The organism is Lysinibacillus parviboronicapiens, from assembly GCF_003049575.1.
Lineage (GTDB): Bacteria > Bacillota > Bacilli > Bacillales_A > Planococcaceae > Lysinibacillus > Lysinibacillus parviboronicapiens.
This window is the reverse complement of the sequence record NZ_PYWI01000019.1, coordinates 57,672-98,618: the sequence shown is the minus strand read 5'-3', so window position 1 is coordinate 98,618 and position 40,947 is coordinate 57,672. Positions and strand designations below refer to the sequence as shown.

At 38.2% G+C, this 40,947-nt stretch carries 41 protein-coding genes and 1 pseudogene (1 of these 42 cut by a window edge); 35 read left to right on the top strand and 7 right to left on the bottom strand.

Translation table 11 applies throughout. The features are described 5' to 3' along the window. Both C9J35_RS25175 and C9J35_RS16090 read right to left on the bottom strand, forming a co-directional pair. Nucleotides 1-1,209 (bottom strand): annotated as a pseudogene (locus tag C9J35_RS25175) (collagen-like protein); the annotation flags it as partial. Nucleotides 1,210-1,662: 453 nt separating this feature from the next. Further along, nucleotides 1,663-2,739, bottom strand: coding sequence for a glycosyltransferase family 2 protein (locus C9J35_RS16090; protein WP_107925283.1), 1,077 nt, complete (start codon nucleotides 2,737-2,739; stop codon nucleotides 1,663-1,665). Nucleotides 2,740-2,931: 192 nt separating this feature from the next. Here C9J35_RS16090 and C9J35_RS16085 point away from each other — a divergent pair, with 192 nt between their 5' ends. The 6 genes from C9J35_RS16085 to C9J35_RS16060 all read left to right on the top strand — a co-directional run bounded on the left by C9J35_RS16085 (nucleotide 2,932) and on the right by C9J35_RS16060 (nucleotide 9,465). Further along, the gene (locus C9J35_RS16085; RefSeq protein ID WP_107925282.1) at nucleotides 2,932-3,894 is read left to right on the top strand and encodes a YncE family protein; all 963 of its coding nucleotides are present in this window, start codon (nucleotides 2,932-2,934) and stop codon (nucleotides 3,892-3,894) included. Continuing rightward, nucleotides 3,891-4,574 (top strand): response regulator transcription factor, encoded by a 684-nt coding sequence (locus C9J35_RS16080; RefSeq protein WP_054767950.1) that lies wholly within the window; start codon nucleotides 3,891-3,893, stop codon nucleotides 4,572-4,574. Before C9J35_RS16085 ends, C9J35_RS16080 begins: the two co-directional genes overlap by 4 nt. After that, nucleotides 4,571-5,959 carry a sensor histidine kinase gene (locus C9J35_RS16075; RefSeq protein WP_107925281.1) on the top strand — a complete coding sequence of 463 codons (1,389 nt, stop codon included), beginning with the start codon at nucleotides 4,571-4,573 and terminating at the stop codon, nucleotides 5,957-5,959. The genes C9J35_RS16080 and C9J35_RS16075 overlap by 4 nt, the downstream gene beginning before the upstream one ends. A gap of 3 nt (nucleotides 5,960-5,962) precedes the next feature. Next, complete coding sequence (locus C9J35_RS16070; protein ID WP_054767951.1) at nucleotides 5,963-6,481, top strand: FixH family protein; 519 nt, start codon at nucleotides 5,963-5,965, stop codon at nucleotides 6,479-6,481. 121 nt (nucleotides 6,482-6,602) lie between these two features. Further along, nucleotides 6,603-7,172: a TetR/AcrR family transcriptional regulator gene (locus C9J35_RS16065; RefSeq protein ID WP_054768004.1), complete on the top strand. Its 570-nt coding sequence runs from the start codon at nucleotides 6,603-6,605 to the stop codon at nucleotides 7,170-7,172. 103 nt (nucleotides 7,173-7,275) lie between these two features. Further along, nucleotides 7,276-9,465 carry a YhgE/Pip domain-containing protein gene (locus C9J35_RS16060; protein ID WP_107925280.1) on the top strand — a complete coding sequence of 730 codons (2,190 nt, stop codon included), beginning with the start codon at nucleotides 7,276-7,278 and terminating at the stop codon, nucleotides 9,463-9,465. Nucleotides 9,466-9,822: 357 nt separating this feature from the next. On the opposite strand, the gene yhfH is transcribed toward C9J35_RS16060, so the two are convergent. Then, nucleotides 9,823-9,948: a protein YhfH gene (gene yhfH, locus C9J35_RS16055; protein ID WP_069514604.1), complete on the bottom strand. Its 126-nt coding sequence runs from the start codon at nucleotides 9,946-9,948 to the stop codon at nucleotides 9,823-9,825. A gap of 142 nt (nucleotides 9,949-10,090) precedes the next feature. Here yhfH and lplA point away from each other — a divergent pair, with 142 nt between their 5' ends. The 8 genes from lplA to C9J35_RS16015 all read left to right on the top strand — a co-directional run bounded on the left by lplA (nucleotide 10,091) and on the right by C9J35_RS16015 (nucleotide 18,924). Then, nucleotides 10,091-11,083 (top strand): lipoate--protein ligase, encoded by a 993-nt coding sequence (gene lplA, locus C9J35_RS16050; protein WP_107925279.1) that lies wholly within the window; start codon nucleotides 10,091-10,093, stop codon nucleotides 11,081-11,083. A 256-nt stretch (nucleotides 11,084-11,339) separates the two neighbouring features. Further along, a complete protein-coding gene (locus tag C9J35_RS16045; RefSeq protein ID WP_054768005.1) occupies nucleotides 11,340-12,044 on the top strand; it encodes a response regulator transcription factor in 705 nt (234 codons plus the stop codon). After that, nucleotides 12,044-13,027, top strand: coding sequence for a sensor histidine kinase (locus tag C9J35_RS16040; RefSeq protein ID WP_107925278.1), 984 nt, complete (start codon nucleotides 12,044-12,046; stop codon nucleotides 13,025-13,027). Before C9J35_RS16045 ends, C9J35_RS16040 begins: the two co-directional genes overlap by 1 nt. A gap of 11 nt (nucleotides 13,028-13,038) precedes the next feature. Beyond that, a complete protein-coding gene (locus C9J35_RS16035) occupies nucleotides 13,039-13,470 on the top strand; it encodes a hypothetical protein (protein ID WP_054767952.1) in 432 nt (143 codons plus the stop codon). A gap of 12 nt (nucleotides 13,471-13,482) precedes the next feature. Then, a complete protein-coding gene (locus C9J35_RS16030) occupies nucleotides 13,483-14,259 on the top strand; it encodes an ABC transporter ATP-binding protein (protein ID WP_054767953.1) in 777 nt (258 codons plus the stop codon). Further along, complete coding sequence (locus C9J35_RS16025) at nucleotides 14,231-16,165, top strand: FtsX-like permease family protein (protein ID WP_107925277.1); 1,935 nt, start codon at nucleotides 14,231-14,233, stop codon at nucleotides 16,163-16,165. The genes C9J35_RS16030 and C9J35_RS16025 overlap by 29 nt, the downstream gene beginning before the upstream one ends. A 142-nt stretch (nucleotides 16,166-16,307) precedes the next feature. Next, nucleotides 16,308-17,855: a fatty acid--CoA ligase family protein gene (locus C9J35_RS16020; protein WP_054767954.1), complete on the top strand. Its 1,548-nt coding sequence runs from the start codon at nucleotides 16,308-16,310 to the stop codon at nucleotides 17,853-17,855. Nucleotides 17,856-18,276: 421 nt separating this feature from the next. Then, nucleotides 18,277-18,924 (top strand): VTT domain-containing protein, encoded by a 648-nt coding sequence (locus C9J35_RS16015; RefSeq protein WP_438941212.1) that lies wholly within the window; start codon nucleotides 18,277-18,279, stop codon nucleotides 18,922-18,924. Nucleotides 18,925-19,244: 320 nt separating this feature from the next. On the opposite strand, the gene C9J35_RS16010 is transcribed toward C9J35_RS16015, so the two are convergent. Genes C9J35_RS16010 through C9J35_RS15995 form a run of 4 tightly spaced genes read right to left on the bottom strand, consistent with a single transcriptional unit; the run spans nucleotide 19,245 to nucleotide 21,928 of the window. Continuing rightward, a complete protein-coding gene (locus tag C9J35_RS16010; protein ID WP_107925276.1) occupies nucleotides 19,245-19,955 on the bottom strand; it encodes a hypothetical protein in 711 nt (236 codons plus the stop codon). Next, the gene (locus tag C9J35_RS16005; protein WP_107925275.1) at nucleotides 19,952-20,680 is read right to left on the bottom strand and encodes a hypothetical protein; all 729 of its coding nucleotides are present in this window, start codon (nucleotides 20,678-20,680) and stop codon (nucleotides 19,952-19,954) included. Before C9J35_RS16005 ends, C9J35_RS16010 begins: the two co-directional genes overlap by 4 nt. Beyond that, entirely contained in the window at nucleotides 20,664-21,557 is an 894-nt protein-coding gene (locus C9J35_RS16000) for an ATP-binding cassette domain-containing protein (RefSeq protein ID WP_107925274.1), read from the bottom strand. Before C9J35_RS16000 ends, C9J35_RS16005 begins: the two co-directional genes overlap by 17 nt. Then, nucleotides 21,554-21,928: a GntR family transcriptional regulator gene (locus C9J35_RS15995; protein ID WP_054767959.1), complete on the bottom strand. Its 375-nt coding sequence runs from the start codon at nucleotides 21,926-21,928 to the stop codon at nucleotides 21,554-21,556. Before C9J35_RS15995 ends, C9J35_RS16000 begins: the two co-directional genes overlap by 4 nt. Before the next feature lie 390 nt (nucleotides 21,929-22,318). Here C9J35_RS15995 and C9J35_RS15990 point away from each other — a divergent pair, with 390 nt between their 5' ends. The 21 genes from C9J35_RS15990 to C9J35_RS15890 form a co-directional block, all read left to right on the top strand. Next, nucleotides 22,319-23,548, top strand: coding sequence for an EAL and HDOD domain-containing protein (locus tag C9J35_RS15990; RefSeq protein ID WP_107925273.1), 1,230 nt, complete (start codon nucleotides 22,319-22,321; stop codon nucleotides 23,546-23,548). 221 nt (nucleotides 23,549-23,769) lie between these two features. After that, on the top strand, nucleotides 23,770-24,618 hold the full coding sequence (locus C9J35_RS15985) for a YitT family protein (RefSeq protein ID WP_107925272.1): 849 nt from the start codon (nucleotides 23,770-23,772) through the stop codon (nucleotides 24,616-24,618). 52 nt (nucleotides 24,619-24,670) lie between these two features. Beyond that, nucleotides 24,671-24,994 carry a cytochrome c551 gene (gene cccB / locus C9J35_RS15980; protein WP_054767960.1) on the top strand — a complete coding sequence of 108 codons (324 nt, stop codon included), beginning with the start codon at nucleotides 24,671-24,673 and terminating at the stop codon, nucleotides 24,992-24,994. Between the two features lie 197 nt (nucleotides 24,995-25,191). Further along, the gene (gene hprK, locus C9J35_RS15975; RefSeq protein WP_107925271.1) at nucleotides 25,192-26,127 is read left to right on the top strand and encodes an HPr(Ser) kinase/phosphatase; all 936 of its coding nucleotides are present in this window, start codon (nucleotides 25,192-25,194) and stop codon (nucleotides 26,125-26,127) included. Between the two features lie 62 nt (nucleotides 26,128-26,189). Continuing rightward, on the top strand, nucleotides 26,190-27,011 hold the full coding sequence (lgt, locus tag C9J35_RS15970; protein ID WP_054767961.1) for a prolipoprotein diacylglyceryl transferase: 822 nt from the start codon (nucleotides 26,190-26,192) through the stop codon (nucleotides 27,009-27,011). Nucleotides 27,012-27,023: 12 nt separating this feature from the next. Further along, entirely contained in the window at nucleotides 27,024-27,665 is a 642-nt protein-coding gene (ppaX, locus tag C9J35_RS15965) for a pyrophosphatase PpaX (RefSeq protein WP_107925270.1), read from the top strand. A 4-nt stretch (nucleotides 27,666-27,669) separates the two neighbouring features. Continuing rightward, nucleotides 27,670-28,212 (top strand): acyltransferase, encoded by a 543-nt coding sequence (locus tag C9J35_RS15960; protein ID WP_107925269.1) that lies wholly within the window; start codon nucleotides 27,670-27,672, stop codon nucleotides 28,210-28,212. A 306-nt stretch (nucleotides 28,213-28,518) separates the two neighbouring features. Next, a complete protein-coding gene (locus tag C9J35_RS15955; RefSeq protein WP_054767962.1) occupies nucleotides 28,519-29,691 on the top strand; it encodes an ATP phosphoribosyltransferase regulatory subunit in 1,173 nt (390 codons plus the stop codon). Then, a complete protein-coding gene (gene hisG / locus C9J35_RS15950) occupies nucleotides 29,684-30,307 on the top strand; it encodes an ATP phosphoribosyltransferase (protein WP_054768006.1) in 624 nt (207 codons plus the stop codon). The genes C9J35_RS15955 and hisG overlap by 8 nt, the downstream gene beginning before the upstream one ends. A 14-nt stretch (nucleotides 30,308-30,321) precedes the next feature. Further along, nucleotides 30,322-31,596, top strand: a complete 1,275-nt coding sequence (gene hisD / locus C9J35_RS15945) for a histidinol dehydrogenase (protein WP_107925268.1) — start codon at nucleotides 30,322-30,324, stop codon at nucleotides 31,594-31,596. A 4-nt stretch (nucleotides 31,597-31,600) separates the two neighbouring features. Then, nucleotides 31,601-32,200 carry an imidazoleglycerol-phosphate dehydratase HisB gene (hisB, locus tag C9J35_RS15940; protein WP_107925267.1) on the top strand — a complete coding sequence of 200 codons (600 nt, stop codon included), beginning with the start codon at nucleotides 31,601-31,603 and terminating at the stop codon, nucleotides 32,198-32,200. Next, complete coding sequence (gene hisH / locus C9J35_RS15935) at nucleotides 32,197-32,829, top strand: imidazole glycerol phosphate synthase subunit HisH (RefSeq protein WP_054767963.1); 633 nt, start codon at nucleotides 32,197-32,199, stop codon at nucleotides 32,827-32,829. Before hisB ends, hisH begins: the two co-directional genes overlap by 4 nt. Then, a complete protein-coding gene (hisF, locus tag C9J35_RS15930) occupies nucleotides 32,823-33,584 on the top strand; it encodes an imidazole glycerol phosphate synthase subunit HisF (protein ID WP_054767964.1) in 762 nt (253 codons plus the stop codon). The genes hisH and hisF overlap by 7 nt, the downstream gene beginning before the upstream one ends. Further along, nucleotides 33,581-34,198: a bifunctional phosphoribosyl-AMP cyclohydrolase/phosphoribosyl-ATP diphosphatase HisIE gene (gene hisIE, locus C9J35_RS15925; RefSeq protein ID WP_107925266.1), complete on the top strand. Its 618-nt coding sequence runs from the start codon at nucleotides 33,581-33,583 to the stop codon at nucleotides 34,196-34,198. The genes hisF and hisIE overlap by 4 nt, the downstream gene beginning before the upstream one ends. Before the next feature lie 90 nt (nucleotides 34,199-34,288). Continuing rightward, nucleotides 34,289-35,812 (top strand): tetratricopeptide repeat protein, encoded by a 1,524-nt coding sequence (locus C9J35_RS15920; protein WP_107925265.1) that lies wholly within the window; start codon nucleotides 34,289-34,291, stop codon nucleotides 35,810-35,812. 234 nt (nucleotides 35,813-36,046) lie between these two features. Further along, nucleotides 36,047-36,991, top strand: a complete 945-nt coding sequence (gene trxB / locus C9J35_RS15915; protein ID WP_107925264.1) for a thioredoxin-disulfide reductase — start codon at nucleotides 36,047-36,049, stop codon at nucleotides 36,989-36,991. Nucleotides 36,992-37,439: 448 nt separating this feature from the next. Next, nucleotides 37,440-37,907 (top strand): 8-oxo-dGTP diphosphatase, encoded by a 468-nt coding sequence (locus tag C9J35_RS15910; protein ID WP_054767965.1) that lies wholly within the window; start codon nucleotides 37,440-37,442, stop codon nucleotides 37,905-37,907. Nucleotides 37,908-37,916: 9 nt separating this feature from the next. Continuing rightward, on the top strand, nucleotides 37,917-38,810 hold the full coding sequence (gene rapZ / locus C9J35_RS15905) for an RNase adapter RapZ (RefSeq protein WP_107925263.1): 894 nt from the start codon (nucleotides 37,917-37,919) through the stop codon (nucleotides 38,808-38,810). A 4-nt stretch (nucleotides 38,811-38,814) separates the two neighbouring features. Beyond that, nucleotides 38,815-39,798 (top strand): gluconeogenesis morphogenetic factor MgfK, encoded by a 984-nt coding sequence (mgfK, locus tag C9J35_RS15900; RefSeq protein WP_054767966.1) that lies wholly within the window; start codon nucleotides 38,815-38,817, stop codon nucleotides 39,796-39,798. A gap of 78 nt (nucleotides 39,799-39,876) precedes the next feature. Then, nucleotides 39,877-40,824 (top strand): DNA-binding protein WhiA, encoded by a 948-nt coding sequence (whiA, locus tag C9J35_RS15895; protein ID WP_107925262.1) that lies wholly within the window; start codon nucleotides 39,877-39,879, stop codon nucleotides 40,822-40,824. 113 nt (nucleotides 40,825-40,937) lie between these two features. Continuing rightward, nucleotides 40,938-40,947: the 5' end (the start) of an HPr family phosphocarrier protein gene (locus C9J35_RS15890; protein ID WP_107925261.1), read on the top strand. 248 nt of this gene lie beyond the right edge of the window; the window shows 10 of its 258 coding nt (coding positions 1-10); it begins with the start codon at nucleotides 40,938-40,940; its stop codon lies off the right edge, out of view.

Sequence of the window (40,947 nt, the reverse complement as noted above, 5' to 3'; positions counted from 1 at the left end):
AGATGTGTATAAGAGACAGCCAGTAGCCCCTGTTTCACCAGTAGGTCCAGTAGCACCAGTAACACCAGTGGCTCCAGTAGCGCCGGCAAGACCGGCAATACCAGTAGCACCTGTAGTACCAGTGGCCCCAGTAGCGCCAGCAAGACCGGCAATACCAGTAGCCCCTGTTTCACCAGTAGGTCCAGTAGCACCAGTAACACCAGTGGCTCCAGTAGCGCCGGCAAGACCGGCAATACCAGTAGCACCTGTAGTACCAGTAGCCCCAGTAACACCAGTGGCCCCAGTAACACCAGTGGCCCCAGTCGCTCCAGCAAGACCGGTAATACCAGTAGCGCCAGTAGTACCAGTAGCTCCAGTAGCGCCAGCAAGACCGGCAATACCAGTAATACCAGTAGCCCCAGTAACACCAGTAGGTCCAGTAGGTCCAGTAGCCCCAGTAACACCAGTAGGTCCAGTAGGTCCAGTAACCCCAGTAACCCCAGTAACCCCAGTAACCCCAGTAACCCCAGTAACCCCAGTGGCCCCAGCAAGACCGGTAATACCAGTAGTACCTGTAGTACCAGTAACACCAGTAGGTCCAGTAGCACCAGTAACACCAGTTGCTCCAGTCGCTCCAGCAAGACCGGTAATACCAGTAGCGCCAGTAGTACCAGTAGCACCTGTAGTACCAGTAGCACCTGTAGTACCAGTAACCCCAGTAGCGCCAGTAGTACCAGTAACACCAGTTGCTCCAGTAGCGCCAGTAGGTCCAGTAGTACCAGTAACCCCAGTAGCACCTGTAGTACCTGTAGTACCTGTAGTACCTGTAGTACCTGTAGTACCTGTAGTACCTGTAGTACCTGTAGTACCTGTAGTACCTGTAGTACCTGTAGTACCTGTAGTACCTGTAGTACCAGTTACACCGGTAGCGCCAGTAACCCCAGTAGCACCTGTAGCACCTGTAGCACCTGTAGCACCTGTAGCACCTGTAGTACCAGTAACCCCAGTAACCCCAGTAACCCCAGTAGCCCCAGTAGCCCCAGTAGGTCCAGTAGGTCCAGTAGGTCCAGTAGAGCCTGTACTGCCAGTAGGTCCCGTAACTCCTCCTGTTGGTCCAGTAGGTTTAACTGGCCAAATTGGGCATCTTTGAACTGGCCCATTATTACAACAACAGGGATGTGATAGACATTTGCCACAAATATTATTTAGATTAAAATCATGAAATTTCATTTTCTCACCTCCTCTCTCAAATATCGTATTCATATAGATGATAGAGGAAATGGATGATTAACTATTTGTTATCTCTAAATATGCAAATAAGGATATTAGTACCTCCATATATATCATGGAAGAGTTACTTTACTTTCTTACTTCTCAAGAAAAAGCTGGAAGAGCAGATTAACAGTACTAATTATTGAAAGATTACTCTTAAAATAAGGGGATTTATGGGATACAGAAGTGATAATAGTGAAGCACTTTATGCATTGATGACAATTTAGTAATCAAGAATGTTAGTGGAAAAGGTCATTTTAAAAGCTATACAAATGTTGGTCAGCAGTGAACTAGGCTATGCAAATATAACAAGATGCACATCAAAAAGATGACTCAGCGAAGCTAAAGCCATCTCATCAGTAATTTGTATTGTTTCTCATGTTTATTAATTTTTGAAGACAGTTTAGATTCCTAACTATCCTTTTCTAAAATACGCTCAAAATAGTTTTTGTTATATAAAATTTTCTCGTCATTAGGTAAGAAGGTTCTTGCTAATTCATTGTGGGCATTCGCTAGTTCGTATTGTTGTAATCGATCATAGAGGACACATAGTTGTAAATGCGGTAACCAAGTAGTGTAGGTTTTTTCTTGGAAGGGTGCATTAGGTTTTTGTATAATCACAAGCGCTTGCTCATACCAAAAAATTGCTTCGTAGTTTTTAGATTGCTCCATAAAGTGAAAGCCCAATCTACAGCACGCTTCTGGACGTGGTATGTCGTATTCAAAGCTTCTCAAAATGGAAGTTAGGTTATTCTCCTTGTCGTTTAAATTAGTGTAACAATCTGCTAATTTAAAGCAGGCGCGAATATTATCTTCAATCCAACCCAATTTAGACGTTAGAAATTGCTCATAGTAAAATATTGCATCTTCATAATGTTGATGATCCATTAATTCATTGGCGTAATAGAAAGTGTCCCGTGGTGAAAGGGCCTCTCCGGATTGAACTAGTTGTTTATAGATACTAATATTTCGAGTGTGATCATGACTGAGCGGTAAATGGCTTACTGCCACATCGCTATCATACAGTTTTCCGCTAACTTCTAAATATTCGTGTACTGCACCAATCCATTGAAATTGCTTATCTCTTCTAACTAAACGATATCTTCGTAATAATGAACTAACGTTTCCTTGATCATCAAAACTCAAATTATAGTTCATAGAAATGGCATCACTATCAGTGGGAAAAGAGTTTTTTAGTGCTTTGAATTTTTTTTGATCTTCTTCTGTGAAAACATCGTCTGCGTCTAACCAAAGAATGAATTCTTTAGTTGCTTGCTGAAATGAATAATTACGGGCAGCAGCGAAATGTTGAATCCATTCAAAATCAAAAATACGCTCCGTGTATTGTTCAACAATTTGCTTTGTGTTGTCGGTTGAGCCTGTGTCTACTATATTAATCTCATCTACTAAATCCTTTACCGATTCAAGGCATCTGCCAATGACCTCTTCCTCATTTTTTACAATCATACATAAACTAATTGTCACCATTTTGTGATTCCTCCTTGCAATAATCTTTGTAGTATATGTGAATTTAGATTTTTTGCTTAGATATGTGCTTGTTCTATAGTGTTCTACATAAAAATTTGTAGTTTCTGCTGGTTAAGTTTGTCATAAATTTACCTTTCAAGTTTCACGCAGATTTCACAATTGTGAAGTATAGTAAGGACAGAGGTGATGACGTTGAAAAAATGGGCGTTCTTCATTTTTTCTTTAGTGCAAATTATATGGCTAGCGGGATGTTCGGAAAAATCGTTTAATCCAATTGAACGCGAAAGGGACTTTATTGCGTCATTAAATATACAAGAACCGTCATTAGATTTTATAGATGAACAGGGCAATGTCTTTACGACGTGGTCATTTGAAAAAGCCTATTCTGGGGCATTATTGCTCGGGGATGATCGTGTGTTACTATATGGTCATCAGCTAGACAAAATAGATGTTTATACATTATCGACTGGGAAAAAGCTGTATTCAAAAAAGGTGAAGATTGGTACGACAAATGTCTATTATGCGAAAAATGTAAACCAGTTTTTTATCACGAATAGCAAAATGAATACTGTGACAAGCTTTGATAAAGAAGGAAATGAGCTTGCCTCAACACAGCTCGGTAATTATCCGATGTCGATGGCTTCCTATAAAGACCAGCTATATGTGATCAACTATAAAGACACGAAACTAACGGTGTTAGCGATTGAGGATTTATCGGTGAAGCAAGAATGGCCAATCGAAAAATCTTCACATGGAATTGCAATTGTTGAAGAAACAAATGAGCTATGGATTGGTGGACATGGAGAAGGAAGTAAGCCAAACAGTTCCGTGAAACGGTATGATTTAATGACCGGTGCAGTGCAAGGGGTAATTGAGATGCCCTTAATGCCTGTCGGATTAACAAAGACAGAGGACAATGTATTAGTTGTTAGTCATGGACACAATGAATTATATGTAACCGATTTTGATGGCAATGTGAAATGGCAGCAAGAGGTTGGCGCAAACCCCTTTGTCGTGAATCAGTTTAATGATTACATTGTTGTTGCTGGCTATGACGACCACACTTTATATTTTATTAAAGAGGGTCAGGTTCAAAAAACAGTTGATGTTGGGAAAGGTGCATTTCAGCTGTTAGTGAGGGAGGGAAAATTGTGACTAGCGTATTAATAGTGGATGATGAGCAAGATATGCAAAATTTGATTGAAATGATGCTAGGTAATTCTAAATTTGAGACATTTACAGCCGCGAGTGGTACAGAAGCTTATGATATTATAGTGCGCGAACAAATCGATTTGGTACTACTGGATGTAATGATGCCACATGAGGATGGCTTTGTTGTTTGTCAAAGTATTCGTGCCATGTCGGATGTTCCAGTTATTTTTCTTACGGCACGAGATGCGAATGAGGACAAAGTGAAGGGGCTTACGCTTGGTGGCGATGATTATATTGTAAAGCCGTTTACCAATGATGAACTTGTGGCCCGAATACATGCAGTGCTGAGAAGAAGTGGTACAAATATTGCAGACTTACAACAGAAATATATTATGTTTGGATACATTAAACTTGATGAAATTGCACGTAAAGTATCGGTAAATGGCAAGGCTATTCCTCTCACATTGAAGGAATTTGAATTATTGCATTTGTTTATGAAAAATCCAGGAAATGCGTATTCACGGGAGCAATTGCTTGAGCGAATTTGGGATATTGATTATGTAGGTGGAACACGAACTGTTGATACTCATATTAAAACCTTACGTTTGAAGCTTGGAAAGGAAGCAGCGGGGCATATTCAAACCGTCTGGGGAGTCGGCTACCGTTTTGATCCAGGCGAATGAAAAAGATTTCTACACGCATTTGGTTATTAATTTTTGCATTTTTAATCATTACAGTTGTTTTTATGTATGTTCTAACAGATTTTTTGTATGAGCAGCTATATGTGGAAGACACGGAAAGTACGATGATTGAAGTAGGGACCAAATTACAAACAATGTATACAAGTGGTAAGGTAACAGATGAATTTATTGCAGCTATCGAGCATTACAATGATTATTCTAATTTGAATATTTTTGCAGTGCGGAACCCCCGGGAGCTTAGTGCTTGTGTACCGTTTGATATTGATTATGAAACACTGATTGGTGCAGAGGAACGTCAACAATTATTAGCAGGCGAGTATGTGCAAAAGATTGGTTATGAGCCACGGTTTGATCGGCAACTTATTTCAGTTGTTTTACCCCTAGTGGATCAAAATAGATTAGAGGGCATTATTTATATTTATTTTCCATTAGCAAAAATTAGTGAACTGGCCAGTCAAGAGGTAATTCTACTATTTGTCAGCGCCTTTTTCTTTCTAATTGTTATCAGCTTTTTTGTTTATAAAGGCTTACGACATATTATGCGTCCATTAAATGAACTGCAAACAGCTGTCGAACAGATGTCGTACGGTAATTATGAAACTAGGGTACCGGTTAATTCAAGTGATGAAATTGGGAAACTATCAAGTACATTTAATGATATGGCCGAGGCAATACAGCGCGAGGATGAGGTGCAAAAGTCTTTTTTAGCAACCGTTTCACATGAATTACGTACACCAATTAGTTATGTAAAAGGATATAGTGAAGCGATGCAGGATGGAATTATTTCAGACACGCAAAAAGAAGAAACAATTCAACTTATCGTGCGTGAGGCAAATCGTATGGAACGTTTAACAAATGAACTTCTGCAGCTTGCACGAATGGAAAATGAACAAAAAGAAATTATATTATATCCAATCCCTCTAACAGAAACTTTACGTGAAGTACAGCAAATTTTGATGCATCAAGCACAGAAAAAGGATATAACACTACAACTTACTGCGGATGATTCGTTGATAGTCAAAGCAGATGAAGTGAAACTTAAGCAAATTTTTATAAATATTATTGAAAATGCTATCAATTATTCGCATGAGCAATCGAAAGTTGAAATCACAGCAATTGAAAATAATGAATTCGCTCACATTACAATCAAAGACTATGGTATTGGCATTCCACAGGCAGATTTATCACATGTCACTGAGCGTTTTTATCGTGTGAATAAAGCACGAAGTCGTGCGGATGGTGGCAGTGGATTAGGCTTATCAATTGTCGAACAATTGTTAAAGCAATTGCTTGGGAAAATAGAGATTGAAAGTGAAGTAGAGAAGGGTACAAATGTCAAAATTACGATACCATTAATGGAGGAATAGAAGATGAAGAAATGGTTATTTGCATGTATTGCTGTAACAGCATTACTAGTGGGGTGTGGGGACAAGAAAGAGCCAGCAGCTTTACCAGAACCCGAAATGCCTGAAATGTTGAAAGTTGATATTTTAACGCCCAAAGAAGTTGCTATAAATGAACCAATTGAGCTGGCAGCTCATGTTGAACAAGGCGGAGAAAATATTGATGATGCAATAGTAGAATTTGAAGTTTGGGAATCAGGTAAACGTGATGAAGGGCAAATGATTGATGGGACGTTAGACAAAGATGGCGTCTACAAGGCAACAATAACATTTGACCATGACAGTGTATATTATATGTTTGCACATACAACTGCTAATGGCATTCATAATATGCCTAAGCAACAAATTACTGCTGGCACACCTGATATGACACAAATACTACCGGAAGATGAAAAAGCAGATACAAATATGATGGAACATGGTAATGGTACATCGGGAGATGCACAGCAAGGTGAAGACGAAAAAGATGAAAAAAATCATCATTAAATGCTTGCATTATTTTTAAAATAGGAATATGATAATGACCAGATGACCGAAACGGTTTTCTGGTCACTTTAATTTCCGTGTACAAAAGATGTACAGAACCCAACAGGAAAGGATGTCGCAAATGGATCGTAGGCAGGAAATTCTTGAAGCCGCTGCAAAATCTTTTACGTTGTTTGGCTATAAAGCAACAACAATGGAGCAAGTAGCGAAAATTGCCAATGTCGGTAAAGGAACAATTTACACATTCTTTGCAAATAAAGAAATCTTATTTCAAGAGATCGCTATGTCACTTGTACAAGAGATGAAGGCAGAAGCGGATGCGGTGTTGGATTCATCAGTAAGCTTTATGGACAATGCGCATAATGCTTTAATGAAAATGCTTCAGTTCCGCGAAAAACATCTTTTATTTGCGAAGTTAATAGAGGAAGAGAAGGAATTACGCACCCCAGCAGTTAAACAAGTGTTAATTCGCATCGAAACTGAAATATTATCGTACGTAGCAGCTTTAATTCAAAAACGTATTGATAAAGGGGAGATACGAGATTGTGATGCTGAATTAGTAAGCTATTTGTTGTTCAAGGCGTATTTGGCGTTTATTGTCGACTGGCATGAGTTACATGACGACAAAATACCGGAGGAAAAGATACTGAATCTTTTTAAGGAAACAATCTTTCGAGGACTAATTCTTTAAGAAAGAATCTACAAATTTTGCAAACTGTGAGGTTTGAGATTTTTTTTGCAGGAAATTGACCAAATGACGTTTTCGGTCGAAATGTATAGGAGTGAGAAAAAGTATGATTAAAGCTGAATGGCTGAAAATCTTTAAAACAAGAAAAATGCTTGTTTCGATTATCGCTGTACTATTCATCCCTGTCATGTACGCAGGAATGTTTTTATGGGCGTTTTGGGACCCGTATGCGGGCTTACCAAATTTACCAGTAGCGATTGTCAATGAAGACACTGGTGCGGAAATGGATGGAGTTAAATTAGATTTGGGGGATACCTTGGTCGATAAGCTTGTCGATAGTGAGCAGTTTAACTTTATCGAAGTGTCAAAAGAAGAGGCTGAAAAGGGTTTAAATGGTCGTGACTATTACATGATCCTTGAAATCCCAACAAATTTTTCTGATCATGCAACAACATTATTAGACGACAAACCATCTAAATTAGTAATCAATTATATTCCGAATGAAGGTTTAAACTTCCTTGGTGCACAAATTGGTGAAACAGCAATGGATCGTGTACGTGCGGAAGTAAATTCACAAGTTTCTGCTACATATGCAGAAAAATTATTTGATTCTATTGCAACTTTAGGTGATGGCTTTACAGAAGCAGCTGATGGTTCCATTAAGTTAGATGAAGGTGCGAAAAAAGTAGCGAATGGTGCCAAAGATTTAAAAGGCTATCTGGAGCAACTAGCATCAAGTACAATCGAACTTTCCAATGGTACTGACAAAATAACTAAAGGTGCTGGTCAAGCGGCAACTGGGGCTACTGAATTATCAACTGGTCTTGTGAAATTACAAGATGGTACAGTCCAGCTGCAAAAAGGTGCACAACAAGCAGCAACAGGTGCAACAAATCTTGAACAAGGCCTATCTCAATATACACAAGGTGTAGCTAAGGTAGAAGCAGGTCTTACAACGTTAAATGAAAAACAACAACAAATTATAGCTGGTGCAGCTTCTGTTGCTGAAAGTGCAGGCACATTAAACGGTGCAGCTAATCAGTTAACAAATGGCTCAGCAAAAGTAGAAGCAGGAATTAGTGCTTTAACAGCGCAATTACAAAGTGCAATTGCTTCAATGCCAGAAGAGCAAGCGGCGGCATTAAAGCAAACACTTGCAGAGTTACAAGCAGGAAGTGCAAGTGTGCATAACGGCTTAAATTCTTTAGCAAGCGGTACAGAAAAATTACAGGCAGGTGCGAACCAAGTAAATTCTGGTGCAACACAAATTGCAGCAGGTCAAGCAGATGTCTTAGCAGGTGCCAATTCATTATCAGCAAAAAGTAATGCATTAGTTGATGGTGCCAAAAATTTACAGGCTGGTAACGCAACACTTGCCGCTAAACTAGGTGAATTAAATGCTGGTGTAAATACAGCTGTAGCTGGATCCAAAACATTAGCATCTGGTTTAAACGAATTAGCAACTGGAACAACAACATTAAACGAAGGTACAACAACGCTTGCGTCCAAATCTGGTGAATTAGCAGATGGTTCTTCGACACTAGCAGAAGGCTCTACTGAACTAGCAGATGGCACAGCAACATTAACAAGTAAGTTAGGCGAAGCAAGTGAAAAAGCAAATGAGGTACACGCTAATGACGACACATATGATATGGTTGGTAATCCAGTAGAAGTTGATAAAGAATCTGTTAACCATGTACCAAACTATGGTACAGGTTTCTCACCTTACTTTATCTCACTCGGCTTATTCGTTGGTGCATTACTAATTTCAATTGTTTTCCCACTTGTTGAACCAGCAATTCGTCCGAAAAACGGTGCATCTTGGTTTACAAGTAAAGTGACTGTATTAGCTGTTGTTGGATTGATTCAATCTTTATTAACGGTTGGTATTGTAAAATGGGGCTTAGGTCTGGAAGTACAAAATTTAGGATATTTCGTACTCTCAGCGCTATTAACAAGCTATGTTTACCTAGGGTTAATTCAAATGCTTGTTTCCATTTTCGGTGATCCAGGACGTTTCATGGCAATTGTTGTATTAATTTTACAACTAACAACAAGTGCAGGTACATTCCCACTTGAATTGATTCCAGAACCATTACAAGTATTCAATAAATTACTACCAATGACTTACTCTGTTCAAGCATTTAAAGCAAGTATATCCACAGGTGATATGTCTTACTTATGGCAAAACTATGGTATGTTGTTTGGATACATGGCTGTATTCTTAGCTATTACTTTCGGTTATTTCATGTTATTACACACAAAACGTTACTCAAAAGTAGCCGAAGAGAATTAATAATAAAGTTTTTGCACTCACCAAAACTATGGTGAGTGCTTTTTTTTATGGCTGACGGGCGATGCTGTGGAGTATCAGGGTGGTGTGAGATTATTACTCAGGTGGAGTGAGGTATCGTTCGGGTAATCGTTGAGTACCGCTCGGACATAGTGTCGTTCCACTTGGGTATTCGTAAACTGTCTCAGCTTAGAGAAGTTGAGGTAGGCAACAACAAAAAACAGCGACTGATATGAGCGTATCAGTCGCTGTTTCGTAAGTGTAAGAGATTTAATTAAGGGTTCATCAAAAATATGATGAGAGTTGTCATTATTATTACGTGTGGGGCACGTATATGACGATCACAGAATAGGCAAATGCTTATAGGCAGTTACATTTTTCACAAGTGTTGCTGTAGCATTCGCTTTGTTCTTCGATTTTTTCTCCGCATTCCGTGCATTGTTTTGCGGGTAAATTCTTGAAAAATTCAACTACGTTTTCTAACATTGTGGACTCCTCCTTTAAGTTCATCTGTACTATTACTGTTTTGATATTTCTTAGTGTATTATAACAGATGCGTTTCGTCAACACAAAATGCCTAATTTACGTTAAAATAAATAAGGATATTTTGTGAAGGAGGAAACGCGAGATGATTTTCGTTGATAATAAAGGGATTCATGATCCACGCATTAACCTTGCCATTGAGGAGTATTTATTAAAGACAATGGATGTTGAGAAGGAACCGGTGCTGTTATTTTACATAAATCAGCCGTCCATCATCATTGGTAAGAATCAAAATACAATTGAAGAAATTAATACAGATTACGTGGAGGATAATGGCATTATTGTTGTGCGTCGTCTTTCAGGTGGCGGTGCTGTGTATCATGATTTGGGAAATCTAAACTTCAGCTTTATTACAAAAGATGATGGCGATAGCTTTATGAATTATAAAAAATTTACACAGCCAGTTGTAGATGCACTTGCAAAACTAGGTGTCAATTCAGAATTATCGGGTCGTAATGATATATTAGCGGAAGGACGTAAAGTATCTGGAAACGCACAGTTTTCTACGAAGGGCCGTATGTTTAGTCATGGAACATTAATGTTTGATACAGAAATCGACGCTGTGGTGTCTGCACTAAAAGTTAAAAAAGATAAAATCGAATCAAAGGGCATTAAATCGATTCGTTCACGTGTAGCTAATATTTCAGAGTTTTTAAAAGAGAAGATGACGGTTGAAGAATTCCGCTTAGAAATTTTAAAATCCATCTTTGGTGGTGAAGAGAATATCCGTTATTACAGCTTGACAGAAGAAGATTGGGTCAATATCCACAAATTGTCAGGTGAGCGATATCAAACATGGGAATGGAATTATGGTAAATCTCCACGCTTTAATATTCAAAAAACACATCGTTTCCCAACAGGGGGCATCGATATTCGCTTAGAAGTGAATCACGGCACTATTGAAGAAGCGCATATTTTTGGTGATTTTTTTGGTGTAGGTGATATAAATGATGTTGAACAACGCTTAGTAGGTACAAACTATGATCGTACTGCAATTGCTGAAGCATTAGCTGATATTGATATTGCGAAATACTTTGGTGGTGTTACAACAGAAGAGTTTTTACAATTAATTTATTAAGAAAAGCTGGAGGGTAAGAGGATGAACGCCTTCATCTCAAAAATATAGCTGGCGCTGGAGCCATTCGTTTCTAAATGATTATTGCGGCTGATTGCTATCATTTTTCTGAGTAGAAACTTAAGGCTAGCGGTACATTATTTTCTGAGCTAAAAATAGGTAGCTGACATTTTACAGGCGCTATAGAAAAAAGGTTCGTTGGCAATTATGTCGCCGAACCTTTTTTTGGTACAATATATAGAGAGAAAGGAGTGTGGATATGGAGAAGCATCGGATATTTATTGTCGAGGATGATGTAAAGATTGCATCGTTGCTCGCAGAAACGCTTAGAAAATATCAATACGAAGTTGAAACAATCCAAGAATTTGATTATCTCATTGAAGAGTTTAAGGCATTTAATCCACATATGGTATTACTTGACATAAATTTACCAGCATATGACGGCTACTATTGGTGTCGCCAGTTGCGTCAATATACAACTTGTCCAATCATTTTCATTTCGGCGCGTTCTGGCGAAATGGACCAAATTTTTGCGCTTGAAAATGGGGGCGATGATTTTATTACGAAGCCATTCAATTATGAAATTGTATTGGCTAAAATCCGGAGTCATTTGCGCCGTACATATGGTGAATATGCTTCTAGACAAGAAGAACGAACAATAAAGCAAGGACAGCTTGTATTACATTTAGAACGTATGGAGCTGCATAAAAATGAGTTAGAAATTCCATTGCAAAAGAAAGAATGTATCATTCTAGAGCTTTTAATGGGACAGGCACCAAAAGTGGTAACACGTGAGCAACTGCTTGAAGAGCTTTGGGATGACCAGGCTTTTGTAGATGAGAATACATTGAATGTCAATATGACGCGAGTACGTAAAAAGTTAGCGGATTATCATATTTCGTCTACGATAGAAACAGTTCGTGGTGCTGGATACCGCTTCATTTTAAGTGCGGGTGAGCTGTAATGGGCTGGAAATTATTTTTGCGAGACTATGCGTCATTCTTTATCTTCCAGCTCCTATTAGTGGGTTTTATCATGGTGTTGTATTGGTTAGATGGTTTTCGGAATGTCGATACTGCTATTTACTCAGTCAGTATTAGTTTGGTGTTGTTGTGCTCATTTCTACTTGTTCGCTATTTAATGCGTCAAAGTTACTTAATGAAAATTTCGCAGCTCCCAAAAACGATGGAAGATGGGCTGCAGAAAAATGCAAAAACACCTGAGGCTATGCAGACAGAAAAATATATGCATGAACTTTATCGACTGTATCAACATGAACTTCATTCTTTGTATGCCAGTCAAAAGCGACATGATCAGTTTATGAACCAATGGGTGCATCAAATGAAAACGCCCATTTCTGTTATTGAATTGTTATTGCAGGATGAACGCCCACTTGACAAAAAGAATGTGCAGGAGGAAATTGATCGCTTGCGCAGAGGCTTAGACATGGTACTAGTCAATGCTCGATTGGAGAACTTTGAAGAAGACATGCAAGTAGAACAGATTGCGTTAAAATCAATTGTGACTGCAACTGTTAATGAAAATAAACGTTTATTTATTACGAAACGAGTTTTTCCTGAAATTCATATTGAGGATGACATCATCGTAGCAAGCGATTCTAAATGGCTACGTTTTATTATCGGACAATTCGTCACAAACGCGGTGAAATATACATTTGAAGCGAATAAAAAAATAGTGATTTCTGCCATTAAAAAAGATGAATACATTCAGCTAGCAATCTGTGATGAGGGCATTGGTATTCCTGCTTCCGATCTTTCTCGTGTGACAAAGGCCTTTTTTACTGGCGAAAACGGACGTAAGACTGGGGAATCGACAGGGATGGGCTTATATTTAGCCAATGAAATATGCGAAAAGCTCGGCCATGAACTAGACATTACGTCCGAAGTAGGAAAAGGTACGGTTATTACAGTGACATTTACGAATTAGGGGGAGCGAGAATGAAAGAAGTTCGTATTGAAGATTGGTTATTAAATATTGAAGTAGAAAAGACAGCGGCTATATATGAGGACTTCACAGAAGTTTGTGCTGGTCAGTATTATGAAAATTTTTGCAAGGCAAGTCTTTTACTTGATGATAAGGTGTTACATTTTGGTGATGTGCTTGGGCTAGATTTACATAAGCCAAGTGCTATGAATGCCTTCCCAGTAGAGGGAGAACAAGTGATGTACAGCGGTCATTATACAATCTGTGGTGAAATCATTGCTGGTGAACTTGAAGCATGGGATATAGTTATTGGAGCGCATTGTTTTAGTCTAATCGAAGAGGACGATCACAAGCCAAAATTAGTGACAGAGCCGCATTTTCTTATCGGCTTTGAGGTTGTATTGCCATGGCAATTACCGGAGTCTATGGAATTAATCAAGAAATAAGGTGAATAAGGTATGCCTATTTTACAAATAAAAGATGTTACAAAGGTGTATGAGGGGAAGGTAACTCATCGTGCGCTAAATCAATTAAGCTTTGAAGTGGAGAACGGCGAATTTTTGGCCGTCATGGGTCCATCTGGAAGTGGGAAAACCACATTATTAAATATTATCTCTACTATTGATGAACCGACAAGCGGAGAGATAATTTTAGACAGTATGAATCCCCATAAGTTAAATGCAACCGAACTTGCCTACTTTAGACGACGTCAACTTGGATTTATTTTTCAAGACTTTAATCTATTGCATATGCTGACTGTGGAAGAAAATATTGTGTTACCGTTAACACTTGATCAGCAACCACTAGAGGTAATGGAAGAGCGACTTGCAAGTATTGTGGACAAGTTGGATTTAACTTCTTTCCTGCATAAACGACCGAATGAAATATCAGGAGGGCAGGCACAGAGAACAGCTATTGGCCGTGCACTTATCCACAATCCGAGCCTCATATTAGCAGATGAGCCAACGGGGAATTTAGATTCTAACTCTTCTCGCGATGTACTAGAACTATTAACGAAGATTAATAAGGAAAAACAAACAACGATTGTAATGGTGACACATGACCCAATTGCAGCAAGTTATTGTGATCGCGTGTTATTCATAAAGGACGGAGAGTTTTTCAACGAAATTTATAAGGATGATCGCCGTCAAATGTTTTTCCAACGAATTTTAAATGTATTGAGCTTACTAGGAGGAGGGCAAGTAGGTGACCTTTCGACAATTCGCTTACCGTAATGTCGTGCGGAACAGCCGTATTTACGGTGCCTTTTTTATGGCAAGCTTTTTTTCAGTAGCCGTATTTTTTATCTATTCAATGCTTATGTTTCATCCAGATATTGAGCGAGGCATCTTAGGAGAAGTATCGCTAATAGGGATGGTTGGTGCGGAAATCGTCCTCGTCCTCTTTACGTTATTCTTTTTATATTATTCCATGAGTGCCTTTTTAGAGGCAAGATCACATGAGTTTGCTATTTTATTACACCTAGGTATGGAAAAACGCCAGATGAATAAGCTGATTTTTTTGGAGACAATGATAATTGGTTCAGGCTCAATTATCGTGGGCATTATTTTTGGCTTTTCATTTTCAAAGTTTTTTTTCATGATTGTGCGTGAAATTTTGCATTTGGAGCAATTACCACTCTATGTATCGTGGGAGCCATTTTTACTAACGATTGGCGTTTTTACAAGTGCCTTTGTCGTTATTTCTTTTATTAGTGTGTATTTTAAACGAGAGCGAAAATTGCTTGATTTAATCAAAGGAGATGCTTATATAAATAGCACTTCCACCTTTTCGCAAGTTCGTGCGATATACGGAGTAGCGTTAATTTTATCGACCTATGTACTGGCATTTATAGTCTCGCATACGTCAATGATTGGCTTAACATTATTAATACCGTTCTCTGCAACTTTTGGGACGTATTATTTTTTTAGTGATTCAGTACCATTCTTTTTAGATTTAGCACGTGGCAAACGTAAATTTCATTGGCAACGTTATCGCCTTTTGTCACTGGCAGAACAGACACACGTTATGATGGACAATGTAAAGATGTTCTTTGTTGTGACGATGGTGTCCACAATGGCGTTTTTATCTGTGGGGGTATTAGCTACAATGTCCTCATATACGACACAGTATGATCGTTTAAATCCACTCGGCCTTATTTATAAGGGCGATGTAGATAATCCGTATGAAGGTAAGCATATTAATTCTCTTCGACTACAATTAGAGGACAAGGGCCTATCTTATCATTTATCTCGTTTTGTAGTTGTCAAGCAAACCTCTTCTTATACACATAATGAGGTCGAAGTATTCCGCGAATCAGATATGAATGCTTTGCTTACTTCATTTAGTTATCCGATGCTTAATCTAGCTTCGGGTGAAGCAGTCTTCATACCTTATTCGGAGGATTCTCTGAAAAAACTTAAAAATAAAGTGGTCCATACAGTACTAGAAGAGAACTCAATTTCTTTAACCATTGATAGTGTCTACCCTGAAATTGTTTTTCCTGGCTCAATAGTAAGCGTAAATTCGATTGTCATTAGCGATGAGGATTTTGTAAATCTGATTAAGCCTGTTGCAGATGAAGATATTGTACAGCCAAGCTATCATCTATTTACGTTTTATATTCCCCAATGGATGGAAACGAAAGAAATAGGAAAGGACATCGATGATTTAACTACAAACGAATATTTTATTAAGAAAGATAAACATAGCCCATTTTATTTCGAAAATGCAGGATTAAATTATTCTTATATACTAGCTACTTACTCATTATTTACTTTGGTAGGTGTCTTAGTGGCAACGGTATTTCTACTCGCGGCAGGTAGCTTTGTTTACTTTAAATTGCATACTTCCCTTGAACGTGAGAAGCGTAAATTTGATGTGTTAAAGCGAATGGGCTTAACGGATACAGAGCTGAAAAAACTTGTCAATCGTCATTTATTCCCCCAATTTTTCCTGCCATGGGGTGTGGCAATGATGCACAGTGCTTTTGCTTTCCTTATGGTTCAGAGCATACTGAAGGACATTGCCAATATTTCGATTGTTAAAGAAGTTTTCTTTGCATTCGGTTTTTTTGTCTTAATTCAAGTTATTTATTTCTATTTAATTCGTTGGCGTTACATCTCACATATTCGTTCTTAAAAAAGATACCCAAAAGAGAGAAAAATGATTTTTTTAACGCAAATTATGACATGAAATAAAAAGATTCATTGTCTTTTAGATATATTTCTTATATAATATTAATGAATAACGATTCATTTTATACGATAAGGGGATGGTGTAATTGAATTTAGTTTCATGTGTTCGTCAACAAGCAAAAGAACAGCCAGAAAAAGTCGCGTATCATTTTATGGGGAAAGATACGTCTTATGGCGAGTTTGAAAACACAATTAGTCGCTTTGCACAGGGGTTACAGGATTTAGGTGTACAAAAAGGGGATCATGTGGCGTTTTTACTCGGCAATACGCCACATTATTTAATTGCTCTATATGCCACGATGAGTATAGGGGCAACGGCAATTCCCGTGAATCCAATTTACACGCCAGATGAAATTTCATATATTTTGCGTAATGGTGATGTAAAGGCTGTTATTGCACTCGATGCATTACTTCCATTAGTTGAAGCGGGTGTACAAGCTTTACCTCAAGTAGAGGTATTTATAATTTGTGAGACAGCTGTAGATGCTGCTGAAAAGGTAGCTGCTTTATCAGATGCTGCACAAGCTAAAACACATCTATTTACGCAAGTGATTGCCACTGCCACAGGCTCTTTGGAACCCGTAGAAGTAGCGGAGGATGAAAACGCCATTATTTTATACACATCAGGTACAACAGGCAGTCCAAAAGGTGCGATGTTAACACATGGAAATGTCTACTCGAATGCACGTGATGTAGCAGATTATTTAGGCTATAAAGCAGATGATCGTATTATTGCAACATTACCAGTCTTCCATGTCTTTGCGTTAACAGTTGTTGTAAATGCACCATTGATTAGTGGTGCAACGGTATTGCTAGTACCACGCTTTAGCCCAATTGAAATCTTTGCATTAGCAAAACAACAACAAGCTACTGTTTTTGCGGGAGTACCTACCATGTATAATTTCTTGTATCAATTACCTGAGGGCAATCCAGAAGATTTTTCAACAATTCGTTTGGCTATTTCAGGTGGCGCATCTTTACCTGTTGCACTATTACATAATTTCGAGGAGAAATTCAGTGTACGTGTATCAGAGGGGTATGGCTTATCAGAAGCCTCACCTGTAACATGTTTCAATCCTTTAGACCGTGATCGAAAAGCAGGTTCAATAGGTACATCTATTAATAACGTTAAAAATAGAGTTGTCGACACCAATGGACAAGAGGTACCTGTTGGCGAAGTAGGGGAGCTAATCGTTCGTGGACCAAATGTAATGAAGGGCTATTACAAAATGCCGGAAGAAACAGCTATGGCCATTCGTGATGGTTGGCTATACACAGGTGATTTAGCGAAGGTTGACGAAGAAGGCTATTTCTATATCGTCGATCGGAAAAAGGATATGATTATTGTTGGTGGCTTTAATGTTTATCCTAGAGAAGTAGAGGAAGTGCTTTTTGCACATAATAATATAGTTGAGGCAGCGGTTGTCGGTTTCCCAGACCCTAACTTTGGTGAGGCTGTTCATGCATATGTTGTTTTGAAGGAAGTAGCAGCATCTACGTCAGACGATCTTTTAGCGTACTGCACAAAGCATATGGTGAAATATAAAGTGCCGAAAGTAATTGAAATTATGGAAGAGCTACCGAAAAATACAACAGGTAAAATTTTACGTCGCTCGTTAAAAGAGAAAGTATAAATTGTAAGTATTGCAGGACAGCGAGTCGAGCAGGACCTCACAGTTGCTGTAGCAACTGAGGGGCTTGCGAATTGCTTTCGAAAAATGAGCAAATTGTTTTATATAAAAATTTTAATAGTTTAAACAAGGCAGAGAAATGACAAAGGGCTTTTTGATAGCTCTTTTTTTTATGTCGTAAAAGACATAAAGTGAAAATTAACTCCGAAAGTGCCTATTAAATTAGTTGAGCGCCTAGGACTGTAATGATAAAATCAGTCATGTGCAAAACTTCTACATACTTTAAAAGAGCATGTCATATAGTGAGGGGAGTAGTAACACAAATAGCGGTGTAATCATCTTAAGAAAAATAGGAACCCTTTGATGTATAGCAGCGTCAAAGCTTTTAAGTAAAATTTAATCGAAAGAGAGCATACAAAAAATGATAGGACTCGTTCAAGAGTTAATTAGCTTTATTATGCATATTGATGTGCATTTAGAAGAAATCATTCGTGATTTTGGTAATTGGAGTTACCTCATTTTATTTGCCATAGTTTTTGTAGAAACAGGCGTTGTGATTTTCCCATTCTTACCGGGTGATTCATTACTATTTGCTAGTGGTACATTAACAGCTGCGATGGGCGCGTTTGATTTGTGGATATTAATTCCCGTATTTTTAGCAGCGGCTATTTTAGGGGATACGATGAACTATCATATTGGTCATAAAGTAGGGACGTCCATTCCTCCTAAGAGCTTCCTGGGCCGTATCATCAAAAAAGAACGTATGGAAGCGGCAGAGAAGTTCTTTAATACGCATGGTGGAAAAACAATTGTTATTGCGCGTTTCATGCCTTTCATTCGTACGTTTATTCCATTTGTTGCCGGGGCAAGTAAGATGCATTATAGCTACTTTTTATTTTATAATATTGTAGGTGCATTACTATGGGTATTCAGCTGTACATTACTTGGTTATTTCTTTGGTAATATTCCAATTATTAAAGACAATTTCTCAGTAGTACTTATTTTAATTATTATTATCTCTGTTGTACCAGCAGTTATCGGTGCTATGAAATCAAAATTTAGTACAAAATAAAAGAGGCTAAGACAAAAGAGAAAAAGTGTTAGATTGACTGATGTCGATCTAACACTTTTTTGCTGTAAGCGTTGATGTCCGCTACGGCGGACGCTTTCCGGGGGCGTGGTCTGAGCCTGTAGTCTCAGGCGTCACGCTAATCCCCAGGAGCCGCCGCCTTCGCTACCATCAACGAGTACTCTCTTCTAAATTTTATTTATTCCAAAAGGAAGAACGTCTAAATTTTTCTTCATTTTTAGATAGCAAAAATTTAATAACGCCTTTGCTCTTCTTTCTTAAAATTTAAAGTTATATCCCAGCCTCTCTATTTGTTAAATAACTTATCTTATATAGGTTACACGTCCTTGTAGGTCTTCTAACTCCGTATTACGCGCTACGTCGATCAGAAGAACGCTTGAATAATGGAAAAGACTTATAGAGGGCTCAAGATCTACCTCTCGATTAAAGTCTACTATCCCTAATGATGCTTTTATACGATTGTAGCTTACTTTATTTTCTAAGGGAGGCTCGATAAATAGCTGCTCCTGCGTCATATAGACAATCGGTAATGGTATTTGATCGGCCATATTAAGACCGTCAATAATGACAGGGAACTGATAGTAGGAAATAACAGCCTTTCCTTTTTCAATATCATCATTATAACGTAGTCTAATATCAAAATTTAAACCGTTTCCCCTCTCTTGTATAGAAACAGGCAAGGAATCTCCTTCAAACTTAAATTCCCATGTATTCTTTATATAGTCTTTTGTTAAATAAGAAGAATTGTATTCTTGATCGTACCGCTGCAAACTTTTTAATTCGCTCTCTAACTGCTTTATTTCTGAATTAGCTAATACTGTTAACTTAGATTCATAAAAGAAAGCAAAATAAAGAAAGGCAAGGAATCCGAGAGTGATATAACCTGCTATCACAATGATTATACGCTTAGGTGTCCAAAATTTTTTCGTATTTTTACTTAATTTCCTTAGTATTATAAAAATTACTAGAATGAGTATAAAGGGAATGAATAGAAGGGCTGTTATAGCTGTCATGTACGAGACACCTCCGATTTATTGGCTATCCAAATAGCGAGGCTAAAGGATATTGCAGCCACACTTAAATAACAGACGCTCATCATAAAATTCGGTAACATTATCAATCCTTTAAGGTTGATAGAATCTGGTGAAATTATTAGTATAAATACAGCGAACATTACAAAAAAAGAAGTGAGTGATTTAATGAAAACTGGCCCTTTAAAGCAGTTGCCAAACAGTAAACCAATTGCGCCAAATAAACAAATGATACTAAAGCACATCATGAATAACGTTGGTGAGAAGATAAGGTTATCTATTATAAATGGCTCATTTTTCAAGAATGATATTGCTAACAATTGTAAATAAAAAGTAGATGCCATAATAAATACAGCAATAAGACTATAAATCATAATAATAACCGTATTAGCAATAGTACTTGATGTACGACTTGATATTACTGACAAATCATCCATACGATATGCTCTAGTTGTAAAAATAATGGCACTAATAAATGCCCAGAATACTGAAAGAAATAAGTGCATATCAAGAGAATAGATAGTAAAGTTAAGATCTAAATTTTGTTGACCGTAGCCAGAGGAGCCACTACCAGAGCTGAAAAATAAAAATCCGAAAATACTCTGCAAAATGATGAGTGAACTGAGCGAAGAAATATATAATTTTATTTTCCATTTTACTTGTTTTTTTACAATTGTTTTTAGGGACAAGTTAGTCAAAGAATGCATCAATATCACGTCCTTTTTTTCTTGTTAAATACATGCAAACATCACTTGATGTAAGAGGTGATTTCGTGATGCCATTCGTTCGTAGCAAATCCTCCGAAATAACCAGACTACTAGCTTCTACTACTGCTAAGGTCATTCCTGCCATATCCTTTTGTGCATAAATTACTTTATCAGCTAGAAGTGTCGCTAGCACATCACTTGGTCCGTTAAGTACAATGAGCTGTTGTTTAAAATCTTCGACAGGCGCATGTGCAAGGACAGAGCCATCATCAATTAATAAAATTTCCTCTAGAATAGACTCCATTTCTGCTAGATGATGACTAGCAATTAAAAAAGTACGTGGAAAGGCTATGTATTCTTTTAATATAGCTCGGTAAAAATCTGTGCGAATAGCTTCATCCATTCCATTCATTGGCTCATCTAAAATTGTTAGTGCACAGCGACTTACTAAACCATAAATAAGATTGAATGTCGCCATTTGTCCCTTGGATAATTGTTGATGTTTTGAGGTTAAAGGTAATCCAACATAGTCAAGTAAACGATAAGCCAGCTCACCTTGCCAATTAGGATAAAAATCAGCGCCCATTGTAAGTATTTCTTCAAGTGTTAAATAATCAGAAAAGCTTAAACGGTCATCGATTAGAATCGTATTGGCTGCAGTGAATATATTGTTAAATGGATTTTTATTAAATACGCTACAACTACCACTTGTCGGCTTTATGTAACCCGCTAAAATATTAAGGAATGTCGATTTCCCAGCCCCATTACGCCCAATGATGCCGATAATTTTTTCAGATTCAATAGCACATGTTAGATTGTGTAAAGCATTGTGGTTGGCATAGTTTTTTGCTAACTCCTCACATTTAATAATGTTCATTTCAATCCCTCCTGTGTCTGTCGAATAAGTATTAGTAATTCCTCATCTGACACAAGTAATCGTTTCGCTTCAATTACTATCTCCTGTGCCATTTTCGTTAATGTCTCGTTTCGTCGTTTTGTTAATATTCGTTCTTTTGCATCTATCGTGACAAACATACCTAGCCCTCGTTTCTTATAAAGAAGTTGCTCTTCAAATAAAATCGTAAGTCCTTTGCCAGCAGTTGCGGGATTAATATTGAACAATTCTGCGAGTTGATACTGAGAATATACTTTCTCGTCTGTCTGTAAACGATCAGCTACAATTTCATGCTGTAACCATTCAGCAATTTGGATATAAATTGGTGTTGCACTATCTAAATTGACATACACTCAGAGAAGCCTCCTCTCTTTTATTTTTGGTATCTTAGTGCATTAGTGTTGTAATGTACTATAAATTAAATCTAAAGAAATGTCCATATTAAAAAAATTATTTAGACCGCTTATTCATGTTGCACTCACATTCGAATTACAATTTGGGGGCTGGTCCACAATTGAAATAGTGAGCTACGAGGAAGGAATAGCGGATTTTTATCTTATATGGAGATAGATGTCAATGAATATTATTCAAAGAGACTAAAAAAAGGAATAAATATACATTTATATAGGAAAATACTAATTATACTGTAAGGTAAAAATACTATAGTCTTGAAAAAAATAAGTGTAAAGTAACGAAAGATGCTATAATAATTATTATAAAATGGAGAATTGGAGGGCGACGAAATGGAAGTATTTATCGGAAGACAGCCAATTTTTAATCTTCATGAACAAGTCGTTGCATATGAATTGCTATATCGAAGTAAAAATATAAATTCATTTCCAATGGTCGATTCCGATGCGGCAACAGTTGACGTTTTAGTAAACTCATTTTTGACAATAGGTATCAACGAAGTAACGAAAGGGAAACCTTGCTTTGTAAATTTTACAGAAAACTTACTTATGAGTTCAATAAATGAATTTTTAAATCCTTCGCAAGTTGTGATTGAGATTTTAGAGGATGTACCTCTTACACCGAAATTAGTACAGCGGGTGAGTGAGTTAAAGTCATACGGATTTAAAATTGCTTTAGATGATTTTATTTTGCATGAAGATATACAAATCTATGATGAGCTTTTCGTACATATCGATTTTATAAAAGTGGACTTCTTAATGTCACCGTTACTTGAGCGTATGGAAGTTGAAAATAAAGTAAAAGAAAGTTTTCCTCATATTAAACTACTAGCCGAAAAAGTTGAAACACGAAATCAATTTGAAGTTGCCAAGCATTCTGGCTATGAATTATTTCAGGGTTATTTTTTTGAACAACCTCAAATTATTAAAGCAACAGATATACCAGGGAATGCTATTCAGTATTTTCATATTATCTCATTGTTAAAAGAAGAGGAGCCTAACATTGATTTATTGGCAGAAAATATTGAACGTGATATTTCGTTAACGTATAAATTGTTGCAAATGATTAATAATTCTAATAGACGCTCTAAATCGAAAGTGCGCTCCATTAAACAAGCGATACTATTGCTTGGTTTAGCAAACTTGCGCAAATGGATTTATTTACTGGCTATGCGTGAAATCGATGTCAATGCTGATTCAGACCTTTTTAAGGAATTGATGTGTACTTCTCTATTTAGAGCGAAGGTATGTGAAAAACTGGCCAAGCTTTCCTATAAGCAAAATTTCTCTGAATACTTCCTGATTGGGATGTTTTCATTAATTGATACTTTATTGCAGAGACCGATGAATATGATTTTACAACAATTACCCTTCTCGGAAGAAATTACAGAAACCCTTTTGGGCGTGCAAACAGAGATGACGCCCTATTTGGAATTTAGTATTGCATTAGGGAAATTGGATGGGGATTCCTTAAAGGAGCTATCATCCCAGCTTGACCTAGATATGGCACATATCAATGTTCTATATACTGAAGCATTGGAATGGGCCGAAACATCCTTTTAAAATAAACAAAAATGCACAGAATAAGTTACCTGTTACTTCAGGTAATTTATTTTTGCTTCATGACTTTAAAATTCTCATAAATGGATTTCGCCTTGACAAGATGTTAAGTCTGTAAACTATGAATCTGCTCTTCATTAAGATGAAGTTCTCAACGTGAAAACTATTTGCTATAATCATCTCGTCTTTAGAAAAATTCAGATAGTTGAAGTGGGCGTGGGGAAATGAATCAAACACAGGATGTAAGAGCAAGTATTTTGGAATATATGTATGTTATTGTTGGTGCAGCGGTTATAGCAATAGGCTTTAACGTATTTTTATTACCAAATCAAGTAGCTTCTGGTGGGGTCAGTGGAATAAGTACCATCTTACATGGTTTATTTGGCTGGAATCCAGGGCTTGTACAATATGCGTTTAATATTCCGTTATTTTTAGCTGGTGTTGTGTTACTCGGGAAAAAATTTGGTGTAAAATCCTTTATCGGTACGGTAATTTTACCGTTTATTGTATTGTTAACAAATAGCTGGGAACCATGGACAAGTAATCCTTTACTTGGTGCACTTTTTGGGGGAATTGTTGTCGGGTTAGGAATAGGACTTGTCTTTAAGGGGAATGCTTCTACTGGTGGCACTGATTTACTAGCGCAAATTATTACAAAATATACCGGCTTAACGCTTGGTACCAGTGTACTGTTGATTGATGGTGTTATCGCCATTAGTGCAGCAATTGTTTTTGACTTAGAGAAAGGCCTGTATGCCCTTATCGGGTTATATGTAACAACAAAAACGATTGATATTATTCAACTCGGCTTTAGTCAATCTAAAATGGTATATATTATTACGATGAAACAAGATGAAGTCCGTGATGCCATTTATGCCGAAATCAATCGTGGCGTAACAAAATTACCTGCCATTGGTGGTTATACAGGCGAAGCAAGACCAGTACTGATGGTTGTTGTCTATCAGACAGAATTCACAAAGCTGAAACAACTCATTAAAAACGTTGATCCATCAGCGTTTGTCATCGTTTCTGATGCCTACGAGGTATTAGGAGAAGGTTTCAAACGTGCATAATTTTGGTATACTATCTGGGTAAGATATCTATTTACTATGAGGAGGGGTACTAATGAAGAAAGCAATGTTAACATTAGTGTTCGGTTCTGCAATTTTCTTAGCTGCATGTGGTGGCGGAGATAAAACTGCGACAAATAACAATGAAGGTGCAACTGCTCCAGATGGTGAAGCAATTGCAATGAAATCATGTATTTCTTGCCACGGCGGGGAGTTACAAGGTCAAGGTAATACACCTGCACTAAATGATGTAGGCTCTCGTTTATCAGAAGAAGAAATTTTAGATATTATTAATAACGGTAAAAACGGAATGCCTCCTGGTGTTGTTAAAGGTGAAGATGCTGAAGCTGTAGCAAAATGGTTAGCGTCTCAAAAATAATGATAAAATGAAAACTAGCGGAGCTGGAGAGCCGCTAGTTTTTTGTTTTATACGGTGAATGGCTTTATGCAGGTGAAGGGATTTGAGAGGGATTTCCCTATTTTCTGCCACAGTAGCAAGTGCAAAATCATTTCTTTTATACATAGACATGCTAAAATAAAACAATATTCAAGTCGTTTGAATGGAGGCTACAAACATTGGTCGTAGTATTAACAAGGGACGTAATGGAGAAATTTAAATTAGAATTATTAGGCGGCGAGGAAGGAATCGGAAGAACGATTGCTACGAGCGATATTTCAAGACCAGGACTGGAAATGGCTGGATATTTTACGCATTACCCTGCAAACCGCGTACAATTGCTAGGTAAAACGGAACTGTCCTTTTTTGAAATGCTACCAGCAAATGTTAAACTTGAGCGTATGCGATTGCTGTGCTCGCAAGATACACCAGCAATTATTATCTCTCGTGACTTAGAGGTGCCCGATGAACTTATTCAAGCTTCGAATGAAAAGCATGTACCAATTTTTAAAACACATATGACAACGACGAAATTTTCCAGCAGACTGACAAATTACTTAGAGGGTCGCTTGGCACCTATGACAGCCGCTCATGGTGTTTTAGTCGATGTGTATGGCATTGGTGTACTGATTATCGGAAAAAGTGGTGTTGGGAAAAGTGAAACAGCGCTAGAGCTTGTGAAAAAAGGACATCGATTAGTAGCGGATGATTGCGTGGAAATTCGCCAAGAATCAGAAAATTTTTTAATTGGTAGTCCACCACCGCTTTTAGAGCATTTACTTGAAATCAGGGGTATTGGCATAATCGATATTATGACCCTCTTTGGTGCAAGTGCTGTAAGACCGTATAAACGTATTACTTTGATAATTGAACTTGAAATTTGGGACCCAGAAAAGGTATATGATCGATTAGGTTTAGAAGAAGAAAAAATGAAAATAATTGATACAGAGTTAACTAAGTTAACAATCCCAGTTAGACCTGGACGAAATGTATCTGTCATTATTGAAGTAGCGGCAATGAATTACCGTCTGAAAAAAATGGGCGTCAATGCAGCCGAAGAATTTTCAAGACGATTAGATGAAGTAATTTCATCTACAGATGAGCTAGATGATTAGCTTTTGACAAGGTGATGCATAAACATCGACGTGTGAGTGATGGATATTGAGAGGAGCATAAAATGGACTTATTACTATTAGACATTAACCCGATTGCGTTTCATTTAGGCCCTATACCTGTTCGTTGGTATGGTTTATTAATAGTATCGGGTATTATTTTAGCGTACTTTGTAGGGCAAAGAGAGGCTATAAAACGAGGTCTGCCAGAGGATTTTCTAGCAGATTTATTATTATGGGCAGTCCCTATTTCAATCATATGTGCACGTATATACTATGTATCAATGCGCTGGGACTACTATGGACAAAATCCTGGAAAGATAATTGAAATTTGGAATGGTGGTATTGCTATTCATGGTGCACTGTTAGGTGCCTTTGCGACAGCTTACATATTCACACGTATAAAAGGAGTAAGCTTTTTACGAGTGGCAGATATTGCAGCACCAAGTATTTTAATTGGACAAATCATTGGGCGTTGGGGAAATTTTATGAACCAAGAGGCGTTCGGAGGACCAGTATCACGTGGATTCCTAGAAAATTTAATGTTACCTGATTGGATTATCAATCAAATGTATATTGAGGAATTAGGCACTTATGTACATCCAACTTTTTTATATGAGTCTGTTTGGAACTTTATCGGTTTAATAATATTATTAGCGTTGCGGAAAGTGAATTTAAATCGTGGGGAAATTTTCTTTAGTTATTTAATATGGTATTCAATTGGGCGTTTCTATATCGAAGGCTTACGTACAGATAGTCTTTATTTAGTGGGAGATTTACGTTCGGCTCAAGTTGTCTCAATTATAGGCATCGTAGTTGGTCTTGGTGCGATACTTTACCGACGCTGGATGGTCAAACCTACTGTGAAATATTTGGATAATAAATAAGGGGTGCAACACATGGCTGTAAAGGCATTGCTGTTTGATTTTGATGGTACACTACTCAATACGAATGATTTAATCATTCAAACGTTCATGCATGTTTTAGAAGAAAGATTTCCCGGGCAATATTCGTCAAAAGATTGCCTGAATTTCATTGGACCGTCATTAAAACAGACATTTAGTGACATAGCGCCTGGCGAAGAAGATGCAATGATGGCAAAATATCGTACTTGGAATGTGCTTCATCATGATGAGCTAGTGACAGATTACCCTGATGTTGTTGCAACTTTAGAGCATTTAAAGTCGATGGGCATTCAATTAGCGATTGTCTCAACAAAACGTAATGAAATGATTGACCGTGGACTGGGTGTACTAGGTGCGACTCATTTATTTGATGTACGTATTGGAACGGATGATGTAAAGAATGTAAAGCCCAATCCTGAACCTGTGTTGCTAGCTCTTGAACGCCTTGGCGTAGCGAAAGAAGATGCCATTATGATTGGAGACAATTCTCACGATATTGAGGCAGGACACAATGCAGGTGTTAAAGCAGCTGGTGTTGCTTGGTCGATAAGAGGTGCGGACTACTTACTGCAATTTAAGCCGGAATATATGTTGCAAGCTATGACGGATTTAATTGACATCGTGAAAGAGGGGTAAGTTGATGGCTCGTAAAACAGAACGTTACCGTGTCGAAGGAGCGAACTCGCTGTGGAATATTTATGATACGGTGTCCTTTTGGAAGGTGATGAAGTGTTTCATTGTCATTCAAATTGGGCGCTTCACACCATTTTTACGTGTAAAAAACTGGCTGTATCGCACTATATTAAAAATGGATATTGGTCATCAATCGTCGTTAGCTTTAATGGTCATGCCAGATACAATGTTCCCTGAACGTATTCATGTTGGAAATAATACGGTTATTGGCTTTAATACGACAATATTGGCACATGAATATTTAATTGAGGAATACCGATTAGGGGATGTGCATATTGGCAATGAAGTGATGGTGGGTGCCAATTCAACAATTTTACCAGGTGTGACGATAGGTGACGGAGCAATTGTTTCAGCTGCAACCCTTGTACATAAGGATGTGCCAGCTGGCTGTCTAGCAGGTGGTAATCCTATGCAAATTATTTTTACAGCTGAACAGATGGCAGAGCGTAAACGTAATGAAGTTGTGCAATGGAGTACACCTAAAAAGTAAGATAATACTCACGATGCGTGAATGCGCATCGTGAGTTTTTATATGCCTTGTGATAAGGATAATGCATAAAAGGCGGATGACGTATAAGAATGTTTGCAAGTGCCGCTTTCGCGTCGGAAACGCTACCGATTAAAGTTTCTCTTTACATAAATAAGTGTATAATTAACAGAATAGTAAGTATCGAAATTATTCGAGAACTTATAGAGGAATTACATTGACTGATTGGGAAGAATGCGTTAAAATTCTTTCATAATCCATTTCTCTAATACTCTAGTGAATTAAAGCGAAACGTAAGGAAGTGTCAAAATGTCATCGATTAAAATGTTTGAAAAGCCGCTTGGTATGCGTGATACATTTCCGCAAATTTATGAAAAAGTAGAAGCTGTAAGACATACAGGACGAGAATTTTTACGCTCAAGGGGCTATGAATTTATAAAAACACCAACGGTAGAATATTTTGATACGGTTGGGAAAGCATCTGCAATTTCTGATGCGCACTTATTTAAGTTGGTTGATAGTCAAGGGAATACGTTAGTACTTCGCCCAGATATGACCACACCAATTGCTCGCGTGGCTACTTCAAAATTATTAAAAGAAAAGATTCCGCTACGCTTAGCTTATTTTGCAAGTGTCTTTCGTGCACAGGAAACAGAAGGCGGCCGACCAGCAGAATTTGAACAAATGGGTATCGAGCTGATTGGTGATAATTCAGTTTTTGCTGATGCCGAGGTTATTGTTACAGCAATGGAGCTATTAAAGCAGTTTGGCTTAGAAGAATTCAAAGTAACAATTGGACATGCGGGTGTACTAAATTGCATTTTGCAGGACTATACAGAAAGCATTGAGCAAGAAGATACTTTACGTACATTGCTGGTGCAGCGCAACTATGTAGGATTTGAGGAAGCTGTGGAAGCCTTTGATTTACCAAAGACTAAATCTGATGCATTGTTACAATTCATAGAAGAAGCCATGACATTAAAGGAAATAAAAGATATTGAAAAGTATGTGCGTAAAAATGATGCACTTGATTATATGCAGCAGCTCGCAAAATTACTCGAGGTAGCAAATTTAGCTGACTATGTTGCGTTTGATTTTACGCTTTCTAGCCATATGAGTTATTACACAGGAATGCTCTTTGAAGTGTTTGCATCCGGTAGTGGCTTCCCACTAGGAAACGGTGGTCGATATGATGGTTTGCTTGAAGTGTTTGACTCAAAAGTAGGTGCGACTGGATTTAGTATTCGGGTGGACCGCTTACTAGAAACGTTAGCAGGACAAACTGTTGAGAAGGAAGAAGCAATTGTCGTGTTGTTTGCAGAAGAAGACTTTGAAGCCGCGCTTGAAAAGGTGCAAGCCTTTCGTCTAGCTGGTAAACAGACAACTTTACAATTGAGAAGTAGTTTAGTCGATGAAGAGGCCTTCCAAGCACATTTTACAAAGGTAGTCGTTGTGGGACTGGGGGGAAATGATGATGAATGAATTAACAATTGCTATGCCGAAAGGACGCATATTTGAAGAGGCATACCAGATGCTTATTGAAGCAGGCTTTAATTTACCTGAAGAAGTAGAGATGTCACGTAAATTAATGATTGAAATCCCTGAAGAGAAAATTCGTTTTATTTTAGCGAAGCCTATGGATGTACCTGTCTATGTAGAGCATGGTGTAGCTGATATAGGCATAGCTGGAAAAGACGTATTATTGGAGCAACAGCGTGTGGTGCATGAGTTGCTCGATTTGAAAATTAGTGCTTGTTATATTGCATCAGCAGGTTTACCCAAGACAACAATGAACGAAATTGCGCCAAGAATTGCTACGAAGTATCCAAATATTGCAATGAAATATTATAAAGGTATCGGTGAGCAAGTCGAAATTATTGAATTAAATGGCTCAATTGAATTAGCACCAATGATCGGTTTAGCTGATCGCATTGTGGATATTGTCTCAACCGGACGTACGCTCAAGGAAAATGGCTTAGTGGAGTATGAACATATTACAGATGTTTCATCTCGTTTAATCGCCAATCCAGTAAGCTATCGCATGAAGGGCAATCGAATTATTGACCTTGTAAAGCGCTTAAAACAATGTGTCAATTAAAGGGGACTTTGTGAATGAAGATTACCAAACTAGCAAAAGGAATATCTTTAAAACGCCCACTTGAGGGTGGTAATGAAGAACAATTAAAGGTCGTACGTCAGGTATTAGCAGATGTACGAGCACAAGGGGATACAGCAGTACGCACCTATACAGAAAAATGGGATGGTTTTGCGCCAGACAAGTTACATGTGACAAAAGAAGAGATTGAAGCAGGTGCAAATGCTCTTGATGCCCAATTATACACGGATTTAAAGGAAGCGGCAGATAATATTCGCCTATATCACGAGCAGCAAATGCGTACAGGCTACCGTTTAGACTTAGCTGATGGCTCTTGGCTTGGACAGCGTATAACAGCGCTTGATGCAGTAGGTCTATATGTCCCAGGGGGGACTGCAGCCTATCCTTCATCGGTGTTAATGAACGTTATTCCTGCCCAAGTTGCAGGTGTAAAGCGTATTGTAATTACTTCACCTGCTGGAAGAGATGGACATTTACCAGTAGGTGTACTTGCAGCAGCACATATTTTAGGTGTAGAGGAAATATACAAAATCGGTGGTGCACAGGCAATTGCGGCTCTTGCATATGGCACAGAAACCATTTCAGCAGTCGACAAGATAACGGGCCCCGGTAATATTTTTGTAGCGCTTGCCAAACGAGAAGTATTTGGTGAAGTAGCCATTGACATGATTGCGGGACCAAGTGAAATTGCAGTACTAGCAGATGAAACAGCCTTTGCAGATGAAATAGCAGCGGATCTTTTATCGCAGGCAGAACATGATAAAATGGCTTGTCCAATTCTAGTCACAACTTCTGAAGAACTTGCTCATAGGGTCGCAATAGAAGTAGAAAAACAGTTAGTTACGTTACCGCGTGCAGAAGTAGCGCGTGCATCTGTTGAAAATTTTGGTGCCATTTATATTGCAGAAACGATGGCAGATGCTGTGGATGCTATTAATTCACTGGCACCTGAACATCTAGAAGTTGTCACGAAAAATGCAGAAGCTGTAGCTGAAAAAGTACGTCATGCAGGTGGGATATTTATCGGTCGTTATAGTTCAGAGCCGGTTGGGGATTATTTTGCTGGCACTAACCACGTGTTACCAACCAATAGTACAGCACGTTTTGCAAGTGGGTTAAATGTGGATGATTTCTTGAAAAAATCAAGTATCGTTTATTATAGTGAAAAAACTTGGGCAGCAAATGCGCCGAAAATTGCACGCTTAGCACGCATGGAAGGCTTAGAGGGTCATGCACGTGCAGTAGAATCGCGTGGATGGGAAAAGGAGTAGCAGGATGACAGAAAAGACACGGTATGCAAAAGTAGAACGAAAAACAAATGAAACAAAAATTTCTGTGGCTATTAATTTAGACGGTGAAGGAAAAGCAGACATTAAAACAGGTGTCGGCTTTATGGATCATATGCTTGACTTATTTATTAAGCATGGTCTTTTTGATGGTACTATTCAAGCTGATGGTGATACATATATTGACGATCATCATACGACAGAAGATCTTGGCATTGTATTAGGACAAGCGATACGGGGGGCGCTAGGAGATAAAAAAGGCATTAAACGTTATGGCACTGCTTTTGTTCCAATGGATGATGCCCTTGCGCAAGTTGTTGTGGATTGTTCAAACCGTCCGCATTTAGAATACCGTGTACCGGCACTAAAAGAGAAGGTGGGTACATTTGATACGGAATTAGTGCATGAGTTTTTATGGAAGTTTGCGCTAGAAGCACGTATGAACGTCCATGTCATCGTGCCATATGGACATAATACACATCACATTATCGAAGCGATTTTCAAAGCTTTAGCACGTGCTATTGATGCGGCAGTAGAGATTGATCCACGTGTTAAGGGCGTACCTTCAACAAAGGGGCTGTTAACGTGAAAGTTGGTGTGATTGATTATGGAATGGGCAACTTGTTCAGTGTTGAACAGGCACTAAAACGTCTTGGGTGTGATGTTATAGTTACTGCGGATGTAAATGAGCTGGATGCTACAGATGCTCTTTTATTACCAGGAGTTGGGGCATTTCCTGATGCGATGAAACGTCTAGCTGACACAAATCTAGCTAGTTACTTACAAAAAGTAAAAGCAGAACATCGCCCGTTGCTCGGTATTTGCTTAGGTATGCAACTACTATTCGATGACAGTGATGAGGTTTCATTGACGAAAGGCTTAGGTTTCTTTAAAGGAAGTATTCAACGTTTTAGCGGTGAGCATGAGGGAAAACAATACCGTGTGCCACATATGGGGTGGAATGAGCTAGTTGTAGCTAACCGCCCAGCTTGGCTAAAGGATGAAGCACAGGCGAAGCATGTCTATTTCGTACATTCATTTTATGCAACAGGAATGGATGCCAATGAGCTTGTAGCCTATGCGGAATACCATGGTATCAAGGTACCAGGCATTGTCACGAATGGAGCGATTACGGGCATGCAGTTCCATCCCGAAAAATCAGGAGAACTTGGTGTGTACTTATTAGATCAGTGGTTAAAAGGGGTGGCGGCGTGCTAACAAAGCGTATTATTCCATGTCTGGATGTTAAGGAAGGACGTGTTGTAAAAGGTGTACAGTTCGTGTCATTACGTGATGCAGGGGACCCTGTAGAACTTGCAAAGTTTTATGATGAGCAAGGAGCAGATGAGCTAGTGTTTCTTGATATATCGGCATCACATGAAGGGCGTGAAACAATGGTAGATGTAGTGCGCCAAACAGCGGCCACACTTGCCATTCCATTTACGGTGGGTGGTGGTATTCGCACATTAGATGATATGAAACGTATTTTACGTGCAGGTGCAGATAAAGTATCCATCAATACCTCTGCCATAGAACGTCCAGCGCTTATTAAAGAAGGTTCCGACTTCTTCGGCGCACAATGTATCGTTGTGGCAATTGATGCCCGCTACAGTGAAGAAGACAGCACATGGATGGTCTATACACACGGTGGCCGTAACAAAACAACTTGGCAAGCAACGGAATGGGCAAAGGAAGCTGTTCGCTTAGGTGCAGGTGAGATTTTATTAACAAGCATGAATCAAGACGGAGAGAAGTCAGGTTTTGACTTAGCATTAACAAAAGCGGTACGTGGGGCTGTGACAGTTCCTGTAATCGCTAGTGGCGGTGCAGGAAATGCCGCACATTTTTACGAAGTATTATCAGAAGATGTTGATGCAGATGCAGCACTTGCGGCATCTATCTTTCACTATAAAGAAACGAGTGTAGCACAAGTAAAAGAGTACTTACGTGGAAAAGGAGTGGCAGTAAGATGATTGACAATATCAAATTTGACGATGCAGGTCTTGTTACAGCAGTAGTGCAAGACGCTACTACAAAAGAAGTATTAACTGTAGCATACATGAACAAAGAATCCTTGAAAAAAACTATTGAATCCGGTGAAACTTGGTTCTACTCACGTTCACGTCAGCAACTTTGGCATAAAGGGGCTACAAGTGGTCATACGCAAAAGGTCGTATCCATCAAAGCAGATTGCGACGGCGATGCAATAGTCGTTGAAGTGCTTCCTGCTGGTCCCGCTTGTCATAACGGCACAACTTCTTGCTTTACAGAAGTTCTTCAAGAAAATGCCAAGGTCGGTTCAGTCGGAATTATTCCAGAGCTTGTAAAAATCATTGAAAAACGTGAACAAGAAATGCCAGAGGGTGCTTATACTACATATTTATTCGAAAAAGGTATCGATAAAATTTGTAAAAAAGTTGGTGAAGAAGCTACAGAAGTTGTCATCGGTGCGAAAAACCGTGATGCAGAGGAAGTTAAATGGGAAGCAGCGGATTTAATGTACCATTTATTAGTGTTATTACAGGAACAGAAAGTAAGTGTTTTTGACGTATTACATGTGTTGGAAAAACGTCACGAGGAGAAATAACAGCATATTGCTTATAGTATGGTATAATGAAAGTTACTGTGAAAAGGAACGTGTAATGCGTTCCTTATTTCTTGTTTCGGAGGAAATATTTTGGAAAAGAAACGTCAAAAAGAGAGTCAAACGAATGTCGTATCGTTCATTCCAACAGGCGACTATTATTATAAAAAATCAATTCAAGCAATGAATAGTGGGCAAATGAATAAAGCGTATAAATATCTACAACGTGCTGTGGATCTAAGCCCAGATGATCCGATGATTTTATTGCAATTAGCCATTGTAGAACTGGACGGTCAACGTTTTGAGGAAGCGTATGATCTACTTCGTCGTGCCTATCAATTAGACCCTGGTGAGCCTGAGATTATTTTTTATATGGCAGAGGTATCTGGATGCGTCGGTATGATTCAGGATGCAAAACGATTTGCTGAGCAATATTTACAAATGGAGCCAGAGGGCGCATATGCAGATGAAGCGGCTGAGATTTTAGATTTTGTCGCTTTTGAGCAGGATGATTTTGAAGAGCCAGAAGGTTCAGGAGAGGATTTATATCGTCAAGAACAGGCACGACGTTGTATGGAAAAGGGCGATTTTCCTGAGGCTATTAGCATTTTAGAAGATTTAATTGAAGATAGACCTGAATTTTGGTCGGCTTATAACAATTTAGCATTGGCTTATTTTTATGTTGGAGAGCCTGAGCAGGCCAAAGCATTACTGAATAATGTTTTACGAGACAATAAGGGGAATTTACATGCACTATGTAATTTAACCGTAATCGCGTACTATGAAAAAAATGATGAGGAATTAAAAGCACTTTTAGATGTCCTGGTAAAAATTCAGCCATATGCATGGGAGCATCGTTATAAACTAGGTGCAACGTTAGCACTTATTGGACAATATGAATTAGCCTTTAAATGGTTGCGTAGTATGCAAAAACGTGGTTATTTGGGCGATGCTGGATTTTATTTTTGGTTATCACATGCGGCTTATTTTTCAGGGCATGAAGATATTTCAAAAAGTGCTTGGGCACAGTTGCTAGAACAAGATCCTGAAAAAGAAGGCTTTGAACCTTGGAAGCAACAGGAAAATACGTATGAACTTGATGCGTTAGAACATGATCGTGATTTTATAGTGGAGAAACTCGATAGTAGTTATGCAAGCGACCGTATTTTTGGCTTATTTTTACTAAGTAGTACAGCACATAAACAGGAAATTATAGCGCATCCGAAATGGATTGATGTTGAGCAGTACAATGCGTTTGAAAAACTGTTTTTGGCCTATGCACTTGGTCATCAATTTGATGAGAAAAACAAGGTGGAAGCAAGCTTTTTACGTGCTGTAAAGGTACCAGAGATTTTACTTGAACAGTATGGAAAACTTACTACTGTTGTTACGCCAATGTTTCAAATGTGGTTTGTACTATGTGAACAAGCACTCACACAAAATTATCGCTTTACGAACCCAGCGGCGATTGCGGGAGCTAATGATTATTTATTTCGTTCATCGCGCATGTTAAAGGTGACAAAAAAAGAAATAGCTGAACAATATGGGGTATCTGTGTCAACATTATCGAAATATATTGATGAAATTTTGATGTTTTTACCAAACAGTCATAATTAGACTGTGAGCAACATAGTTGAATAACTTTATACTTTCACATACGATGAACATACTAACATTATTTATAAAGTGAAGCTTTAATTCAGTGGGATTTTTCTTCATCCTTGCTGAGTGAATAGCTGAAGCAATTGGGTACTTATGGATGCTGATTTACGGCTTATACGCATTTCACAGTGGAAGTCTTAGCTCCATTCGTACTTATAAAAAGCAATAAAAGTTTAGGGGGAAGTAGTTATGTCAGAAGAAAAAATTTATGATGTTGTCATTATTGGTGCAGGTCCTGCAGGGATGACTGCTGCAGTATATACGTCACGTGCGAATCTTTCAACGTTAATGATTGAACGTGGTATTCCAGGTGGTCAAATGGCCAATACGGAAGAAGTAGAAAACTATCCTGGTTTTGATACAATTCTAGGCCCTGAGCTATCTACAAAAATGTTTGAGCATGCGAAGAAGTTTGGCGCTGAGTATGCTTATGGTGATGTAACAGAAATCATCGACGGTGACGAATACAAAACAATTAAATCGGGTGCTAAAGAATATAAAACACGTGCCATAATTCTTTCTACAGGCGCAGAATATAAAAAAATGGGCGTACCAGGTGAAAAAGAGCTTGGTGGTCGTGGTGTCAGTTATTGTGCAGTATGTGATGGGGCGTTCTTCAAACAAAAAAATCTTGTTGTCGTAGGTGGCGGAGATTCAGCAGTTGAAGAGGGTGTTTATTTAACGCGCTTTGCAGATAAAGTAACAATTGTACACCGTCGTGATAAACTACGTGCACAAAAAATTCTGCAAGACCGTGCTTTTGCGAACGAAAAAATTGATTTCATTTGGAATGCGACTGTCAAAGAGATTAATGAGGCTGATGGTAAAGTTGGAAGTGTAACATTGCAATCAACTATTGATGGCACTGAGTCAGAATTTGTTGCTGATGGCGTATTTGTTTATATTGGGATGCTACCATTAACAAAACCTTTTGAAGCGCTAGGAATTCTAAACGATGCAGGTTATATTGTGACAAACGACAATATGGAAACAACTGTACCAGGTATTTTCGCAGCAGGCGATGTGCGAGAAAAATCACTTCGCCAGATTGTAACGGCTACTGGTGATGGCAGTATTGCTGCACAAGCAGTACAGCATTATGTGGAAGAATTGCTAGAAAAAATTAACGCATAATGGCATGTCACGTTAATACCGGAAAAAAATTGAATTTTTAATACGGTTTTAATATTGCTGTAACTTGAATGACATATAAAAGGTGTATTATACAAAGTGTAATTAGCAATCCCCCTTTTATTTTGTTTAGTAGGTTGTTTCCGCCTAAATTAGGTGGTGGCAACCTATTTTTGATGTCTAGGTATCGCATTCCCGTTGTTTGTTATTGCGGAAGGATCGAGCATTGTGTTATTTCATAAATTTATAGAATTTTGCGTATAGTATTGCCTAGTAAAAGTATGGTATCTCACATCTTTTTATGTTCTCATGAAGACGGTAAAGGTTAGTGGCAAACAGTTGTGAACAGCAGTTAAGTGTGAAAGATTTGTATAGATGTGAAATCAGGACAAACGCTGACAGGTCTTGCTATAATAAAAGGTAGAATGCAAAAGAGATTAGAGGTGTGCCTATGCAAAGAATTGCGAACTTAATTGCCGTTAAAGACGGCCAAGTATTATTACTTCAAAAGCCAAGACGTGGCTGGTATGTAGCACCAGGCGGTAAAATGGAGAGCGGTGAGTCGATATATGAAGCCGCTGTCCGTGAGTTTCAAGAAGAGACAAATGTTACACCATTAAATGCACATTTAAAGGGTGTATATACAATGGTCATAAAAGATAATAACGTTATGGTTGACGAATGGATGCTTTACACTTTTGTTGCTAAAGATGTTGAAGGTGTAGCATTTGAGGAAACGAGAGAAGGTAAGCTTGCATGGCACCCAGTGGAGGATTTGAAGCATCTGCCAATGGCTGAGGGTGATCGAACAAATTTACAATTTGCTGTTTCACAATCAGGTATTCAGTATGGCACGTTTGTATATACGTCGGATTTTGAATTACTTCATGAGAAAATACAAATATCATTAGAACAATAAAGGAGCTGCATGACAGTGGTGGTTGAAAGTCAACAATGTACACATGAATTGGTCATTATTACAGGAATGTCTGGAGCTGGCAAAACAGTAGCTATTCAAAGCTTTGAGGATTTAGGGTATTACTGTATTGATAATTTACCACCAGCATTACTTACAACTTTTTTAACCTTGCTAAAAGATTCAGGTAAAAATATTACACGTATTGCAGCTGTCATGGATATGCGTGGCGGCGACTTTTTTGATTCGCTTATAGGCGCACTTGACCATATACTAAAAGAAGGCGATATCGTTGTACGGATTTTATTTTTAGATGCGGATGATCAGACGCTAGTTAGACGTTATAAAGAAACGAGACGTGCGCATCCATTAGCTGTAACAGGCTTACCATTAGACGGCATTAAACTAGAACGAGAATTATTGTCGGAAGTAAAAGGTCGTGCTAAATTCGTTTATAATACATCGAATATGAAGCCTAGAGAGTTACGAGAAAAAATCGTTAAAGAATTTGCAAGTGATGCAGATAATATTTTTTCTGTAAACATTATGTCCTTTGGATTTAAGCATGGTATGCCAATTGATGCAGATTTAGTTTTCGATGTCCGTTTTTTAAAAAATCCTTATTATGTAGAGGATTTACGCCATAAAACAGGTCTACAAACAGAAGTTTCCTCCTATGTACTTGCTTTAGAGGACACACAAATACTTATTCAAAAACTAACGGATTTGTTTGAGTTTATGATTCCACTCTATAAACAAGAGGGTAAATCCCAACTTGTCATTGCTTTTGGTTGTACAGGGGGGCAGCATCGCTCGGTGACGTTAGCAGAATATTTTGGTGAATATTTAACCAAATATGAAAATGCTGTTATTACGCATCGTGACATCAATCGAAGAAAGGATTGAGTGAATGGGGAAAAAGCAAACCAAGCTGGTTGTTATAGGTGGTGGGACTGGGCTTTCCACGTTGCTACGTGGGTTAAAGCATCATCCATTTGATATCACTGCGATTGTCACAGTAGCAGATGATGGAGGCTCATCAGGACGTTTACGGGATGATTATGATATTCCACCACCAGGTGATGTACGTAACGTGATTGCTGCATTATCAGATGTGGAGCCACTTGTAGAGCAAATGTTTCAATATCGTTTTTCAGCATCAGAAGACTTAAGTGGGCATTCATTAGGTAATTTAATGTTAACAGCTCTAACAGATATAACGGGTGATTTTAATCATGCTATTAGTGAAATGGGTAAGGTGCTAAAAGTGCATGGTCGTGTCATTCCGGCAGCGAATAAGAAAATTTCCCTACATGCAGAGCTAGAAGACGGCTCAGTGATTGAGGGGGAATCAAAAATTCCCTCAGCAAAAAGCCGCGTGAATCGAGTTTTTCTAGTGCCTGAGAATGTGCAACCGTTACCAGAAGCCATTCGTGCGATAAATCGAGCAGATTATATATTAATTGGTCCGGGAAGTTTATATACAAGTATTATTCCAAATTTGCTTGTGAAGGGAATTGGAGAAGCTGTTGTCAAAGCAAAAGGGCGTAAGATTTATGTTTGTAATTTAATGACGCAAAAAGGTGAAACTATTACTTATACAGCAGGCGATCATGTTCAAGCTATCTATAAGCATGTTGGGGATTCCTTTATCGATTCTATTTTAGTAAATGACGAAAAACTACCTCACCCTGTAAAAGAGCTTTATAAAGAAGAATGTGCTGAGCCAGTAACATTTGATGTTGCAAAACTTGAAAGTATGGGTTTAGAGGTTATTAAACGTGATATTGCGACAATTCGACCAGATGGAACGGTTCGTCATAACGCTGCAAATTTTGCAGCATGGCTTGTAGATTATGCAAATATCTATAAACATAAAGAAGTGAATCGCTAATAGAATCATAAGGAATGCTTGTTGTATATGGTAAGATGAACATATACATAGAAATAAAGGTTGAAAGGGGGGCGTGACATGTCTTTTGCTTCTGAAACAAAAAAAGAATTAACGCAAGTAGAAGCGGACGATCATTGTATGAAAGCGGAAGTATCTGCCTTAATTCGAATGAATGGTTCATTATCCTTTGCTAACAAACAGCTTAGCTTAGACGTGCAAACTGAAAATGCTGCCATCGCAAGAAGGCTTTATACAATTATGAAAAAATTATATCCTTATAATGTTGAGCTTCTTGTCAGGAAGAAAATGCGCTTGAAAAAAAATAATGTTTATATTTGCCGTGTACGAGATGGTGCACGTGAGCTATTAATTGATTTGGCGATAATTTCAGATGATTTTCAATTCAATCATACGATTTCTAGAGAGCTTATTAAAAAGAGCGGTCAAAAAAGAGCGTATTTACGTGGCGCTTTTTTAGCAGGCGGCTCGGTAAACAATCCAGAAACGTCAGCCTATCACTTAGAAATTTATTCTTTGTATAAAGAGCATGGTGAGGCATTAATGGATTTAATGAATGAATTTGAGTTAAATGCGAAAACAATTGAACGGAAAAAAGGCTTTGTAACATACTTAAAGGAAGCTGAAAAAATTTCTGATTTTCTAAATATTGTTGGTGCACATCAAGCGATGATGAAATTTGAAGACGTTCGAATCCTGCGCGACATGCGCAATAGTGTCAATCGTATTGTGAACTGTGAAACGGCGAATTTGAATAAGACAATTGGAGCAGCACTGCGACAGGTAGAGAATATTCGCTTTATTGAAAATTCAATTGGTTTAGATCAGTTGCCAGAAAAACTAAGAGAAATTGCACGTCTACGTGTTGAATATCAAGATGTGACATTAAAAGAATTAGGCGAGATGGTATCAAGCGGCACCGTTAGTAAGTCAGGTGTTAATCATCGATTACGAAAAATTGATGAAATTGCAGATGCATTAAGACGCGGTGAAAAAATAGGTGGTTAACTTTCATATACAAAATGTATGAAAGTGATGCGCAATCGCTTATTGTTCTTTTCCTATTAAGTGAGGTAAGATAAAACTAATAAGATGAACGGTAGTGAAAGGGAGTTTTGCGAATGACTGAGA

Coding starts and splice junctions, on each gene's coding strand:
- hisB (WP_107925267.1), top strand. CDS start 31,601: ATGACAGAAAAGACACGGTATGCAAAAGTAGAACGAAAAACAAATGAA.
- lplA (WP_107925279.1), top strand. CDS start 10,091: ATGATTTTCGTTGATAATAAAGGGATTCATGATCCACGCATTAACCTT.
- mgfK (WP_054767966.1), top strand. CDS start 38,815: ATGGGGAAAAAGCAAACCAAGCTGGTTGTTATAGGTGGTGGGACTGGG.
- lgt (WP_054767961.1), top strand. CDS start 26,190: ATGGACTTATTACTATTAGACATTAACCCGATTGCGTTTCATTTAGGC.
- C9J35_RS16075 (WP_107925281.1), top strand. CDS start 4,571: ATGAAAAAGATTTCTACACGCATTTGGTTATTAATTTTTGCATTTTTA.
- C9J35_RS16010 (WP_107925276.1), bottom strand. CDS start 19,955: ATGACAGCTATAACAGCCCTTCTATTCATTCCCTTTATACTCATTCTA.
- C9J35_RS16035 (WP_054767952.1), top strand. CDS start 13,039: ATGAAAGAAGTTCGTATTGAAGATTGGTTATTAAATATTGAAGTAGAA.
- C9J35_RS16070 (WP_054767951.1), top strand. CDS start 5,963: ATGAAGAAATGGTTATTTGCATGTATTGCTGTAACAGCATTACTAGTG.
- trxB (WP_107925264.1), top strand. CDS start 36,047: ATGTCAGAAGAAAAAATTTATGATGTTGTCATTATTGGTGCAGGTCCT.
- C9J35_RS15985 (WP_107925272.1), top strand. CDS start 23,770: ATGAATCAAACACAGGATGTAAGAGCAAGTATTTTGGAATATATGTAT.
- C9J35_RS16040 (WP_107925278.1), top strand. CDS start 12,044: ATGGGCTGGAAATTATTTTTGCGAGACTATGCGTCATTCTTTATCTTC.
- cccB (WP_054767960.1), top strand. CDS start 24,671: ATGAAGAAAGCAATGTTAACATTAGTGTTCGGTTCTGCAATTTTCTTA.
- hisG (WP_054768006.1), top strand. CDS start 29,684: ATGAATGAATTAACAATTGCTATGCCGAAAGGACGCATATTTGAAGAG.
- C9J35_RS16060 (WP_107925280.1), top strand. CDS start 7,276: ATGATTAAAGCTGAATGGCTGAAAATCTTTAAAACAAGAAAAATGCTT.
- whiA (WP_107925262.1), top strand. CDS start 39,877: ATGTCTTTTGCTTCTGAAACAAAAAAAGAATTAACGCAAGTAGAAGCG.
- hisD (WP_107925268.1), top strand. CDS start 30,322: ATGAAGATTACCAAACTAGCAAAAGGAATATCTTTAAAACGCCCACTT.
- C9J35_RS15990 (WP_107925273.1), top strand. CDS start 22,319: ATGGAAGTATTTATCGGAAGACAGCCAATTTTTAATCTTCATGAACAA.
- C9J35_RS16045 (WP_054768005.1), top strand. CDS start 11,340: ATGGAGAAGCATCGGATATTTATTGTCGAGGATGATGTAAAGATTGCA.
- C9J35_RS16030 (WP_054767953.1), top strand. CDS start 13,483: ATGCCTATTTTACAAATAAAAGATGTTACAAAGGTGTATGAGGGGAAG.
- C9J35_RS16065 (WP_054768004.1), top strand. CDS start 6,603: ATGGATCGTAGGCAGGAAATTCTTGAAGCCGCTGCAAAATCTTTTACG.
- C9J35_RS15910 (WP_054767965.1), top strand. CDS start 37,440: ATGCAAAGAATTGCGAACTTAATTGCCGTTAAAGACGGCCAAGTATTA.
- ppaX (WP_107925270.1), top strand. CDS start 27,024: ATGGCTGTAAAGGCATTGCTGTTTGATTTTGATGGTACACTACTCAAT.
- yhfH (WP_069514604.1), bottom strand. CDS start 9,948: ATGTTAGAAAACGTAGTTGAATTTTTCAAGAATTTACCCGCAAAACAA.
- C9J35_RS16000 (WP_107925274.1), bottom strand. CDS start 21,557: ATGAACATTATTAAATGTGAGGAGTTAGCAAAAAACTATGCCAACCAC.
- C9J35_RS15955 (WP_054767962.1), top strand. CDS start 28,519: ATGTCATCGATTAAAATGTTTGAAAAGCCGCTTGGTATGCGTGATACA.
- C9J35_RS16005 (WP_107925275.1), bottom strand. CDS start 20,680: ATGCATTCTTTGACTAACTTGTCCCTAAAAACAATTGTAAAAAAACAA.
- C9J35_RS16090 (WP_107925283.1), bottom strand. CDS start 2,739: ATGGTGACAATTAGTTTATGTATGATTGTAAAAAATGAGGAAGAGGTC.
- rapZ (WP_107925263.1), top strand. CDS start 37,917: ATGACAGTGGTGGTTGAAAGTCAACAATGTACACATGAATTGGTCATT.
- hisIE (WP_107925266.1), top strand. CDS start 33,581: ATGATTGACAATATCAAATTTGACGATGCAGGTCTTGTTACAGCAGTA.
- C9J35_RS15960 (WP_107925269.1), top strand. CDS start 27,670: ATGGCTCGTAAAACAGAACGTTACCGTGTCGAAGGAGCGAACTCGCTG.